Source organism: Bacillus pretiosus (genome assembly GCF_051294775.1).
Taxonomy (GTDB): Bacteria; Bacillota; Bacilli; order Bacillales; family Bacillaceae_G; genus Bacillus_A; species Bacillus_A wiedmannii.
The window spans coordinates 1-56354 of record NZ_JBPPHF010000003.1 but is presented as its reverse complement, the minus strand read 5'-3'; the positions used below and the strand labels follow the sequence as shown (position 1 = coordinate 56354).

The following is a 56354-nucleotide window of genomic DNA, read 5'->3' as shown; positions in this document are numbered from 1 at the left end:
CTCCTACAATCTGTTTCGCAATTGTATATTCTTTCTTTATGATAAGTTCTGATTGCTCTGCATTCAGTCCTTTCATATAATGTTGATCTTCACAACGCCTTATTGCAATTGCAATATGAATGACTAAATTATCAATTTCTATATCTGATAAATATATCGTTCCTCCCTCGATATACTTTAATATAACCGAACGGATAAGCGGTATATGAGGTAACGATAAATATGTATCCCTCTGCTCAAATTGCTCATGAAACGGAGTATGATCATAGCGCGGTAAACCATATTGTGATAAACAAGACCGAATATGAAACTCCTCTCCCACAATACGTATACCATAATACGGTCTCTTTTCAATTTGTAATTGATAGCGACCACATATATCTGTCACATCTTTCATAATTAAATTTACAGTCGATTTACTTACATAAATCTCCTCTGCTAACTGTGAAAGCTTCACATACCCCTCTGTCGTTACAATACGTTGCAGAATGTACGCTATCCTTTCTTCATAAGAAGTTGGGATCTTTTCCGTCTGTTTTTGAAATAGACTCAAGCAAAACTCTTCAAACTTCTTCGTTTGTATAATTTCTAGTTCGTATCCAGTTCCTCTTTGCGATTCAATTTTCGCCCCGTTTTCTTCCAATATATCATTTAATAATTTTATATCTTTTTGAATCGTCTTCGTTGATACATGTAAACGGCTCGCTAAAAAAGCTCGATTTAACATCGACTTCTCTTCTAAAAACTCCTCTAAAATAGAAATTAATCGCTGATGCACTTTTGTCATAGCTCTTCCTCTCACAATATATATATAAAAAGGAAAAAGCTGCTGAGGTCAGTAGTTTTTTCCTTTTTCATTTTATCTATTTCTTTAATGTAAATCCGAATTTATCCCATGCTTGTAAATAATCTAATAAGAAAATTTCTTCTTCTACAATTCGGCCAACTACATTTGTTTTTCCTGTGTTCACCATATCTTTTAACGCAATTTGTAATTCACCTTTATATTGACCATACTGTTCATTATCAATTAAAAGATCACCGCGTTTAATTCCGCGTGTATTATGCGGTTTGAACTCTTCTTTCTTATATTTCACACGACTTTGTGTCGAGCGAATCATATATTCAGATACATCTCCGCGGTAAAAATGAGGCTCGTCTAATACGATAATTTTTTCTAGTTCTGTTGTTGTATCATATAATCCTATATCAAATGTTTGTTTCTCTTTATTTAATGCACCTAGTGCTTGTAATTCTTCTTCTGATGCATACGCGTTCGCAATAATAACATCATCAATTAATTCTGTCGCAAATAAATGCTTCGCTTGTGTTGTCATCGGTAATTCACGATGCTGCTCTAACGTACATAACCCTTCTGTTACTGGCCAAGGTCCGTATGTTGCATCAAATGATGATATAAACGCAGCCGTTCTCATACCGTAATCTTTAAATTGTTTCGAGCATTTAATGAAATGATCGTATGATAATCCTGAATAACGATGCGGATAAAAATTATGGCAACCAATTAAATTTTCACGATTTGGTCTATGGCTCATAATGTTATCTACATATTTCGTACCGTTACTCATATTAATTTCAATTTTTAAGCCGTATGGATTGTAAGTCATAATCGATTCTTCTAAACCAGAGAAACCGACATCTAAACGAATGCCGTACGCTCCTAACTCATGGAAGAAAGATAAATCATTATATGAAATACCTAATTGTGTAAAAACAGACGGACTAATATCAACTAATACTTGGAACCCTAATGCATTTGCATGAGAGATGGTTTCTTTAAACTCTTCTATAATTTTCTCTTTTTCTCCATCTACAGACAATAAGCATGTGAATACACGATTAAATCCGTATTTACTTGCTAATGTTAAATATTCCTTATCTTTCTCTACTGTTGAATGTTCTGGATAAATAGAAATACCTAATCGTCTCATATGTACACGCCTCTTTCTTCATTGTTTTGTAAACCTTTTCAAATATATGTAGTGAAAAAGTATATTTCCCCTTCTCATTCACTACTTTTTGAATCCGCTTTCTTTAAAGAAAAAACAATTTCTATCATTCATAACAACTACAAGTCTATACATCTATACTTTACAACTTTTTTTCATAGTTGTGTAGCTTTTACACAAATTTGTCAGTTTTTCCACCGCAAAAATTGTTATACGTTTTCAAGGCACCTTCCTTGACTGTTACATTGACCAATACATATACTCGAAAGAAAAGAGAAAATTTTATATAGGGGATGAATATATGGGAGAAGCAATACTCGTAAAACGAGAATCGTTATGGACGAAAGAGTTTGTCGCTTTAATTTTTGCAAACTTATGTATGTTTTTAGGGTTTCAAATGTTAATTCCTACTTTACCTGTTTATGTGAAAGAAATTGGCGGCACAAGTTCTAATATCGGATTTGTTGTAGGCATGTTTACCGTGGCGGCACTTTTTGTTCGACCACTGACTGGAAACGCCTTGCAAAAATTCAACAAAAAAATCATTTTAATGATCGGTACTGCTATTTGTTTACTCGCTATGGGTAGTTATCTTTTCGCTTCAACCGTCTTCCTATTGCTTGCCGTTCGAATTTTACACGGAGCTGGCTTTGGTATTACAACGACTACATATGGAACTGTCGTTTCAGATTTAATTCCGCAAGCTCGTCGTGGCGAAGGCATGGGATATTTCGGTCTTTCTGGAACGATTGCAATGGCGCTCGGTCCACTTATCGGACTTTGGCTCATGCAAACATATAACTTCACGATTCTTTTTTTATGTGCACTTTCATGTACAATTGTTTCATTAATATTAACGAAACTACTTCAAATCAAAAAATCGCCGCAACCACCACAGCAAACATCTGGTACTTTTCTGGATGGATTTATTGAGCGCAAAGCTTTACTTCCTTCATTATTAATATTATGTATTACATTAATGTACGGCGGAATCGGGAGCTTTATTACATTATTTGCTACGGAAGTCGGAATTGCTGATATAAGCCTCTTCTTCTTATTTAATGCACTTGCAATCGCTGTCACTCGTCCGTTTTCTGGAAAGTTATACGATGCGAAAGGTCATGCATTCGTTATTATTCCAGGGGTTATCATTACGTTTACAGGTATTATTTTATTGTCGTATACAACTACAATTCCGAGTTTAATTATTGCAGCAGCATGCTACGGAAGTGGTTTTGGAGCGATTCAACCTGCACTACAAGCATGGATGATCGACCGAGTAGCACCACACCGACGAGGAGTCGCAACAGCTACATTCTTCTCAGCATTTGACCTCGGCATTGGCGCTGGCGCAATTATATTTGGATTCATTGCACACTTTACCAACTATGCAACTGTATATCGATATTCCTCTCTATTACTTATCGCTTTTCTTTTCATTTACATCACAAGCTTACGGAAGCAAAAACAAGGGGATAAAACAAAAGAAAAAGCCGTTGGGTAATGCTAATGGGTTCTTTTTCGAAGTACTTGGACCAAAAAATCATGTATACACATTTGTAAAAAGCAGTGGATTCCTAAAAAATCACACTGCTTTTTGCATTGTATTGAAGAGTGAACCGCTGTTCTATTTATTCATGTTGTTCGTATGATATTAACATATAGAACGAATTGGAGGAAATATTAATGAAAGCAATAGTATATACAGAATACGGTCTCCCCGACGTTCTTCAACTGAAAGAGATAGAAAAACCTGCTCCTAAGGACAATGAAATACTAGTAAAAATAAAAGCGACAACCGTAACAGCAGGAGATATTCGCTCACGAAGTTTTATGGTTCCCTCTTCTGTTTGGCTACCCGCTCGAATCGCACTTGGCTTTAAGCAACCGAAAAAACAAATACTTGGAATAGAATTGGCTGGTGAAGTTGAATCAGTAGGAAAAGACGTCACACGATTTAAAAAAGGAGACCAAGTTTTTGCAGCTACCCAAGTAAATTTTGGTTCTTATGCTGAGTATATTTGTCTACCTGAAGTTGGAGCAGTGTGCATGAAGCCCTCCAATATATCCTATGAAGAAGCCGCAGCCATCCCAATTGGAGCACGTACAGCTTTGTTTTTCCTTAGGAAAGCTAACGTTCAAAGCGGTCAAAACATTCTTATTTACGGAGCTTCTGGAAGTGTCGGAAGTTATGCAGTACAAATTTCCAAGTATTTCGGCGCAACAGTTACAGGTGTGTGCAGTAGCTCCAATTTAGAATTGGTCAAATCTCTAGGAGCTGACGAAGTAATTGATTACACCACAAAAAATTTTTCTACTACAGACGAAACTTATGATGTTATCTTTGAAGCGGTAAACAGGAGCTCCTTTTCAGAGTGTATTAAAATGTTAAAGAAAGATGGTACCTATATAAATATTGTTGAACCGTTACCAAGTGCTCAAATGTTCTGGACTAAATTGACAAGTCGCGTGAAACTCATATTAAGTCAAAACGCACCTGAAACTTCCGAAGCATTAAATTTCCTTAAAGAACTTGTTGAGGACGGTAAAATAAAAGTGGTCATTGATAGGCAATACACTTTTGAGGAAATTATTGAAGCTCACATATATGTTGAAAAAGGACATAAGAGGGGAAATGTCGTCATAACTATGGAGCATAATGACGATTCTAAATAAAAGAAAAAACCCTTTGCATAATTGTTAAAATGCAAGGCACCGAAAGTTTTTAACATAAAAAGGCAGAGCAAATTCATATGCGAATTGCTCTTTTTTATTGTTGCGAGCCTCTCAAAAGAAAACAGTTTAAAATAATTTAATCGTTTTTTACTTTCATTAAATAAATCCATTTCAAACCTCCCCCGTTTCCCTACATATTTTTCTAACTTTAATCAAAAAATATGCAAAGAACCATCATCATAACAAAATAAAATTCCAATCCGCACACCCAATTGGGTAGTTTCCCTTCACCTATTTTTACTATCAATAAATAGTGTGACAAATGTGACTTCTTTACAAACAGATTAGATATATCATCTAAAAAACCAATTAAATCCAGGTGTTTCTTTAAAGGTTTGTAAACTTTTTATCACTTTGTAAATTTAGTGTAAATTTTACTGATAAATCGTTTACAGTGCCTCAAGGTTTAGTTAATAATTACATCGTACATGAAATTTAAGGAGTGGAATGCGTGGAATACAATATTCAAGATATGATCTTCCAGTTCATTGGTGGATTAGGTATTTTCTTATTCGGTATTAAATACATGGGCGATGGACTGCAACAAGCAGCTGGAGATCGTCTTCGCGATATTTTAGATCGCTTTACAACAAACCCACTGATGGGTGTACTAGCAGGTATGTTAGTTACTGTATTAATCCAATCAAGTTCAGGAACAACCGCTTTAACAGTCGGACTTGTAAGTGCCGGATTTATGACATTAAGACAAGCAATCGGTGTTATAATGGGTGCAAACATCGGAACGACAGTTACTGCATTTATTATCGGAATTAAAATCGGAGAATACGCACTTCCAATTATGGCAGTTGGAGCTATCTTACTATTCTTCTTTAAAAATAAAAAAGTACATTCTTTCGGACAAGTTATATTCGGTTTTGGTATGTTATTCTTCGGTTTAGAATTAATGAGCACAGGTATGAAGCCTCTTCGCTCTTTAGAATCATTCCAAGAATTAATGATTAGCATGAGTGATAATCCAATTTTAGGTATTGTGGTTGGTACAGTTTTCACTTTAATTGTACAAAGTTCAAGCGCAACAATCGGTATTTTACAAGAACTATTCGGTCAAGGCGCAATCGATTTAAAAGCTTCGCTTCCTGTATTGTTCGGTGATAACATCGGTACAACAATTACAGCTGTATTAGCTGCAATCGGTACTTCAATTGCCGCAAGACGTGCTGCATTAGTTCACGTTATCTTTAATATCGTTGGTACAATCATCTTTACGATTTTATTAGTACCTTTTACAAGTTTAATTCAGTATTTCCAAACGTCATTAAACTTAAATCCAGAAATGACAATTGCATTTGCACACGGAACGTTTAACGTAACGAATACAATCATTCAGTTCCCATTCATTGCAGTATTAGCCTGGATTGTAACAAAAATCATCCGTGGTGAAGATTCATCTATTAACTTCAAACCGCAACATTTAAATCCAATCTTTATTGAACAATCTCCAGCCATTGCTTTAACAGAAGCTCAAAAAGAAATTATCCGTATGGCTGAGTTTTCATTAGATGGACTAAAAGAAGCAAATCAATTTTTAAACACACAAGATAAAAAACATGCTGATATGGCTACTCAATTAGAAGGAGCTATTAACAATTTAGATAAAAAAATTATCGAGTATTTAGTCTTACTATCAGAAAAACCACTTTCACCAACAGACTCCGAAAAGCATTCAGTTCTAGCAGGTGTCGTTGGAGATATTGAACGTGTCGGTGATCATGTAGAAAACCTTGTAGAACTTGTAGATTTCCAAATTTCAAACCGTGTTTCACTATCAGACGAAGCACTAGCTGAACTAAATGAAATGCTTGAGTTAACAATTTCAACATTACAAGATGCAATCAATGCTTTAACTAACTTCGACACTGAACTAGCTCAAACGGTTATTGCAAAAGAACGTAAAATTGACCAAATGGAACGTGTTCTTCGTAAACGTCACGTATTACGCCTAAACGAACGTAGCTGTTCAGGTGATGCAAGTATCATCTACGTTGATATGGTAAGCAACTTAGAACGTATCGGTGATCACGCTGTAAATATTGCTGATGGTGTTTTAGGTGAACAAGGTAAAGTCAATTTAAAACAATCATTATAATAAGAAAGAGACGCTAATGTAAGCGTCTCTTTTCTTATTTCATATTTACAACAGTTCTTCCTTTTAACTTTCCTTGCAATATAAGTGTAAACTTTTCATCTAACTCTTCTAATGTACATTCTTCTGTATAAGATAGTAGCTCTTTATTTTCCCATTCACTTGCTAAAAGCGTCCACACATCTCTTCTCACATCCACTGGGCATTGCACAGAATCGATTCCTAAAAGGCTTATGCCTCGCAAAATAAACGGATATACCGTTGTTTGCAATTCTTGTCCTGCCACATTACCGCACGTCGTTACACAACCACCATACTTTACCGTTTTTAAAGCGGTTTCTAGCGTATGTCCACCTACAGTATCGATAACCCCGGCGTATATCCCTTTTAACATTGGTCTTCCTGATTCATCATTCAACTCCGTACGATGAATCACTTGTTTCGCTCCCAGACGTAGTAGCATCTCTTCCTCTTCCATTTTCCCTGTCGCTCCTACTACGTTAAATCCTAGCTTACTTAAAATACTAACAGCTACACTCCCTACGCCGCCTGTGGCACCCGTTACTAAAACATCTCCCATACTAGGCGTTATGCCTGCTCCAATAAGCTTATATACTGATAAAGCAGCTGTAAAACCTGCTGTCCCGTACATCATACTTTCCTTTAATGACATTCCCTCTGGTAAAGGGGTGATCCAAGATGCTGGCACGCGAATATATTCTCCGAAACCACCAGAAGTATTCATACCTAAATCATATCCCGTTACAATAACTTGGTCTCCTACCTTAATGGTTTCATCTGCACTACTCACAACCACTCCTGCTGCATCAATCCCTGGCGTATGAGGATATGTTCTCGTAACACCTTTATTACCCGTGGCTGAAAGAGCATCTTTATAATTTAATGAAGAATAATGAACCTGTATTAATACGTCTCCCTCAGGTAAACTACTTACTTCTCTCTCTACAACGTTTCTTACAAACTGCTTACTTTCTGTTTCGTTCACAACGATTGCTCGGAATGATGTATGATTCATTATGCTCTCTCCTTTATCCGTAAATTTCTTCTTTATTATATAGAAGAAAGAAGTAAACCTACTCATTTCTTCTTGGCTATATTTCAACAAATCTTACTTCTCTATCACTTTCTCACAATACATGTTTTCATTTCCACTAAAACAACTTATACTTATTCTACATCTGAAAAATAAAATATAGAAAATCTGACTTTTTATAAATATATTGAATTTTTACGAAATGTAAATGATTTGTAATGTCTTTTTTCGTCAAATTTCATTATAATAAGTGGATGTGAGTGTCGTATTTCAATCCAAATGAAGGAGTACAGGAAATGGAGCAAAACCCATCTTTGCAAGAAAATACACGCAGTAAACCGAAAAAAAGTAGGAAAAAAACAAAAATTATTATAAGCGTTATTCTATTCTTTTTAATAATAGGTGGCGGTTATACTTGGTTTTTAGTAAATAAAGCATCTTCTGCTGTTCGAAATGCCGCACACGATTTAGCGCGCGGTGATAAATCTGATTTACGTGATAAAGCTGTAAAACCTATCACAAATAACGTCTCCGTCTTAATCATGGGTGTTGATGAAAGCGATGTCCGCGGGAAAGAATATGGAGAAGCTATAAGAACGGATGCACTACTACTTGCAACGTTTAATAAAGATAGCAAAACTGTAAAACTATTAAGTATTCCACGAGATACATATACTTATATCCCAGTGGAAAAGAAAAAAGATAAAATTACACACGCTCATGCATACGGTTCTACTAAAAACGGAAAAGATGGTGGACCCCAAGCAAGCATTGATGCAGTTGAAAAATTAATGAATGTTCCCGTTGATTACTTTGTAAAGTTTAACTTCAAGTCATTTATGAAAATTGTCGACGATTTAGGTGGTATTGAAGTCGATGTACCAGTTGAATTTACTGAACAAGATAGTAATGATACTGCTGATGCGATTCACCTGAAGAAAGGTGTTCAAAAGCTAAATAGTGAAGAAGCTCTTGCCCTTGCTAGAACGCGCCACATCGATAGTGATGCAATGCGTGGACAACGCCAACAGCTCGTTATTGAAGCTATTTTAAAGAAACTAACAAGCGTTGGATCTGTAACAAAAGTTGGTAACATCATTGATGATATTAACGGCCAATTCGTTACGAACTTAACATTCGATGATATGCTTTCATTCTATAAGTACGGATCGGATTCGGAAATTGAGAAATTACAAATTCAAGGTGAAGACTGCTATATGGAAAAAGGTGACGATACATGTAGCAAATCTGCTGGCGGCGGCCGAACATATTACTACAATCCAGATAAAAAAGAATTAGCAAATGTAACAAACGGGCTTCGCGCTCACCTTGGATTACCTGCATATACAAAAACAGACTCTGATTCGAAGAAAACAAGCACAGAGAAAACAAAAGAATCTAAGTCTGAAAATTCAAGTGAACGCGAATCAAGTAACAATGAAGTGAAAAATAAGAATAAAAATAGCAGTGAAGATACAGAAACATCGTCTAACGACAATGAATAAAAAAGAAGCAGTTCTCTATGGAGGTAGAGTACTGCTTCTTTTTATTTCTTCTAAATCAAAAATCAGAACTTTCTAACTATCTTTTTTAATATTTTTAAATTATAATAAATAGTAGCAATCTATTCCAATTATCAGGGGGCTCATACATATGAAAGCTGCAGTAAAACATAACATCTCAGATTTTAAAGACTACTTAAAATCCAACGATATATACATGGAAGAAAATATAGATGAAAATGATGGTTCTGTTCATTTTTCAGTAGGCTTAGAAACAGAAGCTGGCGCAAAAATTCAACTTATCGCTGCTTTCCAAAACGAACATCCTACTGTGGATATATACTGCTTCAATGTTGCTCACGTACCTGATGCAACATCAACAAATGATATTTTGCATGTTATCAATGAATTAAACACATCTTATCGATTTGCAAAATTCACATTAAACAAGCAAAATGCAATTGATATTTCAGCATCGCTTGCATTCTCAGAACCAAACTTTAATCCAGCACTTGTCTTTGAACATACGAGAATGCTATATAAATTAGCAAATGACGAATATAAAAACTTAATGAAAGTTATTTGGGCATAAATCAGCCTGCACCAATCGGGCGTTTACTACCTTCAAATAGCGGCATAAATAAAAGGATGAGCTGCAAGCAGCACCATCCTTTTATTTCAATATCATATCAATCCACATCTTAATAGCTGTACCTACAATCAAAATCGATAACATATATTGCAATGCTTTTTGATTGATCTTTTTCCCGACTCGTGCTCCAAGCGGCGCAGCAAAGATACTTGCAATCGCGATAATAAGAGCTGGAATTACAACTACTTGCCCAGTTATCACTTTTCCAGTCGTAATCCCTACTGAGGAAATAAACGTAATAGCGATAGATGTTGCTATTGTTGTACGTAACGGCAATTTTAAAATAACTAGCATAATCGGAACTAACAGGAACGAACCTCCAGCACCTATAATACCTGATGCGCCTCCTACAATAAATGCTAACAAACTTGCTAACCATTTATTATATTTTACTTCATCACCATTATTTCGTTTCGGTACGAACATCATAATAGCAGCTATTGTTGCTAACGCTGCATAAACAACATTGACCGTATGTTCCGCTAATACGTTAGCACCAAAACTCCCTATGAAACTTCCTATTAATATACTAGCTCCCATATACACAACTAGCGTTTTATCCATATCATTACTTTTCCGATAGGCCCATGCCCCTGCAAAAGTTGCAAAGAATACTTGAACCGCTGTAATACCACTCACTTCATGAGATGTATAACCAGTAAATCCTAGCAATACCGGAATGTATAAGATCATCGGATAATTAATGATCGCACCGCCAATTCCAACCATTCCTGATATAAACGATCCTATAAACCCAATTATAAAAAGTAATACGACTAAGCTCATCTTACATCCCCTCCCTTCTAGAAAGAAGATGAATTAAATGAATAAGTTTACATTCCCATCCGAAGCATCTGCTAAATAAGCTCCTACTCCTGCAAACTCTACCCCTTCCATAATCTCTTCCTCTTTTAACCCTAATAAATCTACTGTCATTTGACAAGCGACAAGTTTAATCCCCTGTTCTTTCGCCAAATCGATTAAATCTGGTAAAGGCATCGCATTATGTTTTTTCATAATACCTTTAATCATCTTTGGTCCCATACCTGCAAAATTCATTTTTGATAATCCCATCTTGTCAGCACCACGCGGCATCATCTTTCCAAATACTTTTTCGATGAAAGTTTTCTTCACCTTCACATGCTCATCTTTCCTTAAAGCATTTAATCCCCAAAAAGTATGAAAAATAGTTACCTCTTGATCATACGCCGCTGCACCATTTGCAATAATATAAGCAGCCATTGCTTTATCATAATCTCCGCTAAATAAAACGATTGTTGTTTTCTTCTGTTCCATGTTTTTTCTCCTCCGAATTACCTATAGGGGTATTTTAAAATTTACAAAAAATCGTTTATGTTCGCTCTATTCTACTTTACCTTCCCAAGCTAACATACCACCTACCATATTAACCACTCGAAAACCGTAACCTTCTAAAAACTGAACTGCTCGTGCACTTCTTCCGCCAGAACGACAAACGATAATATATTCTTTCTTTTTATCCAACTCATGCATACGAAACTCTAATAGCCCTAGTGGAATATTACATGCTTCTGGGATTTTCCCCTCGGCAACTTCTTCTACTTCACGTACGTCTACGATATTGACTGCTTCTTTACGTAACAATTTTTCTTCTAATTCTTTTACTGTCATTTCTTTCATTTTAAAGTTCCTCCTCACAAACCATTCATACCGCCTGAAACATTGATAACGTGCTGAAATCCTAATTTCTTTAATACCTTTGCTGCTTGCTTACTTCTCATCCCGCTCTGACAAATAACGATTACTTCCTTATTTTTATCTAATTGATTTGCTTTACTAGCTAACTCATTTAATGGGATATTCTGAAACCCTTTCATATGATTCCCTCTATACTCACCTACTGTACGTACATCGATAAATTGTTTATTCTTTTGCCCCATCATCCGTTTTAAATCTTTTCCTGAAATATTTTTTACTCCTCTAACTGGTAAGAAGCGAGAAATAATAAACCACGATACAAGTACAATTAAGATTACATTTAATATTGTCTTTACATCCATAAAACTATTTAAACTCCTTTTGTGCTTTTTTCCCGTCCAAATATATACTATAGCTTTGAATATGGAACCCTTTCTTTCTTAAAAAACGAACACTTAAATTCCGATCCACTTTATTATGAACAATAAGATGCAAAGGCTTATTTGGTATTTCATGATAATACCGTTTTAAATACGCATACGGTATACACATAATTCTAGAAGTGTTATCACTGTGACTCTCTGTATAATTGCGTACATCTACAACAACACTTTCCATTTCCCTTACTTGTTCTAACGAAATATATGCAACGTTTAAAACCGGAATGTAACGTTTTACTAAAATTCCTAGCATCCATACTAGTAGAGATATAACTATATAAAACATATATGATTATCCTCTTTACTTTCAATAATAAACAGAGGATGTAATCTTCCACTTGTTATTGAACTGCTATGCTTTCTTGATCCAGAATTTTAATTCACCAGATTCTTCCGTGTGTTTTAACACTTCATGACCGCCTTTTTGTGACCATGCTGGAATATCTTTAATCGCACCTTTATCTGTTAAGTGTACTTCTAACACTTCCCCCGATTGTAATGCTTCCATCGCCTTCTTTGTTTTCACAATTGGCATTGGACATGCTAATCCTTTTACATCTAATACTTCTTTCACCTTCATCTTATATACCTCCTATTTTTATTTCATTTGAAACCGAATTAATTATGAACAGCACAACGGTTTGGACCAATCTCCATTTCACGCTCTTCGTCTTGACTTGGATTTAATCGCCCCATATTTGTTTGACGAATTTCTTGATATGCATTCGGTTGAGGTGGTAAATTCTCTGTTACAACTTTACGAAACTCTCCCTCATCCTCAATATTTAATCCTGCATTATACGCAGATAAATCTTTTAATTTAGCACTAACAATGCCACTCTCGTCCATTTCACTTATTTTTGAATAATGAGCCGGTAACACAACTAAGTTTTGAGATAGTTCTTTATATCGGCTATACAAAGTAGTACGTAAATCACTTACCCAATCTTCAGCTTTCCCAGCAAGGTCTGGACGCCCAATTGAATCTACAAATAAAATATCGCCTGATAATAAATAGGAATTATCTACAATAAATGACGTACTTCCAATCGTATGCCCCGGTGAGTATAATGCGTCAATTTCAATTTTAGTACCCCCCACCGTAATAACAGATCCTTCAACAAGTGGTTTATAGGAGAACACAACTTCCTCCGCATCTTTTGGCGGCAACCAATACGTACCACCTACTTTTTCCGCTAACTTCCGTCCGCCAGAAATATGGTCTGCATGTAAATGTGTATCCATTACATTCGTAATCGTAACACCATGCTCTTTCGCAAACTCTTCGTACGCTTCAACTGTTCTTACTGCATCAATAACTGCTGCTTCACCGTTTGAAACGACCATATAAGATAAGCAACCTTTTCCAAGACGGTTAAACTGATACATACTTCCGCCATCTTTTAAATCTCCAACTTTTATAGGCTTTATATATTCACTCCAAGCCTTCATACCACCAGATAAATAATAAACATTTTCTAATCCAGCCTCTGTTAATTGCTCTGCCACAAATATAGAAGACCCTTCTTTTGCGCATACTACTAAAACATCTTTATCTTTAGGTAGTTCACTTACAATATGATCTACACCCTCTAATAAATCAAAGTACGGCACATTCATTGAAGTAACTTTTTTTCCTTCAATTTTCCAATCTTCATAATCCGCCTCATTACGAACATCTAAAATAAATAACTTTCCGAATAAAACTTTCTCTGCAACATCTTTTGCTTGTAACGATTTAACGTTCATCTCATTACCCCCATAGGTATATTTTTATTTAAAAAATTTTATTTTTCCACATTGCCTTGCCACTCTAACATGCCTGGAATGACATTTTTCACATTTGCATAACCTTTCTCTTTCAACATGTGGCAAGCTACATCACTACGGTTACCAGTTCGGCAAACAACATAAATTTGCTTCTTCTGATCTAACGCTGCACTGTCTAATTCTCCTAACGGCACGGAAACAGCCGATGGAATATGACCAAAAATGAATTCCGCCGCTTCACGAACATCTACTACAATACACTCTTCACCACTTAATACTATCTCTTCCAATTCCGAATTCGTAATTGTATGAGGATATTTCACTATTTCATTCATTTCATGCTCGTGTGCTTTTCTAACGTAATGCATCAATACATCACCTTCTTGTTTCGTCCCGATATATTGATGACCTACTTTACTCGCCCAACTTTGTATATCTACAGTAGACCCTTTATCTGTTGCCTGAACTTCAATCACTTGCCCTGACGTTAATCCTTCCATCGCCTTCTTCGTCTTTACAATCGGCATCGGACAAGCCAAACCTTTACAATCTAGATTCATATCCACTTTTATACTCATAGTCGATTCCTCCATAATTTATACACATATACCTGTAGGGGTATGTTAAAGTGTTTTTGAAAATCTGTCAACAATTATGTTTGACAGATTATCGGCTTTTTACAAGTAATTGAACAGCTTCTTTAATTAACTCTTCATTTGAACCATTACCGCTTTCAAACTGCTCACGCAAACATTGCTCTAAATTCGTTCCCACAACAAGTCCAATTGTACGATCAAGTGCAGAACGAGATGCCGTTAACTGTGTAATAACCTCTCGGCAATCTTTTCCTTCTTCCATCATACGAAGCACACCACGAACCTGACCTTCAATGCGTTTCAATCTATTTTTCATATCTTGATTATATTCCATTCTATAATCACCTCATTACCATTATGTCACTATTTATAACCTATGACAATACAAAATACCCTATAGGGTATTTTGTAAACCCCTATTTTTAATGTTTATCTTATATGTTCACAAAACAAGAAGTGAAACCTTAATACATAAGCTTTCATCTTCCACTAAATTTTGAAGTGGAAGATGAAAAAATATTAATACGCAACACGTTCTGGTAATACTGTCCCATACAATTTAAAGCCACCATCTACATTCTTTACCTTATATCCTTTTTCCATTAACATGCGCGCTGCGACATAACCTCTCATACCAAGTTGACAGGTAATATATATTTCTTTATCTACCGGTACTTCATCCAAACGATCACGTAACTCATCTAAAGGGATATTAATAGAACCTTTAATCATTCCTTGTTTGAGTTCATTAGGCTCTCGAACATCAATAAGATATCCACCATTTTCAACAATACGATCTACCTCATGCCATTGTACTGTGTCCACAAAACCATCTACTATATTACTTGCCGCATACCCCACCATGTTTACTGGGTCTTTTGCAGAAGAATAAGGCGGGGCATATGATAATTCTAAATCTGGCAAATCAATTACGGTTAAGTTTGCCTTCATTGCCGTTGCAATAACATCAATACGCTTATCTACACCGTCACGCCCTAACGCCTGCGCCCCATACATTTTTCCGCTTTCTTTATTAAAAATTAATTTTATTAACACTGGCGTCGCATTCGGATAATATCCGGCATGCGAATTCGCCTGTACATGTACTACCTCATAGGGTATATTTAATCGTTTTAATATTTTCTCATTTACTCCCGTCGCAGCAACTGTTAAATCAAAAACTTTAGCTACAGAAGTTCCCAGCGTACCTTTATATAAAGAATCCGTATGACCATGAATAATATCTGCTAACATGCGACCTTGACGATTAGCTGGCCACGCTAACGGAATCATCGTTTCTGTTTCTGTAACAAAATCCTTTACTTCAATCGCATCACCAATTGCATATATGTGCGGGTCCGACGTTTGAAAACTCTCATCTACCTTTATCGTTCCTCTAACTCCTAGTGCTAACCCTGCATCCTTCGCTAAACTGCTCTCTGGTTGCACACCAATTGCTAAAATAATCATATCTGTCTTTATGATTGAACCACTTTTTAAACGTACAACAGTCCCGTGCTCTTCTAATGCATCTACACCATCTTCTAAAACAAGCTCAACATTGTGCTTTTTCATATGCTCATGCACATATGCTGCCATTTCATAATCAATTGGTGGCATTACTTGATTTGCCATCTCTACAAGAGTAACATCAATTCCTCGTTCTCTTAAGTTTTCAACCATTTCTACTCCAATAAATCCGCCACCAATAACCGTCGCATGATGTGGTTTCTTCTCATCAATGTACGCTTTAATACGATCTGTATCAGGTACATTTCGTAACGTAAACAACGCCTTCGCTTCTTCAATACCTGGAATAGGTGGAACAATTGGTTTTGCCCCTGGTGAAAGAATTAAAATATCATATTCCTCGTTATATGTTTCATTTGTAGTTACATTCTTTATCGTAATTGTTTTCTCTTCTTTATTAATCTTTACTACTTCACTCAATACACGTATATCTAAATTAAAACGCTTTGACATTCTTTCAACAGTTTGAACTAATAACTTTTGTCTTTCTGTAATAACACCACCAATGTAGTATGGTAATCCACAATTCGCAAATGAAATATATTCACCACGCTCCACCATAATAATTTCATCTTCTTCACTTAAACGACGAAGCCTTGCAGCTACTGATGCCCCGCCCGCAACTCCACCTACTACAACAATTTTTCTAGACATATTTTAAACCTCCATATGATTTATTTACTCAATGTATCAAAAACAGAAAACTCATACCCGTATGGGTATATAATAAAATATACAAAAATCATTTTCAATATATATATCTTTTGTTCACAAATTCGAAACAAAAAAGAACCTAGATATCTCCAGGTTCCTTTCTGTATGATTAAATCCATGCCTAAAGGCGGCGTAGTATGGAGTAATACTTATTTTTGACGGCTGAATTCATTTACGAATGAAGTAATTTGTCATACTTCCTATAAACTCTTTGTAAAACTATAATCCATTTCTCCACCTAACGCTTCAGGTGTATCACCAGTTTCTCTAAAATCATGTGTATAAATTTGTTCAAATGAACCGAAATCTACTTGCTTATAAAATTCATAGCAAGGGAATCCATCATGTTCTCCTTGAATATCGATACTACCATCCTTTTTCACACATACAGTTAATAAATAGTCCACAGGAGGAGCATACACATTTAACGGATTACTTGCACTTGCTCTCATTTTGAATTGCACACCATCAGAATTCCATTCGATATCAGTACACACAATATTTTCAGTACTCGCTTTTCCTATTCTTTTATTCACCGAACCATCTGGGTTTGTAACCTTCTCTGTCGTAATACCCGTGTCCGCATATGAAAACACTTCTTCTTTATAAAAATCCACTACTACCTCTTGCTCAACTCTAGAGCGCATAGCGTTTACTGCATACGGTGTAAATTCACGGGAATCACCTTCGAATTGGATTACTTTTCCCGTTTCCATATCCTTCTTAGCTTCAGTCCAAGACATTGGAATAAATACACTGGCTCTAATTTTAACGATATTAGTCATAAGAAACACCTCTATAATTTTATTTTAAATACTGCATATCATTGAGTAAAACAGATCACAATTTCGGTCCCATAATCAATAGATTTCTCTTTTAACGTTTGCTACTTCCTTCTGAAAAATAGCGCTATATTTATTAGATTGTCGTTTTAAAACTATATTCCATTTCTCCAGCTAGTGCTGCTGGGGTATCATCCGTTTCTCTGAAATCATGTGTGTATATTAATTCAAATGAACCAAAGTCTATTTGTTTATAAAATTCATAGCAAGGGAAACCATCGTGTACACCTTCAACATGTACAGTACCACATTCATTAACTCGTATAGTCAAAAAATAGTCAGCTGCAGGTGCTTTCGTGTTTAACGGATTACTTGCACTTGCTCTCATTTCAAATGAAACTTTATCTTCACTCCATACAATATTTGTACATGCAATGTTATCTGTACTTGTCTCTCCCTTTTGATACTCAATTGAGCCATCTGGATTTGTAATTTTCACAGTGACGATACAAGCATCTGCATATGTGAAAATTTCTCTTTTATAAAAATCAACAGTCACTTCTTGTTCTAATCTTGAACGCTTTGTGTTCACAGCGTATGGTGTAAACTCACGTGCATCTCCAGCATATTCAAACACTCTTCCTGTTGCAGAATCCTTAATAGGTTCCAGCGATGTATATGGTGCAAATACACTCCCTCTAATTTTAACGATATTAACCATGTGAAACCTCCATTGATTCTATTTATATAAATCATTATTTGTACTATACGGAATATAGTCAATTTGATTGACTATATTCCGTATAGTACAATAGGTTTCACATGTAGTCAACTTAATTGACTATAATTACGGAGGTTATATACATGGATCATTCAACATTTAACGAACTAGACCTTACTTCACTTTTATCATTATCTTTCAGTACATTAATTACTGAACTACATGAAAAATTAAGTGAATTAGGATTTGAAGATATTAGGCCAGCACATGGTTTTATGTTCAAACGCATTCTTCCTAATGGAGCAACTGGTATAGAACTAGCTGAGTATTTAGGGATTTCCAAACAAGCTGTAAGTAAAATGGTAGATTCTCTTGAGAGTAGTGGTTACGTTACACGTAAAACGCATCCTACTGATAAAAGAGGTAAGATCATTGTTTTAACCGAACGTGGTTTGTCAGTAATGAAAGCAAAAGAAGAAATAATAGCTGAAATAGAACAGCGATGGATTGAAAACATAGGTGCAGAACGAATGCAAATGCTTAAAGAAGATTTAACAACATTCGTTACTAAAAAAAATACAGGAAAATTATCATCAAATATACGCCCTGTTTGGTAAACAAAAACTCCATATAAAAAAGAATCCATTTTGATTATTCTTTTTCAAAATGGATTCTTTTTTTACAGTTTTATTAATAATTATTGTTTCTTTTAAATTTTATATTAAATACATGAAAATCTATATTTTAAACATTATATGATTTCATAACTCTCTGCACAATCAAACTCGCCGTATTCTCCTCCGGTGGCATCAACAAATTTGTAGCTGGCCCATATACGACAGGACTTAATTCCACTTCATATCCACCATATACAAACTCTTCCCTTGTCGGTAAATAACCAATATATCCATTCGTATATCCACCAAAGAAAGCTAGTTCATTTTGAAGACTCTCTTTCACTTCTAACGCGGTTTCTGAAAAAGGTTCCATCGGTATACCAAAGAACATGCCATCATTAACTTGAAACAGTTGAACTTCTAAATCAATACGTAACTGCCGAATACCTTGCTTATATTTCTCTAAAACGATAGTAAGCCATTCATCCGTATTCATCCCCCACTGCTTCTCGGCCGATCGAGCCATGCTTCGTATCTCATTCATTTCAGGAATATCTTTCAACTTCATTTGCATCGTACTCGAAATCGTTCTTAAATTTACAATTGAGCTGTATGTAACTGTTGGCAACATCGTTAATACATGTCCACTAAGTGTGTAAGCCATTTTCTTTAATGCTTCTCTTGAACCGCGATACTTCGCATTTACATTACCAGCAGCCCCTTGCACAATAATAACAGGACAGTTTACTATCTTCTCAAGAACCTCTCTCGTCATTCCAGGATAATCCGCTGATAACACATCACTATCACCTTTTAAAACATTCGGATGAGCCGTAAAAAATACTACAATCCCAGATAGCTCCTTCGTTTCAGCATTTCTTATGGCTAACATACCAATTCGTTTATCTACAACACCCTCTATATTTGTTCCCATCTTTGCTCTTCCATCAGATGTGCTCTCTCTTCGGTTGACCCCAATATCACCTGTCGTAACATCCCAGCCAACTTCACAGAGCTTCAAGTTGTTATCCGCAGTAACCGCACCTTGCACTACATTATTTAGTAAAATCGTTTTATACGACTTTACTAAAGGTTGCTCACCGACTGTTTCTGGACCAGAGTGTGTATGTGTATAAACAACTGTTATTCGCTCAAATGGCACATGAAGCCTACTAGCTACTCGCTCACGAATAACATTCGTATCTTCTACTAACATCCCAATATTATCAACACTTATAAACACCGTTTTCATTTCATTTTTTTCAAATACAAAGACCGTCCCGTAAATACGCTCTTCAATATTATTTATTCCTGTCTCTCTATGGTATCCGACAAAATCAATACCGACAGGCGGCGTAATATCCACCTTGCATACCCCTATTTTGCTCATTTGAATCGCTCCATTTCTCTATGTAACTCCCTTTTTCAAGAATAGCATATTTAACCTTGTTCCAAATAAAAAAGAACGGACATAGCATTCTATGTCCGTTCTTTTCATCACACATACTTCCGATGCACCATCTTCCCATCATAAGAAAACACAACGCCCTTACTCTCCACAATGGACTCCATATGCACCGTTCTTCCCCATAGCTGATGAAGATACGGTAATACTTTTTCTAAGTATTTTAAATCGAGCTCGATCCCTTCGTAACTATGTTTAATGTACAACTCTCCGTTCTTTAAGTAGTCCCCGTCTTCTACTACTAAGTACGGGAAGCCACCATTTGTACGCATATTTACGAGCTGATCACGTACATGTTCCCACTCTTTATCTATTACTTTATATTCTTTTCCTTGGCGCTGGAATAAGTACATATCTTCTCTCATTACGAGGTCTTTATTTAAGTAGTTTCTTAAGAACGATACGTCCCACTCAATTTCACGTACTTCAAAAATTTTATCTCGACCAGATCCTGGTTTTACACCGCGTCGCTTCATTTCTTCTGTCGGGTTGTTGTAACGTTCTTCAATATCTTCAAACATTTTAATACCGAGGTAGTATGGGTTAATGCTCGTTTTTGATGGTTGAACCACACCTGCATTAAGCTTTGCGAATTCAATCGCTTCAGAAGATGTTAAGTCCATTTCACGGAGTATGCGTTGATGCCAGAAGGAAGCCCAGCCTTCATTCATAATCTTCGTTTCAAGCTGTGGCCAGAAATATAACATTTCCTCGCGCATCATCGTTAATATGTCGCGCTGCCACTCTTCTAGCTCACGGCTATATTCTTCAATAAAGAGGAGTAAATCTTTTTCTGGCTGCGGTGGGATTTTCTTCTTTTTATGCATATTAGGTCGTTCCCTCTTTTTGTTTCGATCATCTAAATTCCATAAATCATCGTACTGTGATATCTTTTTCTTTTCTACATCCTCTTCTAAATCTCCAATACTCCAAGCAAGTTTCGGACGCATAAGCGATGGATCAATATGTTCTTGAATGGCAAGTACTGCATCCAAGAACGTTTCTACCTCTTCTCTTCCATACTTATGTTCATACGCCTTCACACGATCTGCTGTCGCTGCCATACTCTCCACCATATCGCGTTTCGTATTAGAGAAACGAATATTATTTTTGAAGAAATCACAGTGCGCTAAAACGTGCGCCACGATTAATTTATTTTGAATTAAAGAATTCGTATCTAATAAAAAGGCGTAACATGGATTAGAGTTAATAACGAGTTCATAAATTTTACTAAGTCCTAAATCGTATTGTAATTTCATTCTGAAAAATTGCTTTCCAAAACTCCAATGCGAAAACCTCGTCGGCATCCCATATGCACCAAATGTATAAATAATTTCCGCTGGACATACTTCATAACGCATCGGATAAAAATCAAGCCCAAATCCAGTCGCAATTTCCGTAATTTCCGCAATCGCATATTGCAGCGCTTTATCTTCACTTGCTCTCATTATTTTCCCTCCTTACACTTTCCCTTAAGAAAGTGTATGATGAGGAACAAGCTTTCATGAGGATTGATTGCATAATAAAAAGACATCCTCATAAAAACGAGAATGTCTCATCTATTAACCTTCAATAATCTCCATCTTCTCCGTAATCGGCGTACGAGCTTTTCCTTCTGGTGCTTTATCGAAATAGCCAAGGTGAAGAATTCCAACGATGCGTTGACCTCTTGTTAAACCAAGTCCTTCTATAAATAATGGATTGTAGTTTAATCCGCCTGATTTCCAAACGCAGCCTAAGCCACGTTCCCAAGCAAGCAGTTGGAAGTTTTGCATAAATGCACATGTTGCAGCGTAATCTTCGTCGCGTTGAATTTGACGTGGATCTTCATTAATATAAACAACAATTTGTGCCGGCGTGCTTAAGAAACGATCTGATAAAATTTTGCCGCGTTTCGCTCTTTCTTCTTCTGTGAAAGAGTTTAATACTGCATCTACTAATTTTTTGCGGCCTTCTCCAATGTATAATTTACAATTCCATGGTTCACGGTGTTTATGATTCGGTGCCCATGTTGCATCGTTTAATAGTTCAATTAATAACTCTTTATCTACAGCTTTATCTGTAAATGTACGTACAGAGCGTCTTTCTTTAATCACATTTGCGATGGAAGTATATGTAGTCATATTTTTCTCTCCCTTATTTTCATCTATATGTATACATTTGTTATTGATATTGATTTTCAATTTCGATTATACCTTAGTTTTTTACTATTAATCAATGTTTTATGTTGGAAAACTTCCAAAAACGTCATTTTATACTGTGAATAAAAAAACTTAACTTGTTCACAAGTATTTCACATTTTATGGAAATGATATGTGTACAGTTTTCCACATTATCCATCTAGGAGGAGTTTATATGTACAAAAAAATCGCAGTAAGTATGACTATGGCAACATTATTATTCGGGGCAACCGTCTTCCCTACTTTCGCTGCCACGCCAAAAGAAATAACATTGCACCATCATAAGCCTATTTCAGAAGAAGAAATGCAGTCGCTCGAAAAACTCGGCTATAACAAACATGAAATTTGGAAAGCTGCTCACATTGCAAGAATCGGTAAAAAAGAAATAAAAGACGTTTTAGCTTACTATAAGCAAAATAAATCTTGGGAGAAAACAGCCCAGCATTTCGGTGTAGATCCAAGTAAATTAAAAAAGCATCATATGAATAAAGAGACGAAAAAAGCACTGCTGCAAGAATTAGCAAATATGCAAAAATCTACACCAGACGGCCTAAAACAAAAAATGAAAGATTATAATATCGGATTACGTCAGCTCACGGTATTAACAATCATCTCTCAAAAAAGTAACACTCCTCTTGATGATGTACTAAAAATGAAAAAAGACGGAATGGACATTAAACAAATTGCAGAAAAATTAAATGTAAAAAAAGAAGATATACGAGCAGAAATGATTAAATTAGTGAAGTCTATTAAGGAAAAGAAAACAAATTAATACGCCAAAAAAGGAAGGGATTCCCAATACCCTTCCTTTTCTTTATGAACTTTCAATTTTCAAGTATAAATTCCCGCCTTTCCCAAAAACTAACATAAGTAAATGCTATATGTCAGGGGGGTGTAAAAATGTTCGGTTTCTCATCTGAAAAATCCAAAAAGACTACGGCAAAAACACTTTGTTCTATTCCAGAATTTATACATACCATGAAAGAATCTAGCGATTTTGTATCTTATAACGTACTTGAAGATGAAACGTTATGCTTGTTTTATTATAAATCTGTCGTGGAAGCACTTATTATTAAACAGTTTATTTTAACTCCTATGAAAAAGGAATCAGAACATATTCAAAATATCTCTGACCTATGTAATATTGTCTCCATTGAAGATATTATTACCTCTCCCTCTATTGATGATATTCGTGAGAAATTATTAGGTGGATATATTTTAGTACGCTTAAAAAGCAATTCGAATCCCGATCAATATGCTTTAATTCGTGCCGAAAGTACTGTTTTAGGAACACGATTATATAACGATACAGAAAATGAGTATAGCGTAATTGGACCTAAAATCGGTTTCGTTGAAAACCTTGATACAAATATACACTTATTGCGCCGAAATATTGTAACGGAGCAACTCATTTTCAAAGAAGTTATCGTTGGATCTATGTCAAAAACGAAAGTAGCAGTTGCTTATATTGAAGGGGTTACAAATGAACAATTTATCAACACTGCAATACAACGACTAGAAGACATTGACTTTGATGTTCCATTTGATTCGACTATGATTGAGCAATTTATTAGTGATAATAGCAATTCACCATTCCCTGTTCTATTACCTACAGAACGATTAGATCGAGCAGTATTTGCATTAATTAACGGGGAAGTTTTAATTTTAACAGATGGCTCTCCATATGCTTTATTAGGACCGACAACGTTACTAGATTTTTTCATTTCACCAGAAGATTATTATTTACCGTGGATGATTGGATCGTTCTTTCGCGTTATCCGTTTTTTCGGAGCTATATTTTCTCTTTTTTCCTCCGCTATTTATACAGCGGCTTTAACATATCATTATCAAATGATTCCTGCTGATTTACTAGGACCTATTATTTTCTCGAGAGCGAACGTACCTTTCCCGCCTATTCTAGAAGCACTCTTTCTAGAGATTACAATCGAATTGCTTCGTGAAGCGGGAGCACGTTTACCGACGAAAGTCGGACAAACAATTGGTATTGTTGGCGGGATTGTAATTGGGCAAGCATCTGTTGAAGCCGCTTTAACGAGTACGATTTTATTAATTGCAGTTGCTTTATCCGCTCTTGCATCTTTCACAACGCCGACTGTAAAAATGTCTTCTACTATTCGGTTGTTACGCTTTCCACTTATTCTTTTAGCTGGTGCATTTGGTGGATTAGGTCTTATTGTCGGGTTTGTGTTTATTTTAGCTCATTTAATTAAATTAAAATCACTTGGATCACCTTATTTATTACCCTTATATCCATTTCGTGGTTTAGGTACAGCGGAAGGTTTTTTCCGTTTACCGTTTAGCCAAACTGCACAAAGGCCTTCTTTCCTTAGACCAAAATCTAAATGGCGCTATAATCCAAACAAAGCGAAGCAAAAACGTGATGGTGATAATGAATGAAAAAACTCTTATTGTTCCTTATTATAACCCTTTTTGTTCTACAAACTGGCTGTACACAAACGTATATAGTGGATACACAGCGTATTATTCATATTGCTGGATTTGACATCACAAAAAACAAAAGATTCCAAGGAACGATCTTATTTCCAGAGTATACACATGGTGTAAAATCGAAACCAGAAACTCAATCAACATCTGCCCGCTCACTTGAAACAATCGCTTCACGATTAAATGCAAAATCCCCCCACAATGTTGTTGTAGGTCAAATGCGTGTCGTTCTATTTGGAAAAGATCTAGGAGAACAAGGAATGGGGGAAATTATTACTAACTTACAACGTGATCCAAATATCGGGCGTGATGTACAACTAGCAATTGTAGATGGATCGGCTGAAGAGCTTTTAAATTATGGAAAAAAAAATGGTTCGTTATACATTGCTGATTTACTTGAACAAAATATACGAAACGAGAACATTCCACAAACCACATTAAACATTTTTTTATATAATTACTACTCTTCTGTATGTGATGCGTATGTTCCTTATATTAAAATGGACGATAATCATTCCGTGGCTGTCAAAGGACTTGCTTTTTTAAAAGGTGATAAAGTCGTTATGTATACAGATAAAAGACATTCTGTTTTAGCAAAATTACTTATTAACCCTACGAAAAATGGACGTTACGAAGCAGCGATAAAGAAGAACAAACATAAAGGTATGGTTGTCATACAAAACTTAGCTGGGGAAAGCAAGTATGATATTGATCAAACTGGTGACATACCAAAAGTAAAAATCCATTTAAAACTAAATGGACTAATTAAAAACTCCCCTAATTGGATTGATTTAAGAAAAAAAACAAATATCAATTATATAAAAAAACAAATTGAACGAAACGTTGAACAAGATTGTGAAGAATTAATAAAAAAATTTCAACAAAAGAGAATTGATCCTTTAGGAATACGCGATGAAATTAGAAGCCATACGAGAAAATGGAATATAAACCAAATTCGGAATATGTACCCGAATATAGCTGTGGATATAAATTTAGATATTAACATTGTACAATCTGGAATTGGGGAATAGTGAGGTGAAATAAGCAATGCATACAATGAATAAAACAAAGACTGTCTCTCCATATTTTGCATTTGTTTTGTTACATTCTCTTCAAATTGGAATAGGAATTCTAGGATATCAACGGGTAATTTTAAAAAATGCTGGTTATGACGCTTGGATATCTCTAATCATAGCAGGTATTGCAACTCATATTGTACTGTTTTGCATGCTAAAAATGTTAGAAAAAGATGGCGATTTAATTAGCATTCATACAACGAGCTTTGGAAAATGGATTGGTTCTATATTTTCTGTAATTTTTACTCTTTATTGCTTATTATTTTGCCTTACTGTTCTTCGTACATATATGGAAGTAATACAAGTTTGGATTTTCCCTACCATTAAGTTATGGAAACTAACCCTTATGTTTTTATTAGTGACTTACTATATTATAAAGGGAGGATTTCGCTCTGTGACGGGAATATGTTTTTGGGGAGTCGTTCTTCCTATTTTCGTTGTATTCTTTTTAATTTATCCAATGAAATATGCACATTTCCGCAATATTTTACCTATTTTTACACATTCACCTTTTGACATGCTTATATCTGCAAAACACTCTGCGTTAGAGTTTCTTGGTTTTGAGACGATCTTAATCTTCTATCCATTTATTGAAAAAGGAAAATCCTTAAAAAGATGGGCTCATGCAGGTATTGCTTTTAGTACCTTAATTTATGTAGTTTTAGCCATCGTATCTTTTATGTATTATAGCGAGGGCCAATTGAATCACACGATTTGGCCTACTTTAACAATGTTAAAAATCATTAAAGTCCCTTTTATTCAACGCTTTGAATATATTATTATTTTCGTTTGGTTTTTAATTATTTTGCCAAACCTTTGTTTAACCATTTGGTCATCATGTCAAACGATGAAGCGTTCATTCCATATTCCCTTTACATTCACATTACCATTTTTTATTTTCATGGTCTTTACAGCTTCCTTATTTTTCACAAACCGTGAGAGTATCAATACATTAAATACGGTGCTATCTCAAGCTGGTTTATATATTGTATACGCCTATATCCCAATTCTATTTCTATTTCATTCACTACGATGGCGTTTCAAAAATCAGTCGAAAAAATCTTCAACCGATACACCATAATCTCTGATACAATTTGATTAATACATTTGTAAAGGGGACAAGCGTATGAAGAAATATGTATTTTCTTTACTTGCAATACTGAGTTTAATTCTTGCTGGTTGCGGAGCTACTAGTACAAATGAAAAGAAATCATCTGAATCAAAAGAAGAGCATGACCACGCATCGCATACTCAGCAAGCTGACATTCAAGAAAAAACAAAAGGAGTCGACACACTTCCTACCTTCCTAGACAAGCTTGATCCACAAATGAAAGATATCTACACTGTCGCTGGGCAAAATGCAGAGCTATTAGATTGGATTCCATGTTACTGCGGTTGTGGTGAGAGTGTAGGACATAAAAATAATAAAAACTGCTTTATTCGTGAAATGAAAAAGAATGGTGAAGTTGTTTGGGATTCCCACGCAACGACTTGTGTCAATTGCTTAGAAATCGCAGTTGAATCTGCGTCCATGAAACAAAAAGGAAAATCAACATTGGAAATTCGCAACTATATTGACAATAAATATAAAGAAGGATATGGAAAACCAACACCTACACCAATGCCAAAAGCTTAAAAACGAGGAAACACCTCGTTTTTTCTTTTCATTCACTTTTTTTCTTAACAAATTCTTTCAAGTGTATTTCCCCTTACTTGTCACACACTATATATAACTCCTCAGTAAGGAGGGTACACAGTGCAAACATATAACGACTATGACAAAGCTCTCTATTACACGTATAGCTGTAATTGGGATAAATTACTCGTTCTTATGGTTCAAACGAACGATCAACTATTTTCTAAGCGTATTGAACATTTTTTACACGCTTATCAATACAGTAAAGAAATGCCAGAAGTTGATAAACAATTGCAGCTCCTATTTCAATATATTGACCATGCATCCCAAAAGTCACATATAGAAGAAGTAGAGCAAATTCAAATGTAAAATATAGCGCTATTCTCATAAAGAGAATAGCGCTTTTTTAAATATCGATATCAATAAAAGTTTCCCCTTATAAAACTTTTATTGATAAACATATTTTTTCTTTCTTTTCTATAGCACTTCATACTATAATTTAGTATGTAACTATTATAAGAGAGGTATAAAATATGAGACGAGAAAAAAAGCAAGAATATGCTTTACTTACCGCATGGGGAGCTTCTTTTGTCGCTACACTAGGAAGTCTGTATTTTTCCGAAATCATGAAATTTGAGCCTTGTGTACTTTGTTGGTATCAACGTATTTTTATGTATCCATTCGTTTTATGGCTTGGTATCGCTGTAGCAAAGAAAGATTATCGCATCGCAAGTTATTCTTTACCAATTGCAAGTATCGGTGCTTGTATTTCTTTATATCACTACGCAATTCAAAAAGTCGCAGCATTTTCAGCTGCTGGAGCAGCTTGCGGCCGTGTACCTTGCACCGGAGAATTCATAAACTGGTTTGGTTTTATTACAATCCCGTTTTTAGCACTTATCGGCTTTATTACAATCGCTGTATGTAGCTTTATTGCAATAAAAAACAAATAAGGAGATGAAACAATGAAAAAAATGCTTATATTTGGTGGTATTATTATCGCCTTGTTTGCAGCAATTTTCGCTGTCACACAAATGGAAGAAAAAAATGCTACTAGCCAAAAAATTGATAATGCTACTGATAGTAAAACAAATGGCCCTGACTACTATACAAACAAAATCTCTCTTTCAGATCTTCAAAAGAATTTAAAAGAGAAAAAAGAAGAAACAGTATACTTTTATCAAACATCTTGCGTTCATTGCCAAAAGCTATCTCCTGTCTTAGTACCGATGGCTAAAGACTTGAACGTTGATATGAAAGTTATGGATATTGAAAAACTAGATGCTCCTTGGGATGAATATAAAATTAAAGGAACTCCAACAATCATTCACTTTAAAGATGGCAAAGAAGTAAGCCGTATTAGTGGTGAACAACCGAAAGACAAATTAAAAGAATGGCTTGAGCAAACGAAAAAATAATGCGAAAAGGAAACTCCTTCTACACATGAAATGGGCGTAAAATCCCAAACTAATGTATAAGGAGGGGGTTTTATGCCAGAAGTGAAATGTTCTGTTTCCAATTGCTCATTTTGGGGACAAGGTAACTTTTGTCAAGCAAGTGCAATCGTTGTTCAACCAGATGCACAAGAGGCTGGTTCGAATGCAAATGATTCGTATACAGGTGCGGTTTTAACAAACGAGACGCTAGAAAGTTCTGTAGCAACGAGTGTAGAAACTTGTTGTCATACATTTAAGCCAAAATATTAAACATAAAAAGCATACGATTACTCGTATGCTTTTTTTACATTCCTCTCCAAAAATCATGCATGATAAAAAAGTACAAAATAACGAGAATAGCTGTCCCGCATAGGGTAATACGCCGATATATACTCTTCTCACCTTCTCTCGCTTTCACAAATGCCCAAATAAATCCGAAAAATAATATTAAATCAAAATATGGAACATAAAAAGAAAAAACGAGAAACGCATACAAATACACGATAAATAAACAGGTCGTTACTAAGAAAACTTTAAAAGCAAATTCACTTTTCATAATGTAACCGCCCCCTATCTGTACTGTATTATATTCAGCAAAATACAATAGTTGCAGTTAAACTCGAAGTAGAAATAAGCTACCGTCTGTAATACGGTAGCCATTATGGAACATTATATTTCCGTTTATATATATTACTTAAAGTCGAGGCAGGAATTTGCTCATAACGAATTTTTTCTCCTGTTTCATCCACAATATACAAATTGTTTCCTATATAATATATTCCATCTTTTCGTTTTGAGTACACTGCATATCTTTCGTTCGGCAATACCGTTTTCACTTTCGTTAACTGCCCATTTGGTTCTTGCCAATATATATCAGCACGGTCTACTAACGTAAGCATGCCAATTTGCTCTTCTTCTATTTTACGACCATTCCAGCTCACAACGCGGTAACCAAGCTTATTCGCTTCATGTTCAGGGCTCGTATGAAAACGAGAAATGATTACTTTCGTCTGTAATTGCACCCGATCATATAACCATTGTATATCCCGGTCATGCATGCGAATACAGCCATTCGACTCTCGGCTTCCAATCGTCCATTCCCGATTTGTTCCATGAATCGCATACTCCTTTTTATCCAAACCTAACCAACGCGTACCGAGAGGATTATTCGGTGCACCACCAGCTATTTTTTTTCGATGGTATTCTTTATTTTTAAATTTAGTTATAATACAAAAATTACCTTCAGGCGTAGGTGTACGATCTCTTCCAGTTGTTACGGGGAATGTTTTTGTATAATTTCCATTTTCAAAAAAAGACAACCGGTTTGTCGTAAGATTCACTAATATTAAATGATCTGTATCAGCAAAAGCACTAACCGGTAGGATGAAAAATAATAGTATGACGAAATATAATTTTTTCATCTATATCCCTCCCCTAGCGCTCAATATAATTAGTGGAATTAACTTTACTTTGCTCTTATCAATGAAAACTATCCATTTACAATAACGCCTCCATTTACATGCATCATTTGTCCGGTAACATAGGATGAATCATCAGACGCTAAGTATACATATGCTGGCGCTAGTTCATATGGTTGACCAGGTCTTTGCATCGGAACATTGCTTCCAAACTGAGAGACTTTCTTCTCATCAAAACTCGATGGGATAAGTGGTGTCCAAATCGGTCCCGGCGCAACACCATTTACACGAATCCCTCTTTGCACTAACGATTGAGAAAGCGATCTTGTAAAAGCTACGATTGCTCCTTTCGTTGCGGAATAATCAATTAAAGTTTCATTTCCTTCATACGCAACGATAGACGCCGTATTTATAATGACATCCCCTTGCCTTAAATGAGAAAGTGCTGCTTTCGTAACGTGAAAATAAGAAAAAATATTAATACGAAAAGTCTTTTCTAGCTGTTCTGCTGTAATATACTCTAGCCCTTGCTGCGGATATTGCTGCGCGACATTATTTACTAAAACATTCAAACTACCTAGCTGCCGAACGGTCTCTTCTACAATATCTTTACAATGCTGTTCATTACTTAAATCACCCGGCAACAATACACATTCCCCCCCTCTTTCTCAACATATTGTTTCGTCTCATTTGCATCTTCCTCCTCATCTAAATACGCAATCGCAATATTTGCTCCCTCTTTCGCAAAAGCGATGGAAACAGCGCGTCCAATCCCACTATCTCCTCCTGTAATTAATATATTTTTTCCTTTTAACTTTTCGCTTCCTTTATAATTTGGGTCTTCGAACTGTGGTAGAGGATTCATTAACGATTCAATACCAGGTTGTTTATTTTGATGTTGCGCTGGCATTGTTACAAAGTTTTTTTGCTGTGGCATATCTTCTTTCAACTCCTTTTCCTTATAATATGCGCACAATAAAAACTGAAATTCACACATCGTTTTACGATTAATATTCGAATTTAAGACACAAAATATGAATTGTTGTAAACTTTTTATGCAAAACTATTGCAAAATAGTTAAAAAACGAATATTATATATAACTGTTGTGAAAATTATTCGTAAACAGAAAGGATGTTTATATGTTTAACCTTTCAAAACATAAAACTTCTATTAAAACTGAAATTATGGCAGGTATTATTACCTTCTTAACAATGGCATATATCATTGTCGTAAACCCTGTCATCCTTGGGGATGCAGGTGTTCCATTTGAACAAGCATTTACAGCAACAATTATCGCTGCTGTTGTCGGAACATTATTTATGGCAATCTTTACAAACTTACCAATCGCAATCGCACCAGGTATGGGATTAAATGCTTACTTCTCTTACTCTGTTGTAAAAGCTCATGAAGGCATGACTTTCGCAATTGCATTCTCTGCTGTATTCGTAGCAGGTATGATTTTAATTTTGTTATCATTCACATCTTTCCGTACAAAATTAATGGAAGCAATTCCTGAAAACTTAAAACATGCAATTACTGCTGGTATCGGTCTTTTCATCGCCTTTATCGGTTTACGTTTAACAGGTATCGTTACAAAAAATGAAGCAAACTTAGTTGGACTTGGTGATCTTCACTCTGCTCCAGTACTACTAGCATTAGCTGGACTTGGAATTACAATTGTCCTTATGTCTTTAAATGTAAATGGTGCACTATTTATCGGCATGCTATTAACTGGTATTATCGCTTACTTCACAGGACAATTATCGTTCTCAAACGGCGTTACATCAATGCCTGGATTACCAGAAGGAATCATCGTTTCCAATCCAATTACTGCTGTATCTGATGTAATTAACTACGGATTGTACGGCGTTGTATTTTCATTCTTCCTTGTTACATTATTCGATACAACAGGTACATTACTTGGAGTTGCTCAACAAGGTGGATTTATGAAAGATGGAAAGCTTCCAAAAGCTGGACGAGCTCTTCTATCTGACTCATTCTCAGCAACAATCGGTTCTATGTTCGGAACAACACCATCAACAGCGTACATTGAATCATCTGCTGGTGTTGCAGCTGGTGGTCGTACTGGTTTAACAACTGTTACAGTAGCTGTTCTATTTGCACTAGCAGCATTCTTCGGACCATTAGTAAGTGCTGTTTCTGGCGTATCAGCTATTACTGCACCATCATTAATTATCGTTGGTAGTCTTATGATGGGATCAGTTCGCCACATCGATTGGGACGCATTTGATGAAGCATTCCCAGCATTCTTAGTAATCTTAAGCATGCCACTTACATCAAGTATCGCAACAGGTATCGCACTTGGATTTATTTCATACCCACTTATGAAAGTGGCAAAAGGTAAATTCCGTTCTGTTCACCCACTTGTGTATGTATTCGGAATCTTGTTCGCTTATCAATTGATTTTCTTACCACATTAAAATCCCTCATAAAGAGGGATTTTTTTTATGTATAAAAAAATAGAGCATCGAATTTCGATGCTCTATTTTCCTTTTGCAACAATATTACGAAAGTCTTCTCCACAGCCTAATACTTATTTTTGTAAAAACGACTGTAAATCTGCAAACTGTCTCTTTGCATCTTCATAGCCTTGCTCATATAGATTTTGTAGTTTTGCTGTATCTTTTTCCATACGATCTACTTGAAGCGACACTTCTGGGCGAATAACAAATAAATTCCCGGCTTGCTCTTCTTTTTCAATGTAGTGAAGTGTTTCATTATATACTTCATAACGATTCAACATCGTGTTCACAAGGTTCGGATATTTTTTATATGCTTTCGCTGCCACCCATCCAAACTTTGACTTTTTCTTCGCGTAACCATGATTTCTCGTTAAAATAACGACTGATTTTTTAAACCCATCTTCCTGTGCTTTACGAACTGGAATTGGATCAGAAATCCCACCATCTAATAACTGCTTACCACGGTAATTTACTACAGGTGCAATGAAAGGTAATGAACTAGATGCTTGTAATAAATTTAGTGCATCATCATTCGTTCCTTCTTTTTCAAAATAAACAGACTGTCCTGTTTCACAATCTGTTGTTCCTACAAGGAAACGCTCTGGGCTATTAAAATATGTTTCAAAATCAAACGGGACATGTTTTTCTGGAATTTCATGAAAAATGAACTCCATATCAAACAATTGGCGTTTTCTCCATAAATTTTTATACGATAAATATTGTGGGTGTGATGCATAATCAATATTGACCGTTTTATTTCTATTTCTTTGTCTGGAAAGATACGACGCTGCATGACAAGCACCAGCTGATACACCAATTACATATGGAAAATATAAATCTTGTTCCATAAAGTATTCTAATATCCCGCCCGTATATACACCACGCATACCGCCGCCTTCTAATACTAACCCCGTATTTTCAAGCATGTTATTCTCTCCTCTTTATATATTGACTCTTTAATTATTCACCATGTTAAGTATCTTTCTCTATTATATATGAGTTTTTTTAGAAATTATATTCAAAAGGCTTGAAATAAAGGAGTTTTTTCTTCCAATTATATTTCAAAATGTTTGGAGACATCCTTTATAAACCTTTGAATAAAATCTTGCTCTTCTTCCGTATATCCATCTAACAATAGCAGCCACTTTTCTTCAGCTTGTTTATGCAATTTATCATGAGCTTTATATATTTCATTTCCGCTTTCCGTTAAGCGAAAGAAAATTTCTTTTTGATTATCTAACATTTGCATCTTCTCAACGAATTGCTTTTGAAACAACTTTGTACAAATTTTAGAGATTGCACCCTTCGTCATTCCCATTTCTGTCGTAATAGCAGTTACATTCATCAGAGCATTTTTTCCGATAAACTCGATCACATGTAGTTCAGATAAAGACATACCACTTATACCTGTCTCACGAAGAAACTTCTCGTTTTGCCCTTTCAAATGTTCTTCTTTTTTATGCAAAAGTGTACGAATGTCCGAAAGTATTTCCATTTGTTTCGTTGCATAATCCAATCCGTTCGCCCCCTAAGTTTCCAAAGAAACAATTTAACTATATACCATTTTAAAATTATTTTTTCATATTTACAAGTGAGAAAAACATGTTAAAATGAATTTAGTTTCCAAAGAAACTAAATTACAAGGAGGTTAACATAATGAAAAAATCCAAACTACATTTCATTTTATACGTTGTCTGTATGAGTGCCTTACTCGGTTCCTTCGCCCAAAATATTTACACACCTATCTTGCCTATGATTCAAGCTTCTTTTCACACTTCTCTTTATCTAGTAAATTTAACAGTTTCACTATTCACATTCGTTCTTGCAATTATGCAGCTCATATATGGACCTTTAATTGATACAAAAGGGAGAAAATCTATCCTTATCCCTAGTTTAATCATTAGTACAATTGGTTCAATCGGATGTGCTTTTTCGGCGAACGTTTATTTATTTCTATTTTTTAGAGCTGTTCAAGCAATAGGAATAGCGGCTATACCTGTAGTTGCAGCAACGATTATCGGTGATTTATTTGAAGGAAAAGAACGCGGAGAAGCGATGAGCCTGTATCAAATGTTACTTGCTCTCGCACCTGCAATTGGCCCTCTTATAGGTGGTTATCTCGGCAATATAAATGGCCATTTATACGTATTTTTGTTTTTATCTACACTTGGCATTCTCTTATTAATTATAAACATTTCACTACTTCCAGAAACAAACCCCACTGTAATTAAACAACCGCAAGCAAAAAAGAATTACTGGTTTATCTTAAAAAATCAAACTGGATTTTCTATTACTCTTATTGGCTTTATTCAATTTTGTATTTACTTTTGCTTCCTCATTTTTTTACCGAGCATTTTAACAAATTTATTTCACTTAACTGCAAGTGAAATTGGTCTTATATTTGTACCGATGTCCCTTTCTATTATGTTAGGAAGTTATTGCTACAAGCTTTTGCAAAAACGCCTCACAACAAAGCAAGCTTTATTCATCACTAGTTTCTTCAATATTATATGTGTCACTTTATTCTCTTTCACATATAGCATCAATATCTCATTCATCATTATCGTTACATCTTTATATGGTTTTAGTATGGGACTTTCTATGCCAACTCACACTACTTTATTAACAGAAGAATTCGTACAAGAACGCGCAACTGCTATCGGTATGTACAACTTTATTCGCTATCTCGGTATGGGAACAGGACCACTTGTAGGTGGATTTCTTTTATTTAATCAAAATTACTTTTGGATTTTCTTCATAGGTGCACTTATGTTTCTACTCATAATCTTATATGCGATGAAACTGCTACGCTTCCCTGCCACACAAAAAGCAAAATAGAGACCTACAAATGGTCTCTATTCTAAACTCTTTGATCCGCAACAATATGAATATCAATATACTTCGTTTGCCTCATAATTTCATTTACAATTGAACCTTTTCGAATTTCTTCCCATCTTGTTCTTGCTGATTGTCCGAGTAAAATTTGCGTTACTTGTAGCCTTTTCGCGACTTCAATAATAACATCCGCTGGCTTTCTTCCTTTTGCCTCTTCTAAAACAAAACTCGCATCAAATTGATTCGTTAGCAACTTCCACTCTTCAATCGTTTGCTTTTTCCCTGCTGAAAGGGACTCTATATTTTCCCTTTCAACATTTAATACATACAATTCAGCATTTAACCGATCCGCCATACGCCAACCTCTTCGTATTAACTTCTCTGCTGTTGAACTGTATTGTACACAAACGAGAATTTTTTCTTTCACACCAATCGGTTCTATAACGGTTTGGCTAATTTTCTCGTCCATATCATCGGCAACTTCCCGAAGTGATAATTCTCTTAGTGCCCCTAAATTATTAAGCGTGAAGAAATTTTGTAAGCTTTGCTCTATTTTTTCTTCCTTATATATCTTCCCGTCTATTAATCTCTTCCTTAATACTTCCGGGGTTGCATCAACGAGCTGAATTTCATTTGCTTTTTGTAAAATAAAATCTGGAATACGTTCTCGCACGTTAACATTCGTAATTTGAGCTACAATGTCATGTACGCTTTCTAAATGTTGAATATTAAACGCTGATAATACGGATATACCAGCGTCTAGCAATTCCTGTACATCCATATAACGTTTCTTATTTTTAGATCCAGGAATATTACTATGCGCAAGTTCATCCACAACAACTACCCCGGGTGCACGTTTTATAATTCCTTCTACATCGAGTTCATAAAATACTTTCTCTTTATAATCTATTTCTTTTAAAGGAACCTTTTCTAAATCAGCAATTGCGTCTTCTGTCTCTTTTCTTCCATGCGTTTCAATTAAACCAATTACAATATCCATACCGTCCTTTTTCATCTCTCTTGCATCAAGTAGCATTTTATAACTTTTCCCTACTCCTGGAGCCGCTCCTACGTATAGCTTTAACTTCCCGCGGTTTTGCTGACGAATATATTCTAAATACTCTTCTGGTGTTCGCCTTTGAAACGTTGGTTTATAGTCATCCGCATACAACACACTCACAACCTTTCTTTCGAAACAACACTACCTCAATCCATTAGATTGAGGTAGCACTGTTACTATTTCAGTAGTTTCTGCAATTCTAAATTTAACTTTAAAACGTTTACGCGGTTCTCTCCAAATAAGCCAAGTGCAGCACCTTCTGTTTGATTTTTAATCAACTGATTTAGCTTTTCTTTCGGAATATTCGTTAATTTAGAGATACGATCCACCTGCACAGAAGCTGCCTGCGGACTAATATCAGGATCTAGCCCTGAACCTGAATTCGTCACTAGATCAATCGGCACTTCTGTTACTGGAACAGCCCGATTTTGTTTCTTCCACTCTTCAATACTTTTCTCTACTCGTTTCTCTAAATCTGGATTAGACGGTGCATAGTTATTTGAACCAGATGCTTCTGCCTTATATTCAATACTAGAAACACGCCCATGAAAATAACGTGGATCTGTGAAATTTTGACCGATTAATTTAGAACCAATCACTTCATTTTTATCATTATATATTAGACTTCCATCCGCATTATCCTTCATTACCGCTTGTGCAATACCAGTTACAATAAGCGGGTATACAAGGCCGCACAACACTAAAAATGTAAAAGTAATACGGACAATCGGTGATAGTATACTTTGTTTCTTCGCCATCTTTTTCCCCTCTCCCTTATATGAACAAGCCGACAATTATATCAATTACTTTAATTCCAATGAACGGTACAATAACCCCGCCAAGTCCATAAATAAGTAGGTTTCGGCTAAGTAGTGCATTCGAACTCATCGGTTTATATGCGATACCTTTCATCGCTAATGGAATGAGTAATGGAATAATAACTGCATTAAATATTAATGCTGATAAAATCGCTGACAGTGGTGATGTTAGTTTCATAATGTTTAATGCTTCCATTTGCGGAATCGCAAGTGTAAACATTGCTGGAATGATTGCAAAATATTTTGCGATATCATTCGCAATACTAAACGTCGTTAACGCACCACGCGTCATTAACAATTGCTTACCAATCCCTACAACCTCAATAATTTTTGTCGGGTTCGAATCTAAATCAATCATATTCGCTGCTTCTTTCGCAGCTGTCGTACCACTATTCATCGCTAATCCAACGTCAGCCTGCGCTAATGCCGGCGCATCATTTGTACCATCACCCGTCATCGCTACAAGTTTCCCTTTATCTTGCTCTGCTTTAATAACCGCAATTTTATCCTCTGGCTTACACTCAGCAACAAACTCATCTACCCCTGCTTCTTTTGCAATCGTTGCTGCTGTTAACGGGTTATCACCTGTACACATAACCGTTTTAATCCCCATTTGACGCAATTGTTCAAAACGCTCACGCATACCTGGCTTTACTGTATCCTTTAAATAAATTAAACCGTAAATACGATTATTCACTGCAACTACAAGTGGTGTCCCGCCCTCTTTGGAAATGGAATCTGCTTTTTGATTTACATCTTTCGGAATCGTTCCACCTTGTGACCTAACCCATTCAATTACGCTACCTACAGCACCTTTTCTCACTTTCGTTCCGTCCTGTAAATCGACACCACTCATTCTCGTTTCTGCTTTAAACGGAACAAACTCACCTTGTTCTGCAATTTCTCGATTATATGATATAGATTTCATTTTTACATATTCTATAACCGATCGACCTTCTGGTGTTTCATCTAAAACTGAACTAATCGCAGCCCATTTTCCTACTTGCTCAATCGTTTCATTTCCTACAGGAAGCAATGTATGAGCCATTCGGTTCCCGAAAGTAATCGTACCTGTTTTATCTAAAATGATTGTATTAATATCACCCGCAGCTTCTACTGCTTTACCCGACATCGCTAACACATTGAACTTTGTCACGCGATCCATCCCGGCAATACCAATTGCTGATAATAAACCACCAATTGTCGTTGGAATTAAACAAACTAACAACGCTACAAGTACAGCTGTATCAATTTGAAACCCTAAATAGTTTGTAAAAATGGGCAACGTCACAACAACGATTAAGAAAATAAGCGTTAAACTCGTTAATACTGTATTTAAAGCAATCTCATTCGGCGTTTTTTGACGAGCAGCTCCTTCTACCAACGAAATCATTTTATCAATAAATGATTCACCAGGATTACTCGTAATGACAATTGTAATCTCATCACTTACGACCATCGTCCCGCCTGTTACGGAACAAAAATCGCCGCCCGCTTCTTTTATTACAGGAGCTGATTCCCCTGTAATCGCAGATTCATCAACAGACGCTAATCCTTTAATTACTTCCCCATCACTCGGAATCATTTCTCCTTGTTTTACAATAACAACGTCATCTTTTCTCAGATCAGTTGCTGAAACTTGAACAATGTCTCCATTTTCTTTTACAACATTTGCAAACACATCTTTCTTCGACTGTTTTAAAGAATCGGCTTGAGCTTTCCCCCGTCCTTCCGCTAACGCTTCTGCAAAGTTAGCAAATAAAACTGTAAATAATAGAATGAGAGAGACTGTTATATTAAACCATCCTGGTACACTACTAGAACGACTTGGAAGAAACGATAAAATGAACGTAATGATAAATCCAATTTCTACAACAAACATAATCGGATTCTTTATCATGACTTTCGGATTCAATTTCGCAAAGGATTGTTTCATCGCATGTTTCACGATATCACGATCCATCGTTTTCGCTTGTCTAACTTCATCTTCTACAGCATGTATTTGTGAATCATTTACTCTCTTTTCTTTTACTACTACCGGTCTCATCATTTACCCTCCATTACTTCAATGTAAGAAATTCTGCAATTGGGCCGAGTACTAACATCGGGAAGAATGTTAATGCACCGACAATTACAATTGTTCCGATGAAAATGCCGCCAAATAAACTATTATCCGTACGGAACGTTCCGACTGTTTCTGGTACTACCGTCTTTTCTTTCAATGAAGCTGCAACAGCTAGCATCGTAATTAAACTGAAATAGCGCCCTAAAAACATAACTAAGCCAGTTGTAATATTCCAAAACGGTGTATTATCCGCTAACCCTTCAAATCCAGATCCGTTATTCGCAGCTGACGATGTATACTCATATACCACTTGCGTTAAACCGTGGAAACCAGAATGAGAAATGGCATCCGTTCCTAAACTTGTTGAAAGAGCTAATACTGAAAACCCTAAAATAAGCAGTGGATGAAATAGTATCGTTACCGCAACTAATTTCATTTCCTTACCTTCAATTTTCTTACCTAAAAACTCTGGTGTCCGTCCAACCATCAACCCAGATATAAAGACTGCGATAATCGCATACATAATAATGTTCACAAAACCTGCCCCAACGCCGCCATACACTGTGTTTAACATCATATTTACGAGTGGTACTAACCCGCCAATTGGTGTTAACGTATCATGCATCGTATTAACGGCTCCTGTTTCAGCAGCTGTCGTCACTGTTGCGTATAGGGAAGAAAATACTGTTCCAAATCGTACTTCTTTTCCTTCTGTACTCCCTTGTACATGTTCGATGCCCATTCCATTTAACGCTGGATTCCCATGTAATTCAGATGTAGTAATCGTTATAAATCCTAGTAAAAACACCATGAATAGTGATACGAAAAGGATACGACCTTGTTTTTTATTTCCTACCATTCGTCCGTACGTAAATGGAAGTGCTGTTGGCAATAACATCATAAGCATCATTTGTAAAATATTACTCATTTGCCCTGGATTTTCGAAAGGATGTGTAGAGTTTGCTCCGAAAAATCCACCGCCGTTATTTCCGAGTTCCTTAATGGACACGAATGATGCAACAGGCCCACGTAATATACTTTGCTTTGCCCCATCAATTGTTTGTGCTGTAACTGCCCCGTCTAACGTTTGTGGTACACCAAGTGCGACAAAGATTAGCGCTGCAACAAACGCAATAGGAAGAAATACTCTCGTTAAAGCTCTCGTAAAATCAACGAAAAAGTTACCGAGTTCCTTCCCAGCAAGCCCTCTTATAAACGCCATTACAAGTGCTAAAGTCGTTGCTGGTGCTGCAAACATTAAAAATGTAATTCCGATTAATTGTGATAAATAAGATAAACCATTTTCACCGCTATAATGCTGTAAGTTTGTATCAGCCATAAAACTAATTGCTGTATTAAAAGCAAGCGTAGGCTCCATCCCTTCAATATGCGCTGGATTTAATGGCAATACTCCTTGTAGTCTGAAAATGAAATATACGACAACAATCATAAATCCATTTAATAAAACTAATGACAATGCGTACTGTTTCCACGTTTGATTGTATTCTTTTACACCCGTAATTTTAAAAATAAGTTTTTCAAAAGGCCCGAATACTTTATCTAACTTTTTACTACCTTGAAAGGCTTTCTCTAAATAAATCCCCATTGGCTTTGCCACAAGAATAAACAACAGCATGGTAATAACAACTGCGACCCAAATCATAATGAATGATTCCCCCTAATTAAAACTTTTCTGGATTTAATAATGCATATACTAAGTACACAGTAATTGCTGCAACAATAACCGATAAGGCAACCGTCATGATTGCTTCCCTTCTTTCACAACTTTATCTGACCAACTTGCAAGACTTACCATCGATGCGACTAACACAACAAAAATCCCGATCATTACAACATCTAACATAGCTACCCCTCTTTTCTGTAAAAATTTACCATTAAATTATCGAAAAAAGAACACTAAGCTCTACTTAGTGTTCGAAATGAACAACACAAAGTAAACCTCCTCTCTAAACGCTTACGAGGTTAGCTGTCGGATTCGGGCCTAAAGAGTAGCCCTACTTTCAAAACTGAAAGATTCACCCCAAGTGACGATGCACAAAATTGGTTCCCCCGCTCCATTTCTGGAACTCAGCGATTTTAGGTTTTTTTGGAAATTTTATGAATGATTTATGAGAGTAAATATACTCCTCTATATTTAACTTGTAAAGAGTCAAATTACTGAAAATAAGAAAATATCCATCTATTTAAACGCTTACATTGAGTGTTATTAATATTATTTCATCTGTTTTCTCGTCTTTTCTTTCTTTTTCACAGAAATGATCTTTTAAATACGAAACAAAAAGAGCGAATGACATGAAGTGCATAGCTTGTTGCACTTAGCATTCGCTCTTTTTTTTCACTATTTATTCTCCACGCAAAAACGCACGCAAATTTCTCCCACGAATATAAACTTGTGACAATTCTGCATGTAGCTGCTCATATTCGATAACATCTGTTTTTAAATATAAAGCGTCTTTCGATGGCAATATGATATAGGGCCTTGGAAAAATGGGATCAAGCACCACCAATTCTTGAACTCGCTCTACTGATACCGCCCAACGATTCGCTATATCTCCTAGTAACAACACCTTCATCTTTTTTCCCCCGCCCTATTCAAAAAATAAAAAAGAAATATTATCACAATTCGTAAACACGACAAATGTAGCTCCAATTGTTTCATAGAGCCTCGCTGGATATCGTTTATTCCTTGTAACAACAGTAATAGGTGCTTGAAAAGAAAAGTGAATGTGTTCTGTGAAGAAACTAATGATTGGAAGCTCATCCCCTAGTAAAATCACCTTCTTAATACACTCACAAATACTAGTAAAATCTTGTGCCTTACTACAGCTATAAGTCCAATCAAACCCACAATTCCTAACTTCAGCAGCTATCTCTTCATTTGCTGTAAAAATAATTAACTCATGTTGAAATGCTACTAAATCTCTTAAACTATTTACCTTGCTTTCTTCCCCAACACAAATAAGTGTTAATTCCATGTACCTCATCCTCCTTAGCATAAAAGAACTCAAACATAGATTGATATTCTCCTATACTAATCAGATCGATGAAGTGATGTATCCATCATGACACCGCCCTCTCTCAAGACGCTTACGAAGTTAGCTGTCGGATTCGGACTTTGAGAGTAGCCCTACTTTCAAAATTGAAAGATTCACCCCTAGTGACACTGCACAAATTGGTTCCTCCGCTCCATACAATTGGACTCAGCGTATTACAAAAAATATATTCTGGCTGATATATTACTCCTGTATTTGGAAAAAGTAAACAGAAAAAAAGCCAGTTATACAACTGACTTTTTTCTACTTATACATGTGCTTTATTCAATTTATATGCAAAATGATTCGTCGGTCCATGACCACTTCCAATATGCAGCGGCTCTTCAATTGCTATACTAATAAATTGTTTTGCTTCTTGAACTGCCTCTTCAATTGAGTATCCTTTCGCAAGCCCTGCTGTAACCGCCGAAGCAAATGTACACCCGCTTCCATGCGTTTGCTTTGAAGGAATTCTTTCACTTTTAAATTCGATAAACTGCTCACCATTAAAGAGTAAATCAACTACTTCCTTACCTTGATACTCTGCATGTCCGCCCTTCATAAGCACATATTTTGCACCCAATTCATGCAGTACTTTCGCAGCTTCCTTACTATCTTCAATATTATGAATCTCCATTCCAGTTAACACTTCTGCTTCAGGCACGTTCGGTGTTACAACCGTTGCTACTGGTAATAAATATTCTTTTAATGCTTGTACTGCTTCTTGTTGTAATAATGATGCACCGCCCTTAGCAATCATAACAGGATCTAGTACAATATTATTCCAGCCAAATTTATTAATATGTTCTGCTACAATTTGAATAATTTCGCTGCTAAATAACATTCCTAGTTTCACAGCATCTGGTGTTAAATCCGTACCAATTGAATTCAACTGTTCCGTAATACCTTCTAACGAAACTGGATATACCCCTTGAACGCCAAGCGTGTTTTGAGCAGTAATTGCCGTAATAGCCGTCATCCCATACACACCAAGCTCTTGGAATGTTTTTAAATCTGCTTGAATGCCGGCACCGCCGCCACTATCAGATCCTGCAATTGTTAAAGCTTTATTTACTTTCATCCCACTCATCCTTTTCTATCCAAAATAGCGATGATAAATTGTTTTTGCTTCGCTTATATCTTTCGTTCCATGTACAAGTACACGACCATCTTTAAAAGCAACTAATCTCTTTTCTTCCACAGAAAATGATAATAAATATGGATTTACATTTAAATCATGCACACGATCATTCAGCAGCTCTTTGTATCGTTCAAAATCCATTTCCTCTTTATGAGGTGGTCTAATTTGAACTGTATTTCTCCCGCATAAAACTGCTGTTTTCGATGTGTTTTCTTTATTTAAATACGGGTATATCGCATTCTCTCCGCACGAAGGACAATTATGCTTACGAAGCTTTTGCACATTCATACATGAATATTCATTCTTCCACACATCAAACGACACAAGTCCATCTCGAAGTGATTCATAATCTTCCACTAACAATTTAAGAACTTCCGTTACTTGATGAGAAACGACGAGAGATACAGCAGGTGATATAATGCCCGCTGTATCACATGTCGCCCCGCCCAGCGGAATCGATTGTAATAAACAAGATAAACATGGCGTTTTACTAGGAAGAATTGTGTAAGAAAGGCCGTAACTCCCTACACATGCTCCGTAAATCCATGGAATAGAATGTTTTTGCGCTATATCATTCACAATAAAACGTGTTTCGAAATTATCAGTTGCATCAATCATTACATCTACGTTTGTAACAAGCTCTTCTAATTCCTCAGCTGTTACATCTTGAACGAGAGCCTCTACTCTTACTTCACGATTGATCTCTGCTAGACGTTTTTTTGCCGCTACAGCCTTTGGAAGATTATTTTCCACATCACTCTCTGCGTACAATTGTTGCCTTTGTAAATTACTCCAATCGACATAATCTCGGTCAACAATCGTTACTGTGCCAACACCTGCTCTTACAAACATCTCTGCATTTGCACTACCTAATGCACCTGCACCGATAATGAGTACATGCTTTTCTCTTATCTTTCGTTGCCCCTCTTCTCCAATTGGAGAAAATAATTCTTGGCGAGAATATCGATTATTCAACTACGCTCATTCCTTCTAAAGGACTGCTTGCTGTTGCACAACGTTTACGTGCAATACGACCTGCTTCAAATCCTAATCGTCCTGCTTCAATACTTAATTTCATTGCTTGTGCCATTTTTATTGGATCTTTTGCTCCCGATACAGCAGTATTTAATAACACACCATCCGCTCCTAATTCCATCGCAAATGCCGCATCAGTCGGGCTACCGATACCAGCGTCAACGATAACTGGCACTGTCGCTTGTTCAATAATGAAACTTAAATTTAACGGATTTACAATACCAAGTCCTGAACCGATTGGTGATGCTCCTGGCATAATTGCATGCACACCTAGTTCCTGTAATTTACGTGCTAATACAACATCATCAGATGTATACGGAAGAACGATAAATCCTTCTTCTAATAACATTTCAGATGCCTTTAACGTTTCTACTGGATCAGGTAATAACGTTCTATCATCACCAATAACTTCCACTTTGATCATATCGCAAAGCCCCGAAGCTTTTGCTAATTTTGCAATACGAACAGCTTCTTCAGCATTTTTTGCTCCAGCTGTATTCGGTAATAACTTATATTTTTTCACATCAAGTTTCTCTAATAAATTAGGCTGCTTTGCATCAAATATATCCATACGACGTACTGCAAACGTTAAAACCTCAGCTTCAGATACATCAATTGCCTTTTGCTGTACATCAAAATCAGGAAATTTCCCTGTTCCTAATAAAAGTCTAGAATGAAATGAAAATGGTCCAATGTTTAACATAATCAACCGCCTCCTACGAAAGTTACAATCTCAATTTGGTCTCCATCAAAAACAGATGTATCTGTATGATCATCTTTTTGTAAAATATCTTTATTACGCTCTACTACCACAATTCTGTTATCTAACTCTAAATGTGTAAGTAGCTCAGCCACTGTTTTTACACTCTCTGGCACTTCAAGTTGGTTACCATTAATTTTTAAATTCAAACTTCCATCCCCTTTCTAAACTGTTTTAGAAAGCAATGAATCTAGCAAATGATTCTCCTGCTTTCCTTCTATTAAATCAGCCATATACTGACCAGAAACAGGACTTAATAAAATACCGTTTCGATAATGCCCAGTACAAGCATATAAACCTTTTATTTCTTCATGCTCTCCCATATAAGGAGCTTCGTGATTTGATTGTGGCCTTAATCCTGCCCATGTGCTTTCCCACTCTCCTTCTTTTAAAGCTGGCAATATTGTATAAGCACGCTCTAATATAGAAGTAATACTTTCTGGTTGCACTGTTTTATTAAACGTATGAGGCTTCATCGTTGCTCCAATTACGTAACGTCCACCACGCTTTGGGGCAATGTAAAATCTTTCTTGAAAAATAGGCGCCTTTAAAAGTGGTTTTCTACTTCTTACCGCTACTACTTCTCCTTTAACTGGATATGTACCCCATTCGCGGTGAAAATAACCTAGTAACTTCGTGCTCCATGAACCACCCGCAATCACGACCTTCTCGCACGCGATAATACCTTCGCTTGTAACAATCCCAGTCACTTTATTATTTTCAATACGAATATCGAACACTTCTGTCTGTTCATATATATCAGCACCCGAGAATGATGCGGAATGTGCGAATGCTTTCGTAAGCTCCGGTGCAATAACATGACCGTCTTTTGGATAATATACAGCACCTATAATTGACTCCGATAGAAACGGCTCTTTCTCTCGTAAAAGGTCTCCTGTTAGAAAATAAGAATCTTCACCTGTTTTCTGCTGCCAATCCATAATGTGAAGAATTCTTTCCTTCTCATCTTCATTTTGGGCAATGCGATAAATGCCTTTCTCTTCATATCCAATATCGATGCCTGTTTTTTCACGCAAAACTGCTGCAAGTTGTGGAAATATAGCACGGCTTTCTCTCGCAAGTTCAAATAGTGGGTCATATGCATCCCATTCTGCCTGAACCCCAAGTAAACCAGCGGCTGCTTTCGAGGCTTCAGATGCAATTCTTTGCTTCTCTATAATCGCTACTTTATGTCCTCTTTCTGCTAGAAAATGTGCAACTGAACTACCGATTACACCACCGCCAATTATCGCTACATCATACTTCTTACACATGTTTTTCCGCCCACTTTCTTATTGATTCCTTATAAGATTTCGCTTTGCTATACGGGTTATTACTACTTATAATCCCAGACATAACAGCAATACCACTGACACCGTTAGCAAGAACATCACCAGTGTTTTCCGTGGTGATTCCTCCAATTGCTGTAATCGGTATAGATAAACACTTTGCAATGACTGAAATTTCTTCAAGCCCTCTCGCTGGTACACCTTTTTTACAATCTGTCGGAAATACATGACCATAGACGAGTGAATCCACTCCATTCTTAAATGCATCGATCGCTTCTTCTAAAGAATGCACAGAATAACCGACATGCAAATAAGAAAACTTTTCTTTCACCGACCTTACATTTGCGCTTCGATATCCGAGCTGCACGCGCGGAATGTTTAATAAAATAGCAATATCAATTCGATCATTTATTACTATCTTCGATGCTGGAAAGCCTTTCTTCAAAAGACTTTCCACACCTTCATACAAATCCTTCGTACTTTTCTCACGCTCACGAATATGCAAATAATCAATCTCACTCTCAATTTGCATCGCTACATTCACTAACTCTTCGAATGACATGTGACCATTTGAGATTACATGAAGCTCATTTTTCATATTCATTCGCCTACTTTAAAATGTTTTCGAATAATTCCTCAGCCGGAACGATTTCTTTCGTCATTCCTTTATCTTTCAGCCATTTATTTTGTTTCTCCCATGACTCTTTTGAATCCGATAAGAATGGCTCATCTTTCGTTTCCATCTTCTCTAATAAAATTTTCATGCTCTCTTTTTCAACTTCTGGTACAAGCGGGAAGTTTTCTTTTTCTTGATGGTTTAATAAAATATTTAATGCTTCATCTGGATTTTTCTTCATGAAATCATAGCCTTTTTTCGTACCACGTAAGAAAGCTTGTAACGCTTCTTTATCTTTTTTCAACGTTTTATCACCTGTTACAAATACAAGCTCATGGTAATTCGGTACACCGTAATCTGCAGGGTTAAAGTACGCTGGTTCATGACCTTCATGACGCATAACAGGTACTTCATGGTTAATGTATGCCCCTGTTACCGCATCCACTTTTTTCGTAATTAATGCCGGTACTAAATCAAAGCCAACATCGACTACTTTCACTGTATCTGGATTACCACCAGCTTCTTTTACCATCGTTTTTAAATACATCTCACTTAAAGGTGTTCCAGAATAGCCAACTGTTTTCCCCTCTAAATCTTTTGGCGATTGAATGCCTGCTGATTTCAGCGATACAACATGATTTAATGGTGAACGTACGACAGCTCCAATTGATTTCACTGGAATTTGTTCATTTGCTTTTGCCATGACAACATCTGGCTGATAATATAAGCCAACCGTTACTTTTCCTGCAGCTGCTAAAGTTAATGGATCAGTCGGATTGGAAGGGAATTTAATATTCACCTTTACTCCTTCTTCTTTAAAGTAGCCTTTTTCAATCGCCGCATAAATAAAGCTATGTACCGCATTTGGGTACCAATCAAGCATGACCGTTATTTCTTTTTCCTTTTTCCCCTTATCTGACGCTGAATTACTAGAACATCCAGCAATCATTGCAACTAATAATGTAAACACAAAGATGCGTTTTAAAAATTTCATGAATACTTCCTCCAACTAATAAATTTCTTTTCTAAAATCGAAATAAGTATGACGAAGAAAATAGCTAATAATGATAACAATACAATGGGTGCAAATACACCTGCGCCGTCTAACTGCGTCATCATTCTTTTACTGAAATACCCTAGCCCAGCTTGTGCACCGAGCCATTCACCAATTGCTGCCCCAATTACACTAAGCGGAACTGCAATTTTTAAAGCTGAGAAAAAATAAGGAAGAGCAGACGGCAATTTTAATTTAAGAAAAACATCTTTTTTCGTTGCCCCATACGTAATTAATAGCTCCTCCCATTCTTTTTTCGTACTGCGTAGTCCATCATACGTATTGACCGCAATTGGGAAAAACGTAATTAAAACAGTAACAACAACCTTACTCCAAATCGTATATCCAAACCATAAAACGAAGAGAGGAGCAAGCGCTGTAATCGGAATCGTTTGTGAGGCAACTAATAGTGGATAAAATGCTCTCTCCATCCAATTACTCGCATTCATTAACATCGCTAGCCCTACCCCAAGTACGATAGAAATAGCCACCCCTATTAAAACGACGGATAAGGTTGCCGGCAAATGAACCGTAAATAATATATCTTTTAGTTTCCATATCTTCATCACAATCGCAGACGGTGACGGTAAAATGTACATTTCGTCTACGATTCTTGCGCCTACTTCCCAAAAGGCAAGTAAAATACTAGTAAGTGTAAGGGCAGGTAATAGCTCCTTCAACCGGTTCATCATACGAGTACCTGCCTTTGTAACATACTAAGAAGCTCATCTTTAAGTGCTAACACTTCAGGCTTATATAAATCTTTTCTTGTTCGATTACGATCAAGTGGTACAACCCTCTCGGTTAAAGTAGTTATCGGTTGCTGCTCTACTACTAAAATTCGATTAGAAAGAAACAACGCTTCTTCCACATCATGAGTGATAAATAAAATTGTTTTTTCCCACTCTTTCCATTGTTCAAACAGCCATTCTTGCAAAGATGCCTTCGTTAAAGCATCCAACGCGCTAAACGGTTCATCTAACAACAATATCTCCCCGCCTGTTAATAAAGTTCGAATGAAAGATACGCGTTGCCTCATACCACCAGATAAATCTTTCGGATATTTTGTCTCATACCCTTGTAAACCAAATTTGTGTAACAGTTCCTTTGCCTTTATTTGCGCTTCTTTCTTCTGTACACCTTGGCACTCTAGCGGCAGGGCAGCATTCTCAATAATCGTTCTCCATGGCAGGAGCATATCTTTTTGGGGCATATAGCCTACAGGATGGCTCTTTGTTTCTGTCAGCTCTATCTGTCCAGTACTCACCTCTTCTAAACCTGTAATAAGGCGAAATAAAGTACTTTTCCCGCTTCCACTCGGTCCGATAATACTTACAAACTCTTTATCTTGTATAGAAGCATTTAATTCATTGATGATTGGTTTCTCATCATAATGAAAAGAAACATTATGAAACTGTAGTATGTTCTTGCTCCTCAAATCCCCACATCTCCTTACGATAGGACATATCCCAGAATAAATATTCAAATCGACTGGAATATAGGAATATCTCCTCTAATCGATCTAACTCTTTGTCAGACTTTCCAACTGCCATTTCATTTAATAAATCTATTAACCAAATACAAAGGCTACCGTATTCTTCTGAACTATATCCTTGAATCCACTCACCAAAGAACTCATGATCTCTTGCTCCAGGAATATCGTTTAAACGCTTTCCAATTTCCCAGTAACTCCACATACATGGAAGAAGTGCTGCTATTAATTCCGCAAGTGTGCCATTTTGAGATACAGACATCATGTAATTTGTATAGGCTAAATTTTTAGCAGATGGTTTTGCAGATTCTATCTCCTCTATAGAAATACCAAGTCTTTTTGCATATTGTTTATGGATCGTCATTTCTCCATTTAATATGCCATCAATTTGTTCAGCAAATTTCCCCATTACTTGTGGATTCGTTGCTTTTACAACACCAATCGCATATAGCTTTGCATAATCTAACAAATATAAATAATCTTGAATAATATAATACTGAAACTTATCTTTTTCTAACGTGCCATCTCCCATACCTACTACAAACGGATGATTATGACTCATCTCCCAAACTGGTTGTACAGTTTCTAATAATCTATCGCAAAATTTCATTTCTCTATCCCCTTTCACTTTATATATCTAAATAAAAAACCACTTCTAAATAAGAAGTGGTTACAGCAAATAAAATTATAATTTTATTCGTTGCTCCACTTCCCTTCGCTAGTATTACCTAGATCAGGTCTGTAAGGGTTAAGGATTATTCCTCTCTCAGCACAACAAGCACCCCTAGTGGTTTCAATATGAAATTTTCAAACAAAAAAGCCCCGTTTCTATACGCAAAGAAACGGGGACTCATTATTAGTGTCCGAATTGCTTCCCTACGCTAGCATAATCTAGATCAGGTAATGAAAAGGATCAAAGGCTTACGGCCTACTCTCAGCTGGCAACACCAGCTCTCCTAGCAAACTATGAAATTAACACTGTCAGTATAACATCGTAATAAGACATCATCAACTGTTTTAATTTTCCCAATTGTCAACGAAATAACAAAACTATATAATACTTATATTCTATCTTAGAAATTATTATCCTAATTAATTGGATAAAAAGGAATCATTATCCTCAAAAAATTTATTTTTATATTGATTTCATATTACATTTATGTGAATACACCCACTATATTATATCTTTATACTATAATAAAATTACAACTATACAACTAGAGGAGGTCTCTATTATATGAATATGAAAGCTACTGCTTTAACAGCAACTACTGTCGCAATTGCTTCTTTACTTCCTTCTATGGGAGAAACAAATGTACAAACAGCCAACGCTGAACAATTATCTAATGTGAAAACTGGATATGTAAAAGTTGATCAAGTAGCCTTACATACAAAAGATAACGCAAATAGCTCATCAATTGATACAATTCGCTTTAATACGAAAGTGAACATACTTGAAACAACTAATGGTTGGTATAAAGTATCTGTTAATAATAAAGTAGGTTACGTACAAAAAGATGCCATTCTACTAAAAAACAAACTTCAATCTAATAATCAATATATCGTTAATGCCAATGCATTAAACGTTCGTTCTGAACCTAATTTAGAATCTTCAATTTTAGATGTATTACCAAATGGGAAATTCGTTACCATTCAAGAAGAACAAGACGAGTGGTATAAAATTTTACATAATGGCAAAACAGGTTATGTACAAAAAGCATTCGTTTCTAATGGTTCACAGGCTTTAGTGAAAGGCATCACAGTTCAAAATAATACGAAATACACAGTTGCAACACCTAAACTTAATGTACGTGGCAACGCTAGTACAAGTGGTGCACTACTTGGTTCATTACAAAATGGTACACAAATACAAGTAGTGGAAACTGTAGGGACTTGGTATAAAATTCGTTTTGGCACAGGATACGGATACGTGGCAAAACATTATGTGGTGCAAAATCAAATGCAATCACAAGCTCAAACGGCTCAACCTACTTCCATTCCAGCAGTTTTCAAATTCCCTACTCAAGGAAGAATTAGCTCAACCTTTGATATGCGTTGGGAACAAATGCATTATGGTATAGATATTGCAGCTCAGGGTAATGTCTCAATCCAGGCGGCAGCTGCAGGTAAAGTTGTGAAATCATATTATTCAGCTAGCTATGGCAATGTTGTGTTCATCGCCCATCAAATAAATGGGAAATTATATACAACAGTCTATGCACACATGAAAGATCGCACTGTACAAGCTGGTGATCAAGTACAAGCTGGACAATTAGTAGGTCATATGGGAAACACAGGTCATTCATACGGGCAACATCTTCATTTTGAATTACACAATGGAGAATGGAATTTTGAAAAAACAAATGCAGTAAACCCACTGCCATATTTAGTTAGGTAAATTGTATGCAACGCAATATCAATATACCTCTCTTAATTGAATACTTCGCCTTTTTAGGTTTAATCTGTTGTTTAATCATTTACAATACAAACACTGTATTTTTATCTATTATCATTGCTTTTGTTGCTTTAGAAATTATGATGGAATCCTTTCAAGTACAACTAAAACAAAAAATTGCTCATATATATAATGCCATCTTTCTATTAAGTGCCCTAATAACAAATATTATTAGTAATGGTTTTTATTTATCTACCGTATTTCCTGTATTCTTTATGGCTGTTTTATTATTCATAGCTAGATACATTCATGTCCCTAATAACAAAAAACACGAACAAGAAGCTTAGAAAGAGGAGACACTGTGTACCGATCTTTCAAAGATAATCCGATAAAATATATATTGAATTTATACACAAAAATAAATACTTTTTTTGGTATACAAGGAAGTAATACGGCACAATTTCTCCTTTATGGAATGTTATTTCTCGTCTTAATTGCGTTCTCCTTGCTTTACTAATAAAAAAAGGATCTCACATAAACTTGAGATCCTTTTTAATTTATATAGAAAATGCTTTTTATCCGCAAGCATATTTTTCATAAATAAAGCTAAGATTATATTTTTTCTCTAAGCTCATTCTTTGTTCATCATCACACCAATAGAACAGAATATCATGAATTGTTGCATAACGTTTATTTTTAAGAAATAGTTTAAAGAATGATGGTAAACAATCATGTAATTGTATAAATATATAATTGCGTAATATTTCTTCTTTATATTCAATGCCCTTACAAATATACAGCAATTCTTCACAATAATATGCATGTTGTGGAACTTGAATCATTTCGAAAAATGGTACATATGATAATAACTTCCCGATAAAATGATCATATCGATCCATTATTCCTATCGTCATATGCTCCATCATTTCTTTCATTACATATAAATAATCATCTACATGAGTAGTTTTCAATGGGTCTAATCGATCTGAAATTTGAGAAAGTACAGCTCTTTGACAAGCTAACACCGCTTGACTAGGTCCATAATATGATAGGAAGTCTGTACACTTACGATATTTTCGTAATAGGTCATGTGTGTATAAGTCATACACAAACGTATTACAATACATCGCTAGACTCATCATATCACTATTTAATTGCTCTTTTGATAGAGATTTAGCTCTCTTACACATATAAAAGAATGTAAATTCCAATACTTCTTTATGAGATAATAAATGTTTACAATCCTTTATACATTTCTCATTAAATTTAACCCTATCCCAAATTGCTACATCCTCATCAGTTAATTCACCAATACGATATTTAATAATTAAATAGTTTAAAGCAACCGCTTGCGTCAAAAGATCCCACGTTTCATATTCCAATGAAGTGTGAACAAACTCAGCTAGTCCTTGAGTTATCATAAAAGTATTTGCTTCTTCATACCAACCAATCTCTTGGCATAAGCGAAGAATACGTACTAGAGTTGGAATTTCATCTTTATGAAACTGCGGCAAATTCTTTACTTTATCCATTCCATATACGATAAATGCCGCTAAATTTTCTTCTTTATAAAATTCTTTTTCTTTCCACACTAATATAGTTCGTTCTTTCCCTTCACCTTTCGGATGACAAGGTACAAGCAAAGAAAATAATTCAGCGAAATTATTTGGTTCTATATATGTATCTGTAACCAAATTCCAATTTGGATCGCGCTGTACAGCCCTCATATAATTCCCCTTCCCTTTTGTCTACATAGGAAATATTAATCCATTATTACATCATTAACAATGAATATTGTTATATTCGAAATCTTTCATAATACTTATATCTATCAGTATATCATTTTTTCTCTTATTTAAAATTAGGAATGACAAATTTAAATAAACTGTCGAAATTACTAACTGTATACTTATATTATATAATGTCTCAGATACATCATGCTAACATATTAGCTTAACCCTATATACTAGAATAATGTATCTGATTTTTATACGTAACTTATTCCACTAATTAAAGTCTCACTTCATTCCGTATGCTCTGATATTTCACTTAAAGCAAATCCCGCTTGATCATCTGCCGATTCTTTTATAGCTAAATCTCCTAGTGCTAACATCCCAACGAGTTGACCACTCTCAACTACTGGCAATCGTCTAATTTGATACTGTGCCATTAACTCTGTAGCCTTTTCAATAGGTTCATCTGGAGAAACTGAAACAATGTTTGTTGTCATTACATTTGTAATTTTATTAGATCCAGGATGTTTCTCAGCAATCCCTCGAACAACTAAATCTCGATCCGTAACAAGACCAACAACTTGCTCATTTTCAACAACCGGAATCAATCCAATCGATTCTTCTTTCATCTTTACAGCAGCCTCATATACATTGTCTAGCGGTGTACAATGTACAACATCAGTACTCATAAAGTCTCTCACTCGTGTCATTTTTGTCTCCTCCTTTTTATACATACCATAGCTTTTCCTAAATCCCTTTATTTATTTCAGGAAAATCAGTTGATAAAGGAGGATTCCACAAAATAAAAAAGAGTCAGCAATATGCTGACTCTTTTTTTTATGACCCGTACGGGATTCGAACCCGTGTTACCGCCGTGAAAGGGCGGTGTCTTAACCACTTGACCAACGGGCCATGGCTCCGCAGGTAGGACTCGAACCTACGACCGATCGGTTAACAGCCGATAGCTCTACCACTGAGCTACTGCGGAATAATATATGGTGGGCCTAAATGGACTCGAACCATCGACCTCACGCTTATCAGGCGTGCGCTCTAACCAGCTGAGCTATAGGCCCATACACTTACAGGGGCAGTAGGAATCGAACCCACACTGGAGGTTTTGGAGACCTCAGTTCTACCTTTAAACTATGCCCCTAAAGGATGCCGACTAGAGGACTTGAACCCCCAACCTACTGATTACAAGTCAGTTGCTCTACCAATTGAGCTAAGTCGGCATAAAAAAATGGTGGCTCGGGACGGAATCGAACCGCCGACACGAGGATTTTCAGTCCTCTGCTCTACCGACTGAGCTACCGAGCCAACATAAATGGCGGTCCCGACCGGGGTCGAACCGGCGATCTCCTGCGTGACAGGCAGGCATGTTAACCACTACACCACGGGACCATTTGGTTGCGGGGACAGGATTTGAACCTGCGACCTTCGGGTTATGAGCCCGACGAGCTACCGTGCTGCTCCACCCCGCGACAATATAATGTTTTTTAAAAAATGGAGGAGGTAGAGGGATTCGAACCCCCGCGCGACTCTCGCCGCCTGTCGGTTTTCAAGACCGATCCCTTCAGCCGAACTTGGGTATACCTCCATGAAGGAAAAAATAAAAATTTTATTATTATATGTATCTAAACCATTTAAAAAGAAAATGGAGGAGGTAGAGGGATTCGAACCCCCGCGCGATTCTCACCGCCTGTCGGTTTTCAAGACCGATCCCTTCAGCCGAACTTGGGTATACCTCCGAGACATATAATAAATAAAGTGGAGCCTAGCGGGATCGAACCGCTGACCTCCTGCGTGCAAGGCAGGCGCTCTCCCAGCTGAGCTAAGGCCCCATGTTTTTGGGAATATCGGGAAGACAGGATTTGAACCTGCGACCCCCTGGTCCCAAACCAGGTGCTCTACCAAGCTGAGCCACTTCCCGTTAATAAAAGCGCGCCCGAGAGGAGTCGAACCCCTAACCTCTTGATCCGTAG

At 36.1% G+C, this 56354-nt stretch carries 61 protein-coding genes, 12 tRNA genes, 1 pseudogene and 4 riboswitches (1 of these 78 running past the window's edge); of the genes and pseudogenes, 19 read left to right on the top strand and 55 right to left on the bottom strand.

Annotated features, from left to right (window positions below):
- A protein-coding gene (locus ACSG5Z_RS16840; RefSeq protein ID WP_098649138.1) for a BglG family transcription antiterminator crosses the window boundary here: on the bottom strand, positions 1-787 show its 5' end (the start). 1154 nt of this gene lie to the left of the window's left edge; the window shows 787 of its 1941 coding nt (coding positions 1-787); its start codon is at positions 785-787; its stop codon lies beyond the left edge, outside the window.
- Between the two features lie 76 nt (positions 788-863).
- On the bottom strand, positions 864-1952 hold the full coding sequence (locus ACSG5Z_RS16835) for a DUF871 domain-containing protein (RefSeq protein WP_087985797.1): 1089 nt from the start codon (positions 1950-1952) through the stop codon (positions 864-866).
- Positions 1953-2271: 319 nt separating this feature from the next.
- Between ACSG5Z_RS16835 and ACSG5Z_RS16830 the strand changes: the two genes are divergently transcribed.
- From ACSG5Z_RS16830 to ACSG5Z_RS16820, 3 genes are all read left to right on the top strand, one after another.
- A complete protein-coding gene (locus ACSG5Z_RS16830) occupies positions 2272-3474 on the top strand; it encodes an MFS transporter (RefSeq protein WP_097891344.1) in 1203 nt (400 codons plus the stop codon).
- A gap of 182 nt (positions 3475-3656) precedes the next feature.
- Positions 3657-4646, top strand: coding sequence for an NAD(P)-dependent alcohol dehydrogenase (locus ACSG5Z_RS16825; RefSeq protein WP_435711795.1), 990 nt, complete (start codon positions 3657-3659; stop codon positions 4644-4646).
- A 511-nt stretch (positions 4647-5157) separates the two neighbouring features.
- Entirely contained in the window at positions 5158-6813 is a 1656-nt protein-coding gene (locus tag ACSG5Z_RS16820; protein ID WP_087985801.1) for a Na/Pi cotransporter family protein, read from the top strand.
- A 34-nt stretch (positions 6814-6847) separates the two neighbouring features.
- Here ACSG5Z_RS16820 and ACSG5Z_RS16815 read toward each other — a convergent pair whose 3' ends face one another.
- Positions 6848-7846, bottom strand: a complete 999-nt coding sequence (locus tag ACSG5Z_RS16815) for a YhdH/YhfP family quinone oxidoreductase (protein WP_087985802.1) — start codon at positions 7844-7846, stop codon at positions 6848-6850.
- A 314-nt stretch (positions 7847-8160) separates the two neighbouring features.
- On the opposite strand from ACSG5Z_RS16815, the gene ACSG5Z_RS16810 reads away from it, so the two are divergent.
- A complete protein-coding gene (locus ACSG5Z_RS16810) occupies positions 8161-9369 on the top strand; it encodes an LCP family protein (RefSeq protein WP_087985803.1) in 1209 nt (402 codons plus the stop codon).
- Positions 9370-9517: 148 nt separating this feature from the next.
- On the top strand, positions 9518-9958 hold the full coding sequence (locus ACSG5Z_RS16805; protein WP_000642361.1) for a hypothetical protein: 441 nt from the start codon (positions 9518-9520) through the stop codon (positions 9956-9958).
- Between the two features lie 81 nt (positions 9959-10039).
- Here ACSG5Z_RS16805 and ACSG5Z_RS16800 read toward each other — a convergent pair whose 3' ends face one another.
- From ACSG5Z_RS16800 to ACSG5Z_RS16745, 12 genes are all read right to left on the bottom strand, one after another.
- Positions 10040-10804: a sulfite exporter TauE/SafE family protein gene (locus tag ACSG5Z_RS16800; RefSeq protein ID WP_087985804.1), complete on the bottom strand. Its 765-nt coding sequence runs from the start codon at positions 10802-10804 to the stop codon at positions 10040-10042.
- Between the two features lie 33 nt (positions 10805-10837).
- Positions 10838-11314 carry a DsrE/DsrF/DrsH-like family protein gene (locus ACSG5Z_RS16795; protein WP_000435815.1) on the bottom strand — a complete coding sequence of 159 codons (477 nt, stop codon included), beginning with the start codon at positions 11312-11314 and terminating at the stop codon, positions 10838-10840.
- 66 nt (positions 11315-11380) lie between these two features.
- Positions 11381-11677, bottom strand: a complete 297-nt coding sequence (locus ACSG5Z_RS16790) for a rhodanese-like domain-containing protein (RefSeq protein WP_044796323.1) — start codon at positions 11675-11677, stop codon at positions 11381-11383.
- Positions 11678-11691: 14 nt separating this feature from the next.
- Positions 11692-12057, bottom strand: a complete 366-nt coding sequence (locus ACSG5Z_RS16785) for a rhodanese-like domain-containing protein (protein ID WP_000382694.1) — start codon at positions 12055-12057, stop codon at positions 11692-11694.
- A gap of 4 nt (positions 12058-12061) precedes the next feature.
- Entirely contained in the window at positions 12062-12421 is a 360-nt protein-coding gene (locus tag ACSG5Z_RS16780; protein WP_044796322.1) for a hypothetical protein, read from the bottom strand.
- A gap of 66 nt (positions 12422-12487) precedes the next feature.
- Complete coding sequence (locus ACSG5Z_RS16775) at positions 12488-12715, bottom strand: sulfurtransferase TusA family protein (RefSeq protein WP_000864996.1); 228 nt, start codon at positions 12713-12715, stop codon at positions 12488-12490.
- Positions 12716-12753: 38 nt separating this feature from the next.
- A complete protein-coding gene (locus tag ACSG5Z_RS16770; protein ID WP_435711794.1) occupies positions 12754-13884 on the bottom strand; it encodes an MBL fold metallo-hydrolase in 1131 nt (376 codons plus the stop codon).
- 38 nt (positions 13885-13922) lie between these two features.
- Complete coding sequence (locus ACSG5Z_RS16765) at positions 13923-14483, bottom strand: sulfurtransferase TusA family protein (protein ID WP_435711793.1); 561 nt, start codon at positions 14481-14483, stop codon at positions 13923-13925.
- An 88-nt stretch (positions 14484-14571) separates the two neighbouring features.
- Entirely contained in the window at positions 14572-14835 is a 264-nt protein-coding gene (locus tag ACSG5Z_RS16760; protein WP_000456206.1) for a metal-sensitive transcriptional regulator, read from the bottom strand.
- Between the two features lie 185 nt (positions 14836-15020).
- The gene (cdr, locus tag ACSG5Z_RS16755; RefSeq protein WP_435711792.1) at positions 15021-16685 is read right to left on the bottom strand and encodes a CoA-disulfide reductase; all 1665 of its coding nucleotides are present in this window, start codon (positions 16683-16685) and stop codon (positions 15021-15023) included.
- 260 nt (positions 16686-16945) lie between these two features.
- Positions 16946-17530 (bottom strand): DUF3238 domain-containing protein, encoded by a 585-nt coding sequence (locus ACSG5Z_RS16750; protein WP_435711791.1) that lies wholly within the window; start codon positions 17528-17530, stop codon positions 16946-16948.
- 133 nt (positions 17531-17663) lie between these two features.
- A complete protein-coding gene (locus ACSG5Z_RS16745) occupies positions 17664-18248 on the bottom strand; it encodes a DUF3238 domain-containing protein (RefSeq protein WP_435711790.1) in 585 nt (194 codons plus the stop codon).
- A gap of 143 nt (positions 18249-18391) precedes the next feature.
- Here ACSG5Z_RS16745 and ACSG5Z_RS16740 point away from each other — a divergent pair, with 143 nt between their 5' ends.
- The gene (locus tag ACSG5Z_RS16740) at positions 18392-18865 is read left to right on the top strand and encodes a MarR family winged helix-turn-helix transcriptional regulator (protein WP_060487586.1); all 474 of its coding nucleotides are present in this window, start codon (positions 18392-18394) and stop codon (positions 18863-18865) included.
- A 127-nt stretch (positions 18866-18992) separates the two neighbouring features.
- Here the strand turns inward: ACSG5Z_RS16740 and ACSG5Z_RS16735 are convergent, their stop codons facing one another.
- The 3 genes from ACSG5Z_RS16735 to ACSG5Z_RS16725 all read right to left on the bottom strand — a co-directional run bounded on the left by ACSG5Z_RS16735 (position 18993) and on the right by ACSG5Z_RS16725 (position 22453).
- On the bottom strand, positions 18993-20255 hold the full coding sequence (locus ACSG5Z_RS16735) for a neutral/alkaline non-lysosomal ceramidase N-terminal domain-containing protein (protein WP_435711789.1): 1263 nt from the start codon (positions 20253-20255) through the stop codon (positions 18993-18995).
- 107 nt (positions 20256-20362) lie between these two features.
- Positions 20363-21778: a stage V sporulation protein SpoVR gene (gene spoVR, locus ACSG5Z_RS16730; RefSeq protein ID WP_001202728.1), complete on the bottom strand. Its 1416-nt coding sequence runs from the start codon at positions 21776-21778 to the stop codon at positions 20363-20365.
- Positions 21779-21892: 114 nt separating this feature from the next.
- The gene (locus ACSG5Z_RS16725) at positions 21893-22453 is read right to left on the bottom strand and encodes a nitroreductase family protein (RefSeq protein ID WP_000214808.1); all 561 of its coding nucleotides are present in this window, start codon (positions 22451-22453) and stop codon (positions 21893-21895) included.
- A gap of 232 nt (positions 22454-22685) precedes the next feature.
- On the opposite strand from ACSG5Z_RS16725, the gene ACSG5Z_RS16720 reads away from it, so the two are divergent.
- From ACSG5Z_RS16720 to ACSG5Z_RS16680, 9 genes are all read left to right on the top strand, one after another.
- Positions 22686-23282, top strand: coding sequence for a hypothetical protein (locus ACSG5Z_RS16720; protein WP_141542708.1), 597 nt, complete (start codon positions 22686-22688; stop codon positions 23280-23282).
- Between the two features lie 128 nt (positions 23283-23410).
- Complete coding sequence (locus tag ACSG5Z_RS16715) at positions 23411-24928, top strand: spore germination protein (protein WP_137012246.1); 1518 nt, start codon at positions 23411-23413, stop codon at positions 24926-24928.
- Positions 24925-26007: a Ger(x)C family spore germination protein gene (locus ACSG5Z_RS16710; RefSeq protein ID WP_087985817.1), complete on the top strand. Its 1083-nt coding sequence runs from the start codon at positions 24925-24927 to the stop codon at positions 26005-26007. Before ACSG5Z_RS16715 ends, ACSG5Z_RS16710 begins: the two co-directional genes overlap by 4 nt.
- Positions 26008-26023: 16 nt before the next feature.
- Positions 26024-27133: a GerAB/ArcD/ProY family transporter gene (locus tag ACSG5Z_RS16705; RefSeq protein WP_087985818.1), complete on the top strand. Its 1110-nt coding sequence runs from the start codon at positions 26024-26026 to the stop codon at positions 27131-27133.
- 45 nt (positions 27134-27178) lie between these two features.
- Entirely contained in the window at positions 27179-27688 is a 510-nt protein-coding gene (locus tag ACSG5Z_RS16700; RefSeq protein ID WP_087985819.1) for a PCYCGC motif-containing (lipo)protein, read from the top strand.
- A gap of 120 nt (positions 27689-27808) precedes the next feature.
- A complete protein-coding gene (locus tag ACSG5Z_RS16695) occupies positions 27809-28057 on the top strand; it encodes a YhdB family protein (protein ID WP_001195461.1) in 249 nt (82 codons plus the stop codon).
- A 164-nt stretch (positions 28058-28221) separates the two neighbouring features.
- Positions 28222-28641, top strand: coding sequence for a disulfide formation protein C (locus ACSG5Z_RS16690; protein ID WP_147787587.1), 420 nt, complete (start codon positions 28222-28224; stop codon positions 28639-28641).
- Positions 28642-28653: 12 nt separating this feature from the next.
- Positions 28654-29106, top strand: coding sequence for a thioredoxin family protein (locus ACSG5Z_RS16685; protein WP_435711788.1), 453 nt, complete (start codon positions 28654-28656; stop codon positions 29104-29106).
- A gap of 72 nt (positions 29107-29178) precedes the next feature.
- Positions 29179-29394, top strand: a complete 216-nt coding sequence (locus ACSG5Z_RS16680; protein ID WP_088062010.1) for a DUF1540 domain-containing protein — start codon at positions 29179-29181, stop codon at positions 29392-29394.
- A 34-nt stretch (positions 29395-29428) separates the two neighbouring features.
- On the opposite strand, the gene ACSG5Z_RS16675 is transcribed toward ACSG5Z_RS16680, so the two are convergent.
- The 3 genes and pseudogenes from ACSG5Z_RS16675 to ACSG5Z_RS16665 all read right to left on the bottom strand — a co-directional run bounded on the left by ACSG5Z_RS16675 (position 29429) and on the right by ACSG5Z_RS16665 (position 31479).
- Positions 29429-29680, bottom strand: a complete 252-nt coding sequence (locus ACSG5Z_RS16675; RefSeq protein WP_087985823.1) for a hypothetical protein — start codon at positions 29678-29680, stop codon at positions 29429-29431.
- A gap of 103 nt (positions 29681-29783) precedes the next feature.
- Positions 29784-30545 carry a L,D-transpeptidase gene (locus ACSG5Z_RS16670; protein ID WP_435711787.1) on the bottom strand — a complete coding sequence of 254 codons (762 nt, stop codon included), beginning with the start codon at positions 30543-30545 and terminating at the stop codon, positions 29784-29786.
- A gap of 68 nt (positions 30546-30613) precedes the next feature.
- Positions 30614-31479, bottom strand: a pseudogene (locus tag ACSG5Z_RS16665) (SDR family oxidoreductase).
- A 203-nt stretch (positions 31480-31682) separates the two neighbouring features.
- Here ACSG5Z_RS16665 and ACSG5Z_RS16660 point away from each other — a divergent pair.
- Positions 31683-32984 carry an NCS2 family permease gene (locus ACSG5Z_RS16660; RefSeq protein ID WP_097890211.1) on the top strand — a complete coding sequence of 434 codons (1302 nt, stop codon included), beginning with the start codon at positions 31683-31685 and terminating at the stop codon, positions 32982-32984.
- A 113-nt stretch (positions 32985-33097) separates the two neighbouring features.
- Here ACSG5Z_RS16660 and ACSG5Z_RS16655 read toward each other — a convergent pair whose 3' ends face one another.
- Positions 33098-33952, bottom strand: coding sequence for a patatin-like phospholipase family protein (locus ACSG5Z_RS16655; RefSeq protein WP_435711786.1), 855 nt, complete (start codon positions 33950-33952; stop codon positions 33098-33100).
- A 128-nt stretch (positions 33953-34080) separates the two neighbouring features.
- The gene (locus ACSG5Z_RS16650) at positions 34081-34542 is read right to left on the bottom strand and encodes a MarR family transcriptional regulator (RefSeq protein ID WP_435711785.1); all 462 of its coding nucleotides are present in this window, start codon (positions 34540-34542) and stop codon (positions 34081-34083) included.
- A 140-nt stretch (positions 34543-34682) separates the two neighbouring features.
- Between ACSG5Z_RS16650 and ACSG5Z_RS16645 the strand changes: the two genes are divergently transcribed.
- Positions 34683-35864, top strand: a complete 1182-nt coding sequence (locus ACSG5Z_RS16645; protein WP_435711784.1) for an MFS transporter — start codon at positions 34683-34685, stop codon at positions 35862-35864.
- A 22-nt stretch (positions 35865-35886) separates the two neighbouring features.
- Here the strand turns inward: ACSG5Z_RS16645 and kdpDN are convergent, their stop codons facing one another.
- The 18 genes from kdpDN to tenA all read right to left on the bottom strand — a co-directional run bounded on the left by kdpDN (position 35887) and on the right by tenA (position 50854).
- Positions 35887-37041 carry a KdpD-like non-kinase potassium sensor gene (gene kdpDN / locus ACSG5Z_RS16640; protein ID WP_137012264.1) on the bottom strand — a complete coding sequence of 385 codons (1155 nt, stop codon included), beginning with the start codon at positions 37039-37041 and terminating at the stop codon, positions 35887-35889.
- 56 nt (positions 37042-37097) lie between these two features.
- Positions 37098-37679, bottom strand: a complete 582-nt coding sequence (gene kdpC, locus ACSG5Z_RS16635) for a K(+)-transporting ATPase subunit C (protein ID WP_087985834.1) — start codon at positions 37677-37679, stop codon at positions 37098-37100.
- 16 nt (positions 37680-37695) lie between these two features.
- On the bottom strand, positions 37696-39786 hold the full coding sequence (kdpB, locus tag ACSG5Z_RS16630; protein ID WP_137036139.1) for a potassium-transporting ATPase subunit KdpB: 2091 nt from the start codon (positions 39784-39786) through the stop codon (positions 37696-37698).
- 13 nt (positions 39787-39799) lie between these two features.
- Positions 39800-41467 carry a potassium-transporting ATPase subunit KdpA gene (kdpA, locus tag ACSG5Z_RS16625; RefSeq protein ID WP_435711783.1) on the bottom strand — a complete coding sequence of 556 codons (1668 nt, stop codon included), beginning with the start codon at positions 41465-41467 and terminating at the stop codon, positions 39800-39802.
- Between the two features lie 19 nt (positions 41468-41486).
- The gene (gene kdpF, locus ACSG5Z_RS16620) at positions 41487-41567 is read right to left on the bottom strand and encodes a K(+)-transporting ATPase subunit F (RefSeq protein WP_000214976.1); all 81 of its coding nucleotides are present in this window, start codon (positions 41565-41567) and stop codon (positions 41487-41489) included.
- Positions 41564-41668 carry a SipW-dependent-type signal peptide-containing protein gene (locus ACSG5Z_RS16615; protein WP_000887892.1) on the bottom strand — a complete coding sequence of 35 codons (105 nt, stop codon included), beginning with the start codon at positions 41666-41668 and terminating at the stop codon, positions 41564-41566. The genes kdpF and ACSG5Z_RS16615 overlap by 4 nt, the downstream gene beginning before the upstream one ends.
- 94 nt (positions 41669-41762) lie before the next feature.
- A riboswitch (cyclic di-AMP (ydaO/yuaA leader) is annotated at positions 41763-41908 on the bottom strand.
- A gap of 259 nt (positions 41909-42167) precedes the next feature.
- Positions 42168-42398: a hypothetical protein gene (locus ACSG5Z_RS16610; protein ID WP_000866315.1), complete on the bottom strand. Its 231-nt coding sequence runs from the start codon at positions 42396-42398 to the stop codon at positions 42168-42170.
- Positions 42399-42413: 15 nt separating this feature from the next.
- Entirely contained in the window at positions 42414-42800 is a 387-nt protein-coding gene (locus ACSG5Z_RS16605) for a hypothetical protein (protein ID WP_048545796.1), read from the bottom strand.
- A 93-nt stretch (positions 42801-42893) separates the two neighbouring features.
- A riboswitch (cyclic di-AMP (ydaO/yuaA leader) is annotated at positions 42894-43041 on the bottom strand.
- 84 nt (positions 43042-43125) lie between these two features.
- Positions 43126-43947, bottom strand: a complete 822-nt coding sequence (gene thiD / locus ACSG5Z_RS16600; RefSeq protein ID WP_137012268.1) for a bifunctional hydroxymethylpyrimidine kinase/phosphomethylpyrimidine kinase — start codon at positions 43945-43947, stop codon at positions 43126-43128.
- Positions 43948-43953: 6 nt separating this feature from the next.
- A complete protein-coding gene (locus ACSG5Z_RS16595) occupies positions 43954-44973 on the bottom strand; it encodes a thiazole biosynthesis adenylyltransferase ThiF (protein WP_435711782.1) in 1020 nt (339 codons plus the stop codon).
- Positions 44966-45736 carry a thiazole synthase gene (gene thiG, locus ACSG5Z_RS16590; protein ID WP_097890215.1) on the bottom strand — a complete coding sequence of 257 codons (771 nt, stop codon included), beginning with the start codon at positions 45734-45736 and terminating at the stop codon, positions 44966-44968. Before thiG ends, ACSG5Z_RS16595 begins: the two co-directional genes overlap by 8 nt.
- A gap of 2 nt (positions 45737-45738) precedes the next feature.
- On the bottom strand, positions 45739-45942 hold the full coding sequence (thiS, locus tag ACSG5Z_RS16585) for a sulfur carrier protein ThiS (RefSeq protein ID WP_001049510.1): 204 nt from the start codon (positions 45940-45942) through the stop codon (positions 45739-45741).
- A gap of 15 nt (positions 45943-45957) precedes the next feature.
- A complete protein-coding gene (gene thiO / locus ACSG5Z_RS16580) occupies positions 45958-47067 on the bottom strand; it encodes a glycine oxidase ThiO (protein WP_435711781.1) in 1110 nt (369 codons plus the stop codon).
- Positions 47060-47680 (bottom strand): thiazole tautomerase TenI, encoded by a 621-nt coding sequence (gene tenI / locus ACSG5Z_RS16575; protein WP_435711780.1) that lies wholly within the window; start codon positions 47678-47680, stop codon positions 47060-47062. Before tenI ends, thiO begins: the two co-directional genes overlap by 8 nt.
- A 10-nt stretch (positions 47681-47690) precedes the next feature.
- A complete protein-coding gene (locus tag ACSG5Z_RS16570; RefSeq protein ID WP_087985842.1) occupies positions 47691-48692 on the bottom strand; it encodes an ABC transporter substrate-binding protein in 1002 nt (333 codons plus the stop codon).
- Entirely contained in the window at positions 48689-49441 is a 753-nt protein-coding gene (locus ACSG5Z_RS16565) for an ABC transporter permease (RefSeq protein WP_087985850.1), read from the bottom strand. The genes ACSG5Z_RS16570 and ACSG5Z_RS16565 overlap by 4 nt, the downstream gene beginning before the upstream one ends.
- Positions 49441-50190, bottom strand: coding sequence for an ABC transporter ATP-binding protein (locus tag ACSG5Z_RS16560; protein ID WP_435711779.1), 750 nt, complete (start codon positions 50188-50190; stop codon positions 49441-49443). The genes ACSG5Z_RS16565 and ACSG5Z_RS16560 overlap by 1 nt, the downstream gene beginning before the upstream one ends.
- Positions 50159-50854, bottom strand: coding sequence for a thiaminase II (tenA, locus tag ACSG5Z_RS16555; RefSeq protein WP_000666832.1), 696 nt, complete (start codon positions 50852-50854; stop codon positions 50159-50161). Before tenA ends, ACSG5Z_RS16560 begins: the two co-directional genes overlap by 32 nt.
- A gap of 83 nt (positions 50855-50937) precedes the next feature.
- A riboswitch (TPP riboswitch) is annotated at positions 50938-51040 on the bottom strand.
- A gap of 60 nt (positions 51041-51100) precedes the next feature.
- Positions 51101-51212: riboswitch (TPP riboswitch) on the bottom strand.
- Between the two features lie 269 nt (positions 51213-51481).
- On the opposite strand from tenA, the gene ACSG5Z_RS16550 reads away from it, so the two are divergent.
- Both ACSG5Z_RS16550 and ACSG5Z_RS16545 read left to right on the top strand, forming a co-directional pair.
- Entirely contained in the window at positions 51482-52642 is a 1161-nt protein-coding gene (locus ACSG5Z_RS16550) for an SH3 domain-containing protein (protein WP_137012278.1), read from the top strand.
- A gap of 5 nt (positions 52643-52647) precedes the next feature.
- Entirely contained in the window at positions 52648-52986 is a 339-nt protein-coding gene (locus ACSG5Z_RS16545; RefSeq protein ID WP_087985844.1) for a hypothetical protein, read from the top strand.
- A 228-nt stretch (positions 52987-53214) separates the two neighbouring features.
- Here ACSG5Z_RS16545 and ACSG5Z_RS16540 read toward each other — a convergent pair whose 3' ends face one another.
- The 14 genes from ACSG5Z_RS16540 to ACSG5Z_RS16475 all read right to left on the bottom strand — a co-directional run bounded on the left by ACSG5Z_RS16540 (position 53215) and on the right by ACSG5Z_RS16475 (position 56302).
- Entirely contained in the window at positions 53215-54366 is a 1152-nt protein-coding gene (locus ACSG5Z_RS16540) for a DUF3965 domain-containing protein (RefSeq protein WP_087985845.1), read from the bottom strand.
- A 296-nt stretch (positions 54367-54662) separates the two neighbouring features.
- A complete protein-coding gene (locus tag ACSG5Z_RS16535) occupies positions 54663-55082 on the bottom strand; it encodes a CBS domain-containing protein (protein ID WP_087985846.1) in 420 nt (139 codons plus the stop codon).
- 130 nt (positions 55083-55212) lie between these two features.
- Positions 55213-55284 (bottom strand) — tRNA-Glu (locus ACSG5Z_RS16530).
- A 1-nt stretch (position 55285) separates the two neighbouring features.
- Positions 55286-55360: transfer RNA gene (locus ACSG5Z_RS16525), tRNA-Asn, on the bottom strand.
- 8 nt (positions 55361-55368) lie between these two features.
- Positions 55369-55445: transfer RNA gene (locus ACSG5Z_RS16520), tRNA-Ile, on the bottom strand.
- Between the two features lie 9 nt (positions 55446-55454).
- Positions 55455-55525: transfer RNA gene (locus tag ACSG5Z_RS16515), tRNA-Trp, on the bottom strand.
- 6 nt (positions 55526-55531) lie between these two features.
- Positions 55532-55604 (bottom strand) — tRNA-Thr (locus ACSG5Z_RS16510).
- Between the two features lie 9 nt (positions 55605-55613).
- Positions 55614-55689, bottom strand: a tRNA-Phe gene (locus ACSG5Z_RS16505).
- 8 nt (positions 55690-55697) lie between these two features.
- Positions 55698-55773 (bottom strand) — tRNA-Asp (locus ACSG5Z_RS16500).
- Between the two features lie 3 nt (positions 55774-55776).
- A tRNA-Met gene (locus ACSG5Z_RS16495) sits at positions 55777-55853 on the bottom strand.
- A 23-nt stretch (positions 55854-55876) separates the two neighbouring features.
- Positions 55877-55969: transfer RNA gene (locus tag ACSG5Z_RS16490), tRNA-Ser, on the bottom strand.
- 58 nt (positions 55970-56027) lie between these two features.
- Positions 56028-56120 (bottom strand) — tRNA-Ser (locus ACSG5Z_RS16485).
- 20 nt (positions 56121-56140) lie between these two features.
- Positions 56141-56213, bottom strand: a tRNA-Ala gene (locus tag ACSG5Z_RS16480).
- Between the two features lie 15 nt (positions 56214-56228).
- Positions 56229-56302 (bottom strand) — tRNA-Pro (locus tag ACSG5Z_RS16475).
- Positions 56303-56354: the final 52 nt, after the last annotated feature.

Bases quoted from the DNA above. Each gene is read 5' to 3' on its own strand.
- thiD (WP_137012268.1), bottom strand. From the start codon at position 43,947: ATGAGTGGGATGAAAGTAAATAAAGCTTTAACAATTGCAGGATCTGAT.
- ACSG5Z_RS16790 (WP_044796323.1), bottom strand. From the start codon at position 11,677: ATGAAAGAAATGACAGTAAAAGAATTAGAAGAAAAATTGTTACGTAAA.
- ACSG5Z_RS16815 (WP_087985802.1), bottom strand. From the start codon at position 7,846: ATGAATCATACATCATTCCGAGCAATCGTTGTGAACGAAACAGAAAGT.
- tenA (WP_000666832.1), bottom strand. From the start codon at position 50,854: ATGAAATTTTGCGATAGATTATTAGAAACTGTACAACCAGTTTGGGAG.
- ACSG5Z_RS16805 (WP_000642361.1), top strand. From the start codon at position 9,518: ATGAAAGCTGCAGTAAAACATAACATCTCAGATTTTAAAGACTACTTA.
- thiG (WP_097890215.1), bottom strand. From the start codon at position 45,736: ATGTTAAACATTGGACCATTTTCATTTCATTCTAGACTTTTATTAGGA.
- ACSG5Z_RS16670 (WP_435711787.1), bottom strand. From the start codon at position 30,545: ATGAAAAAATTATATTTCGTCATACTATTATTTTTCATCCTACCGGTT.
- ACSG5Z_RS16710 (WP_087985817.1), top strand. From the start codon at position 24,925: ATGAAAAAACTCTTATTGTTCCTTATTATAACCCTTTTTGTTCTACAA.
- ACSG5Z_RS16720 (WP_141542708.1), top strand. From the start codon at position 22,686: ATGTACAAAAAAATCGCAGTAAGTATGACTATGGCAACATTATTATTC.
- kdpC (WP_087985834.1), bottom strand. From the start codon at position 37,679: ATGGCGAAGAAACAAAGTATACTATCACCGATTGTCCGTATTACTTTT.
- ACSG5Z_RS16785 (WP_000382694.1), bottom strand. From the start codon at position 12,057: ATGGATGTAAAGACAATATTAAATGTAATCTTAATTGTACTTGTATCG.
- ACSG5Z_RS16675 (WP_087985823.1), bottom strand. From the start codon at position 29,680: ATGAAAAGTGAATTTGCTTTTAAAGTTTTCTTAGTAACGACCTGTTTA.
- kdpB (WP_137036139.1), bottom strand. From the start codon at position 39,786: ATGAGACCGGTAGTAGTAAAAGAAAAGAGAGTAAATGATTCACAAATA.
- ACSG5Z_RS16540 (WP_087985845.1), bottom strand. From the start codon at position 54,366: ATGAGGGCTGTACAGCGCGATCCAAATTGGAATTTGGTTACAGATACA.
- ACSG5Z_RS16780 (WP_044796322.1), bottom strand. From the start codon at position 12,421: ATGTTTTATATAGTTATATCTCTACTAGTATGGATGCTAGGAATTTTA.
- kdpA (WP_435711783.1), bottom strand. From the start codon at position 41,467: ATGATTTGGGTCGCAGTTGTTATTACCATGCTGTTGTTTATTCTTGTG.
- ACSG5Z_RS16700 (WP_087985819.1), top strand. From the start codon at position 27,179: ATGAAGAAATATGTATTTTCTTTACTTGCAATACTGAGTTTAATTCTT.
- ACSG5Z_RS16605 (WP_048545796.1), bottom strand. From the start codon at position 42,800: ATGGAATTAACACTTATTTGTGTTGGGGAAGAAAGCAAGGTAAATAGT.
- ACSG5Z_RS16835 (WP_087985797.1), bottom strand. From the start codon at position 1,952: ATGAGACGATTAGGTATTTCTATTTATCCAGAACATTCAACAGTAGAG.
- ACSG5Z_RS16645 (WP_435711784.1), top strand. From the start codon at position 34,683: ATGAAAAAATCCAAACTACATTTCATTTTATACGTTGTCTGTATGAGT.
- ACSG5Z_RS16705 (WP_087985818.1), top strand. From the start codon at position 26,024: ATGCATACAATGAATAAAACAAAGACTGTCTCTCCATATTTTGCATTT.
- ACSG5Z_RS16725 (WP_000214808.1), bottom strand. From the start codon at position 22,453: ATGACTACATATACTTCCATCGCAAATGTGATTAAAGAAAGACGCTCT.
- ACSG5Z_RS16825 (WP_435711795.1), top strand. From the start codon at position 3,657: ATGAAAGCAATAGTATATACAGAATACGGTCTCCCCGACGTTCTTCAA.
- ACSG5Z_RS16610 (WP_000866315.1), bottom strand. From the start codon at position 42,398: ATGAAGGTGTTGTTACTAGGAGATATAGCGAATCGTTGGGCGGTATCA.
- ACSG5Z_RS16690 (WP_147787587.1), top strand. From the start codon at position 28,222: ATGAGACGAGAAAAAAAGCAAGAATATGCTTTACTTACCGCATGGGGA.
- ACSG5Z_RS16660 (WP_097890211.1), top strand. From the start codon at position 31,683: ATGTTTAACCTTTCAAAACATAAAACTTCTATTAAAACTGAAATTATG.
- ACSG5Z_RS16760 (WP_000456206.1), bottom strand. From the start codon at position 14,835: ATGGAATATAATCAAGATATGAAAAATAGATTGAAACGCATTGAAGGT.
- ACSG5Z_RS16685 (WP_435711788.1), top strand. From the start codon at position 28,654: ATGAAAAAAATGCTTATATTTGGTGGTATTATTATCGCCTTGTTTGCA.
- ACSG5Z_RS16655 (WP_435711786.1), bottom strand. From the start codon at position 33,952: ATGCTTGAAAATACGGGGTTAGTATTAGAAGGCGGCGGTATGCGTGGT.
- cdr (WP_435711792.1), bottom strand. From the start codon at position 16,685: ATGTCTAGAAAAATTGTTGTAGTAGGTGGAGTTGCGGGCGGGGCATCA.
- ACSG5Z_RS16715 (WP_137012246.1), top strand. From the start codon at position 23,411: ATGTTCGGTTTCTCATCTGAAAAATCCAAAAAGACTACGGCAAAAACA.
- tenI (WP_435711780.1), bottom strand. From the start codon at position 47,680: ATGAAAAATGAGCTTCATGTAATCTCAAATGGTCACATGTCATTCGAA.
- spoVR (WP_001202728.1), bottom strand. From the start codon at position 21,778: ATGAGAGCAAGTGAAGATAAAGCGCTGCAATATGCGATTGCGGAAATT.
- ACSG5Z_RS16535 (WP_087985846.1), bottom strand. From the start codon at position 55,082: ATGACACGAGTGAGAGACTTTATGAGTACTGATGTTGTACATTGTACA.
- ACSG5Z_RS16745 (WP_435711790.1), bottom strand. From the start codon at position 18,248: ATGGTTAATATCGTTAAAATTAGAGGGAGTGTATTTGCACCATATACA.
- thiO (WP_435711781.1), bottom strand. From the start codon at position 47,067: ATGTGTAAGAAGTATGATGTAGCGATAATTGGCGGTGGTGTAATCGGT.
- ACSG5Z_RS16680 (WP_088062010.1), top strand. From the start codon at position 29,179: ATGCCAGAAGTGAAATGTTCTGTTTCCAATTGCTCATTTTGGGGACAA.
- ACSG5Z_RS16795 (WP_000435815.1), bottom strand. From the start codon at position 11,314: ATGGAACAGAAGAAAACAACAATCGTTTTATTTAGCGGAGATTATGAT.
- ACSG5Z_RS16550 (WP_137012278.1), top strand. From the start codon at position 51,482: ATGAATATGAAAGCTACTGCTTTAACAGCAACTACTGTCGCAATTGCT.
- ACSG5Z_RS16800 (WP_087985804.1), bottom strand. From the start codon at position 10,804: ATGAGCTTAGTCGTATTACTTTTTATAATTGGGTTTATAGGATCGTTT.
- ACSG5Z_RS16810 (WP_087985803.1), top strand. From the start codon at position 8,161: ATGGAGCAAAACCCATCTTTGCAAGAAAATACACGCAGTAAACCGAAA.
- ACSG5Z_RS16765 (WP_435711793.1), bottom strand. From the start codon at position 14,483: ATGAGTATAAAAGTGGATATGAATCTAGATTGTAAAGGTTTGGCTTGT.
- kdpF (WP_000214976.1), bottom strand. From the start codon at position 41,567: ATGACGGTTGCCTTATCGGTTATTGTTGCAGCAATTACTGTGTACTTA.
- ACSG5Z_RS16750 (WP_435711791.1), bottom strand. From the start codon at position 17,530: ATGACTAATATCGTTAAAATTAGAGCCAGTGTATTTATTCCAATGTCT.
- ACSG5Z_RS16570 (WP_087985842.1), bottom strand. From the start codon at position 48,692: ATGAAATTTTTAAAACGCATCTTTGTGTTTACATTATTAGTTGCAATG.
- ACSG5Z_RS16565 (WP_087985850.1), bottom strand. From the start codon at position 49,441: ATGAACCGGTTGAAGGAGCTATTACCTGCCCTTACACTTACTAGTATT.
- ACSG5Z_RS16545 (WP_087985844.1), top strand. From the start codon at position 52,648: ATGCAACGCAATATCAATATACCTCTCTTAATTGAATACTTCGCCTTT.
- ACSG5Z_RS16615 (WP_000887892.1), bottom strand. From the start codon at position 41,668: ATGTTAGATGTTGTAATGATCGGGATTTTTGTTGTGTTAGTCGCATCG.
- ACSG5Z_RS16735 (WP_435711789.1), bottom strand. From the start codon at position 20,255: ATGAGCAAAATAGGGGTATGCAAGGTGGATATTACGCCGCCTGTCGGT.
- ACSG5Z_RS16740 (WP_060487586.1), top strand. From the start codon at position 18,392: ATGGATCATTCAACATTTAACGAACTAGACCTTACTTCACTTTTATCA.
- ACSG5Z_RS16830 (WP_097891344.1), top strand. From the start codon at position 2,272: ATGGGAGAAGCAATACTCGTAAAACGAGAATCGTTATGGACGAAAGAG.
- ACSG5Z_RS16775 (WP_000864996.1), bottom strand. From the start codon at position 12,715: ATGAAGGTGAAAGAAGTATTAGATGTAAAAGGATTAGCATGTCCAATG.
- ACSG5Z_RS16770 (WP_435711794.1), bottom strand. From the start codon at position 13,884: ATGAACGTTAAATCGTTACAAGCAAAAGATGTTGCAGAGAAAGTTTTA.